The organism is Cupriavidus sp. YAF13 (assembly GCF_052113425.1).
GTDB lineage: Bacteria > Pseudomonadota > Gammaproteobacteria > Burkholderiales > Burkholderiaceae > Cupriavidus.
The window spans coordinates 1-51,505 of sequence record NZ_JBFRDD010000056.1; the positions used below are offsets into that span (position 1 = coordinate 1).

50 protein-coding genes and 1 tRNA gene are annotated in these 51,505 nt (G+C 65.8%); 39 read left to right on the plus strand and 12 right to left on the minus strand.

The annotated features are described in order from the left end of the window. The 12 genes from AB4061_RS32565 to AB4061_RS32620 form a co-directional block, all read left to right on the plus strand. A partial coding sequence (locus AB4061_RS32565; protein WP_441640329.1) for a DNA polymerase III subunit gamma/tau C-terminal domain-containing protein occupies positions 1-832 on the plus strand: 832 nt, incomplete at its 5' end. 82 nt (positions 833-914) lie between these two features. Beyond that, positions 915-1,247, plus strand: a complete 333-nt coding sequence (locus AB4061_RS32570; protein WP_006157727.1) for a YbaB/EbfC family nucleoid-associated protein — start codon at positions 915-917, stop codon at positions 1,245-1,247. An 18-nt stretch (positions 1,248-1,265) separates the two neighbouring features. Next, positions 1,266-1,583, plus strand: coding sequence for an antibiotic biosynthesis monooxygenase family protein (locus AB4061_RS32575; RefSeq protein ID WP_441640330.1), 318 nt, complete (start codon positions 1,266-1,268; stop codon positions 1,581-1,583). Further along, entirely contained in the window at positions 1,580-2,194 is a 615-nt protein-coding gene (gene recR / locus AB4061_RS32580) for a recombination mediator RecR (RefSeq protein ID WP_150993105.1), read from the plus strand. The genes AB4061_RS32575 and recR overlap by 4 nt, the downstream gene beginning before the upstream one ends. A 52-nt stretch (positions 2,195-2,246) precedes the next feature. Next, positions 2,247-3,152 carry a LysR family transcriptional regulator gene (locus AB4061_RS32585; RefSeq protein ID WP_043347514.1) on the plus strand — a complete coding sequence of 302 codons (906 nt, stop codon included), beginning with the start codon at positions 2,247-2,249 and terminating at the stop codon, positions 3,150-3,152. A gap of 182 nt (positions 3,153-3,334) precedes the next feature. Next, entirely contained in the window at positions 3,335-4,531 is a 1,197-nt protein-coding gene (locus tag AB4061_RS32590) for a CaiB/BaiF CoA transferase family protein (RefSeq protein ID WP_441640331.1), read from the plus strand. Next, on the plus strand, positions 4,528-5,496 hold the full coding sequence (locus tag AB4061_RS32595) for a hydroxymethylglutaryl-CoA lyase (protein ID WP_441640332.1): 969 nt from the start codon (positions 4,528-4,530) through the stop codon (positions 5,494-5,496). The genes AB4061_RS32590 and AB4061_RS32595 overlap by 4 nt, the downstream gene beginning before the upstream one ends. A 183-nt stretch (positions 5,497-5,679) precedes the next feature. Continuing rightward, complete coding sequence (locus tag AB4061_RS32600; protein ID WP_441640362.1) at positions 5,680-6,642, plus strand: Bug family tripartite tricarboxylate transporter substrate binding protein; 963 nt, start codon at positions 5,680-5,682, stop codon at positions 6,640-6,642. Between the two features lie 231 nt (positions 6,643-6,873). Beyond that, on the plus strand, positions 6,874-7,920 hold the full coding sequence (locus AB4061_RS32605; RefSeq protein WP_441640333.1) for an ABC transporter substrate-binding protein: 1,047 nt from the start codon (positions 6,874-6,876) through the stop codon (positions 7,918-7,920). A gap of 198 nt (positions 7,921-8,118) precedes the next feature. Beyond that, complete coding sequence (locus AB4061_RS32610; protein WP_441640334.1) at positions 8,119-8,931, plus strand: ABC transporter ATP-binding protein; 813 nt, start codon at positions 8,119-8,121, stop codon at positions 8,929-8,931. A 77-nt stretch (positions 8,932-9,008) separates the two neighbouring features. Next, a complete protein-coding gene (locus AB4061_RS32615) occupies positions 9,009-9,800 on the plus strand; it encodes an ABC transporter permease (RefSeq protein WP_441640335.1) in 792 nt (263 codons plus the stop codon). Positions 9,801-10,006: 206 nt separating this feature from the next. Then, positions 10,007-10,711 (plus strand): hypothetical protein, encoded by a 705-nt coding sequence (locus AB4061_RS32620; RefSeq protein ID WP_441640336.1) that lies wholly within the window; start codon positions 10,007-10,009, stop codon positions 10,709-10,711. On the opposite strand, the gene AB4061_RS32625 is transcribed toward AB4061_RS32620, so the two are convergent. Together AB4061_RS32625 and AB4061_RS32630 are read right to left on the minus strand one after the other, a co-directional pair. Next, positions 10,708-12,147 (minus strand): sensor histidine kinase N-terminal domain-containing protein, encoded by a 1,440-nt coding sequence (locus AB4061_RS32625; RefSeq protein ID WP_441640337.1) that lies wholly within the window; start codon positions 12,145-12,147, stop codon positions 10,708-10,710. The genes AB4061_RS32620 and AB4061_RS32625 overlap by 4 nt on opposite strands. Further along, on the minus strand, positions 12,144-12,842 hold the full coding sequence (locus AB4061_RS32630; protein ID WP_441640338.1) for a response regulator: 699 nt from the start codon (positions 12,840-12,842) through the stop codon (positions 12,144-12,146). Before AB4061_RS32630 ends, AB4061_RS32625 begins: the two co-directional genes overlap by 4 nt. 262 nt (positions 12,843-13,104) lie before the next feature. On the opposite strand from AB4061_RS32630, the gene AB4061_RS32635 reads away from it, so the two are divergent. Next, positions 13,105-14,163 carry a porin gene (locus AB4061_RS32635; RefSeq protein ID WP_441640339.1) on the plus strand — a complete coding sequence of 353 codons (1,059 nt, stop codon included), beginning with the start codon at positions 13,105-13,107 and terminating at the stop codon, positions 14,161-14,163. 108 nt (positions 14,164-14,271) lie between these two features. Here the strand turns inward: AB4061_RS32635 and AB4061_RS32640 are convergent, their stop codons facing one another. Further along, positions 14,272-15,246 carry an NADPH:quinone oxidoreductase family protein gene (locus AB4061_RS32640; RefSeq protein ID WP_441640340.1) on the minus strand — a complete coding sequence of 325 codons (975 nt, stop codon included), beginning with the start codon at positions 15,244-15,246 and terminating at the stop codon, positions 14,272-14,274. A gap of 233 nt (positions 15,247-15,479) precedes the next feature. On the opposite strand from AB4061_RS32640, the gene surE reads away from it, so the two are divergent. Genes surE through AB4061_RS32665 form a run of 5 tightly spaced genes read left to right on the plus strand, consistent with a single transcriptional unit; the run spans position 15,480 to position 20,050 of the window. Beyond that, positions 15,480-16,232: a 5'/3'-nucleotidase SurE gene (surE, locus tag AB4061_RS32645; protein ID WP_416049072.1), complete on the plus strand. Its 753-nt coding sequence runs from the start codon at positions 15,480-15,482 to the stop codon at positions 16,230-16,232. A 28-nt stretch (positions 16,233-16,260) separates the two neighbouring features. Then, a complete protein-coding gene (locus AB4061_RS32650; protein ID WP_441640341.1) occupies positions 16,261-17,157 on the plus strand; it encodes a protein-L-isoaspartate(D-aspartate) O-methyltransferase in 897 nt (298 codons plus the stop codon). 8 nt (positions 17,158-17,165) lie between these two features. Further along, entirely contained in the window at positions 17,166-18,020 is an 855-nt protein-coding gene (locus tag AB4061_RS32655) for a peptidoglycan DD-metalloendopeptidase family protein (RefSeq protein WP_441640342.1), read from the plus strand. A 6-nt stretch (positions 18,021-18,026) separates the two neighbouring features. After that, positions 18,027-19,205: an RNA polymerase sigma factor RpoS gene (gene rpoS / locus AB4061_RS32660; protein WP_150992413.1), complete on the plus strand. Its 1,179-nt coding sequence runs from the start codon at positions 18,027-18,029 to the stop codon at positions 19,203-19,205. Then, positions 19,202-20,050 (plus strand): 3'-5' exonuclease, encoded by an 849-nt coding sequence (locus AB4061_RS32665; RefSeq protein ID WP_441640343.1) that lies wholly within the window; start codon positions 19,202-19,204, stop codon positions 20,048-20,050. The genes rpoS and AB4061_RS32665 overlap by 4 nt, the downstream gene beginning before the upstream one ends. A 21-nt stretch (positions 20,051-20,071) precedes the next feature. Here AB4061_RS32665 and AB4061_RS32670 read toward each other — a convergent pair whose 3' ends face one another. Continuing rightward, on the minus strand, positions 20,072-20,941 hold the full coding sequence (locus AB4061_RS32670; protein ID WP_441640344.1) for an endonuclease/exonuclease/phosphatase family protein: 870 nt from the start codon (positions 20,939-20,941) through the stop codon (positions 20,072-20,074). Between the two features lie 266 nt (positions 20,942-21,207). Here AB4061_RS32670 and rlmD point away from each other — a divergent pair, with 266 nt between their 5' ends. Continuing rightward, positions 21,208-22,575: a 23S rRNA (uracil(1939)-C(5))-methyltransferase RlmD gene (rlmD, locus tag AB4061_RS32675; protein ID WP_441640363.1), complete on the plus strand. Its 1,368-nt coding sequence runs from the start codon at positions 21,208-21,210 to the stop codon at positions 22,573-22,575. A 105-nt stretch (positions 22,576-22,680) separates the two neighbouring features. Here the strand turns inward: rlmD and AB4061_RS32680 are convergent, their stop codons facing one another. After that, positions 22,681-23,382, minus strand: a complete 702-nt coding sequence (locus AB4061_RS32680) for a Bax inhibitor-1/YccA family protein (protein ID WP_006157746.1) — start codon at positions 23,380-23,382, stop codon at positions 22,681-22,683. A gap of 339 nt (positions 23,383-23,721) precedes the next feature. Between AB4061_RS32680 and ndk the strand changes: the two genes are divergently transcribed. The 16 genes from ndk to AB4061_RS32760 all read left to right on the plus strand — a co-directional run bounded on the left by ndk (position 23,722) and on the right by AB4061_RS32760 (position 41,473). Next, entirely contained in the window at positions 23,722-24,147 is a 426-nt protein-coding gene (ndk, locus tag AB4061_RS32685) for a nucleoside-diphosphate kinase (RefSeq protein WP_006157747.1), read from the plus strand. Between the two features lie 53 nt (positions 24,148-24,200). Then, positions 24,201-25,355, plus strand: a complete 1,155-nt coding sequence (gene rlmN / locus AB4061_RS32690; RefSeq protein WP_006157748.1) for a 23S rRNA (adenine(2503)-C(2))-methyltransferase RlmN — start codon at positions 24,201-24,203, stop codon at positions 25,353-25,355. Then, the gene (gene pilW, locus AB4061_RS32695; protein WP_441640345.1) at positions 25,352-26,131 is read left to right on the plus strand and encodes a type IV pilus biogenesis/stability protein PilW; all 780 of its coding nucleotides are present in this window, start codon (positions 25,352-25,354) and stop codon (positions 26,129-26,131) included. The genes rlmN and pilW overlap by 4 nt, the downstream gene beginning before the upstream one ends. After that, positions 26,124-27,128, plus strand: coding sequence for a helix-turn-helix domain-containing protein (locus AB4061_RS32700; RefSeq protein WP_441640346.1), 1,005 nt, complete (start codon positions 26,124-26,126; stop codon positions 27,126-27,128). Before pilW ends, AB4061_RS32700 begins: the two co-directional genes overlap by 8 nt. 50 nt (positions 27,129-27,178) lie before the next feature. Next, positions 27,179-28,471, plus strand: coding sequence for a flavodoxin-dependent (E)-4-hydroxy-3-methylbut-2-enyl-diphosphate synthase (ispG, locus tag AB4061_RS32705; protein ID WP_441640347.1), 1,293 nt, complete (start codon positions 27,179-27,181; stop codon positions 28,469-28,471). Positions 28,472-28,618: 147 nt separating this feature from the next. Beyond that, on the plus strand, positions 28,619-29,899 hold the full coding sequence (gene hisS / locus AB4061_RS32710; RefSeq protein ID WP_441640364.1) for a histidine--tRNA ligase: 1,281 nt from the start codon (positions 28,619-28,621) through the stop codon (positions 29,897-29,899). Between the two features lie 84 nt (positions 29,900-29,983). Then, a complete protein-coding gene (locus tag AB4061_RS32715) occupies positions 29,984-30,616 on the plus strand; it encodes a YfgM family protein (RefSeq protein WP_441640348.1) in 633 nt (210 codons plus the stop codon). Positions 30,617-30,720: 104 nt separating this feature from the next. Further along, a complete protein-coding gene (gene bamB / locus AB4061_RS32720; protein ID WP_441640349.1) occupies positions 30,721-31,908 on the plus strand; it encodes an outer membrane protein assembly factor BamB in 1,188 nt (395 codons plus the stop codon). A gap of 225 nt (positions 31,909-32,133) precedes the next feature. Beyond that, positions 32,134-33,477 carry a ribosome biogenesis GTPase Der gene (gene der, locus AB4061_RS32725; RefSeq protein WP_043347450.1) on the plus strand — a complete coding sequence of 448 codons (1,344 nt, stop codon included), beginning with the start codon at positions 32,134-32,136 and terminating at the stop codon, positions 33,475-33,477. Positions 33,478-33,684: 207 nt separating this feature from the next. Beyond that, positions 33,685-33,924 (plus strand): RNA chaperone Hfq, encoded by a 240-nt coding sequence (gene hfq, locus AB4061_RS32730; protein ID WP_006157757.1) that lies wholly within the window; start codon positions 33,685-33,687, stop codon positions 33,922-33,924. A gap of 297 nt (positions 33,925-34,221) precedes the next feature. Continuing rightward, positions 34,222-35,469, plus strand: coding sequence for a GTPase HflX (gene hflX / locus AB4061_RS32735; RefSeq protein ID WP_441640350.1), 1,248 nt, complete (start codon positions 34,222-34,224; stop codon positions 35,467-35,469). Positions 35,470-35,573: 104 nt separating this feature from the next. Continuing rightward, positions 35,574-36,986 (plus strand): FtsH protease activity modulator HflK, encoded by a 1,413-nt coding sequence (gene hflK, locus AB4061_RS32740; RefSeq protein ID WP_441640351.1) that lies wholly within the window; start codon positions 35,574-35,576, stop codon positions 36,984-36,986. An 11-nt stretch (positions 36,987-36,997) separates the two neighbouring features. Next, positions 36,998-37,906, plus strand: a complete 909-nt coding sequence (hflC, locus tag AB4061_RS32745) for a protease modulator HflC (protein WP_441640352.1) — start codon at positions 36,998-37,000, stop codon at positions 37,904-37,906. 235 nt (positions 37,907-38,141) lie between these two features. Beyond that, the gene (locus AB4061_RS32750; protein ID WP_441640353.1) at positions 38,142-39,305 is read left to right on the plus strand and encodes an ATP phosphoribosyltransferase regulatory subunit; all 1,164 of its coding nucleotides are present in this window, start codon (positions 38,142-38,144) and stop codon (positions 39,303-39,305) included. Between the two features lie 114 nt (positions 39,306-39,419). Next, positions 39,420-40,760: an adenylosuccinate synthase gene (locus tag AB4061_RS32755; protein WP_441640354.1), complete on the plus strand. Its 1,341-nt coding sequence runs from the start codon at positions 39,420-39,422 to the stop codon at positions 40,758-40,760. A gap of 152 nt (positions 40,761-40,912) precedes the next feature. Next, the gene (locus tag AB4061_RS32760; RefSeq protein WP_441640355.1) at positions 40,913-41,473 is read left to right on the plus strand and encodes a phosphoribosyltransferase; all 561 of its coding nucleotides are present in this window, start codon (positions 40,913-40,915) and stop codon (positions 41,471-41,473) included. A gap of 79 nt (positions 41,474-41,552) precedes the next feature. Here the strand turns inward: AB4061_RS32760 and AB4061_RS32765 are convergent, their stop codons facing one another. From AB4061_RS32765 to AB4061_RS32775, 3 genes are all read right to left on the minus strand, one after another. Continuing rightward, a complete protein-coding gene (locus AB4061_RS32765) occupies positions 41,553-42,164 on the minus strand; it encodes an NAD(P)-dependent oxidoreductase (RefSeq protein WP_441640356.1) in 612 nt (203 codons plus the stop codon). Between the two features lie 69 nt (positions 42,165-42,233). Beyond that, positions 42,234-42,668 carry an Rrf2 family transcriptional regulator gene (locus AB4061_RS32770; RefSeq protein ID WP_006157768.1) on the minus strand — a complete coding sequence of 145 codons (435 nt, stop codon included), beginning with the start codon at positions 42,666-42,668 and terminating at the stop codon, positions 42,234-42,236. 473 nt (positions 42,669-43,141) lie between these two features. Then, positions 43,142-43,228: transfer RNA gene (locus AB4061_RS32775), tRNA-Leu, on the minus strand. Positions 43,229-43,297: 69 nt separating this feature from the next. On the opposite strand from AB4061_RS32775, the gene rnr reads away from it, so the two are divergent. From rnr to AB4061_RS32790, 3 genes are all read left to right on the plus strand, one after another. Next, positions 43,298-45,889 carry a ribonuclease R gene (gene rnr / locus AB4061_RS32780; RefSeq protein WP_441640357.1) on the plus strand — a complete coding sequence of 864 codons (2,592 nt, stop codon included), beginning with the start codon at positions 43,298-43,300 and terminating at the stop codon, positions 45,887-45,889. A gap of 88 nt (positions 45,890-45,977) precedes the next feature. After that, positions 45,978-46,721 carry a 23S rRNA (guanosine(2251)-2'-O)-methyltransferase RlmB gene (gene rlmB, locus AB4061_RS32785; RefSeq protein WP_043352050.1) on the plus strand — a complete coding sequence of 248 codons (744 nt, stop codon included), beginning with the start codon at positions 45,978-45,980 and terminating at the stop codon, positions 46,719-46,721. A 20-nt stretch (positions 46,722-46,741) separates the two neighbouring features. Further along, the gene (locus AB4061_RS32790; protein WP_441640358.1) at positions 46,742-47,500 is read left to right on the plus strand and encodes an SIR2 family NAD-dependent protein deacylase; all 759 of its coding nucleotides are present in this window, start codon (positions 46,742-46,744) and stop codon (positions 47,498-47,500) included. A 46-nt stretch (positions 47,501-47,546) separates the two neighbouring features. Here AB4061_RS32790 and tal read toward each other — a convergent pair whose 3' ends face one another. Beyond that, positions 47,547-48,485, minus strand: a complete 939-nt coding sequence (tal, locus tag AB4061_RS32795) for a transaldolase (protein ID WP_441640359.1) — start codon at positions 48,483-48,485, stop codon at positions 47,547-47,549. A 174-nt stretch (positions 48,486-48,659) separates the two neighbouring features. On the opposite strand from tal, the gene rpiA reads away from it, so the two are divergent. Beyond that, positions 48,660-49,346 carry a ribose-5-phosphate isomerase RpiA gene (gene rpiA, locus AB4061_RS32800; RefSeq protein ID WP_043347413.1) on the plus strand — a complete coding sequence of 229 codons (687 nt, stop codon included), beginning with the start codon at positions 48,660-48,662 and terminating at the stop codon, positions 49,344-49,346. A 100-nt stretch (positions 49,347-49,446) separates the two neighbouring features. On the opposite strand, the gene AB4061_RS32805 is transcribed toward rpiA, so the two are convergent. The 3 genes from AB4061_RS32805 to AB4061_RS32815 form a co-directional block, all read right to left on the minus strand. Next, a complete protein-coding gene (locus AB4061_RS32805) occupies positions 49,447-49,722 on the minus strand; it encodes an oxidative damage protection protein (RefSeq protein WP_441640360.1) in 276 nt (91 codons plus the stop codon). 110 nt (positions 49,723-49,832) lie between these two features. Then, positions 49,833-51,170: an amino-acid N-acetyltransferase gene (gene argA / locus AB4061_RS32810; RefSeq protein ID WP_441640365.1), complete on the minus strand. Its 1,338-nt coding sequence runs from the start codon at positions 51,168-51,170 to the stop codon at positions 49,833-49,835. Positions 51,171-51,295: 125 nt separating this feature from the next. Beyond that, positions 51,296-51,505, minus strand: a 210-nt coding sequence (locus AB4061_RS32815; protein ID WP_441640361.1) for a hypothetical protein, incomplete at its 5' end; no start/stop codon positions are given.

A 51,505-nucleotide genomic window follows, 5' to 3' on the forward strand; every position in this document is an offset into this window, starting at 1 on the left:
CGCTGCGGCTGCGCCGGCCGCGCGCCCGCCCTCGGCCCAGCCCTTGCGTCCGCCTGGCCCACCCGCTGCGGTGTCGAGGCCGGCGGCCCCGATGCCTGCCGCCCAGGCCGCAGCCCCATCGCGCCGGGAGCCTGTGCCCGCGCGGCAAGCCGCCACGGATGCGCGCGATGTCCGCGATAGCGGCCCGAGCGACGACGTCCCGCCGTGGGAACACGCGGGCAGCAGCGACGTGCCGCCCTGGGAAGACCTCCCGCCCGACCTGCCCGTGATCGGGCCGTACGACAGCGATCCCGAGCCAATGCCCTCGCGCCAGGCCGCGCCCCGGCGCGAACCTGCCCCGCGCGCTGCGCCGCCTGCTCCCGCCGCGGTGCAAGCCGCCCCGGCCGAGCCGGTGGCCCCGGTGCGGCTCACGCCGCCTAAGCCGCCGGTGGCGGGCGAAGATGGCACGCCGCCGGTGTTCACCGGCGCGTGGCCGGCACTGGCTGCCAGCCTGCCGCTCAAGGGCCTTGCACAGCAACTGGCCTACCAGAGCGAGCTTGTCCAGGTCGTGGGCCGCACCTTCCACCTGCGCGCGCCGGTGGCGCCCATTACCGAGGCGGGCGTCGTCGAACGCCTGCAGCAGACGCTGGCCGAGCACCTCGGCACCGAAGTGCGGGTGCAGTGCGAGATTGGCGCGGTGGCTGATACCGCCGCCGCCGCGGATGCGCAGGCTCGCGCCGAGCGCCAGCGCGAAGCCGAGGCCACTATCGAAGGGGATCCCTTCGTGCAGGGTTTGCTGCGCGAGTTTGGCGGCACGATCCTGGAGGGATCGATCCAGCCGCGCGCCGCCTGACCTCTTATTTTTGCCAGGCCGCCGGCGCCCAAGACCCGCGGCGGCCCGTAACTTCCATCCAAACGCTAATCAGGAGCACTCCATGATGAAGGGCCAACTGGCCGGGCTGATGAAGCAAGCCCAGCAGATGCAGGAAAACATGAAGAAGATGCAGGAGCAGCTTGCCCTGATCGAGGTCGAGGGCCAGTCCGGCGCCGGCCTGGTCAAGGTGGTGATGACCTGCAAGAACGACGTCAAGCGCGTCTCCATCGACCCCAGCCTGCTCGCCGAAGGCGAAGACAAGGAACTGCTGGAAGACCTGGTCGCCGCTGCGTTCAACGACGCCGTGCGCAAGGCCGAGGCCACCTCGCAGGAAAAGATGGGCTCGATGACCTCCGGCCTGCCGTTGCCCCCGGGCTTCAAGCTGCCGTTCTGAGCCTGGCACGGAGCCCGCATGATTCTCGAATCCGCAGTGCTGCCGGTGCGCCCCGGCCAGGAAGCCGCCTTTGAAGCGGCTTTCGGGCAGGCGCGTCATATCATCGCGGGCATGCCGGGCTTTCTTGGGCTTGAGTTGCATCGCGGTATCGAGCGGCCGTCGGAGTACCTGCTGACAGTGCGCTGGCGCACGCTGGAAGACCACACCGAGGGTTTTCGCGGCTCGCCCGAGTACCAGCAGTGGAAAGCCTTGCTGCATCATTTCTATGAGCCGTTTCCCACCGTGCTGCATCACTTGCCGGTGGTGAGCATGGCGGCGTCCGGAGGGCCGGCATGAAGGGCGCTCCCCCGACCTCGTTGCAGGCGCTGATCGAGGCGTTGCGGGTCTTGCCGGGCGTGGGGCCGAAGTCGGCCCAGCGCATGGCTTACCACCTGCTGCAGCACGACCGCGAAGGTGCCCGCAAGCTGGGCGACGCCTTGCGCGGCGCGGCCGACGGCATCAAGCATTGCTCGCGCTGCAATACGTTCACCGAGCAGGAAATCTGCTCGACCTGCCTGGACGAGCGGCGCGACGCCTCGCTGCTGTGCGTGGTGGAGACGCCGTCCGACCAGATCATGATCGAGCAGACGCTGACCTATCGCGGCCAGTATTTTGTGCTGATGGGCCGGCTTTCTCCGCTCGACGGCATCGGCCCGCGCGAGATCCACCTGGACCGGTTGCTGGCGCGTGCCACCGACCCCGCCATGGGCGGCCCGGTGACCGAGGTGATCGTCGCCACCAATTTCACGAGCGAAGGCGAGGCCACGGCGCACTATGTCGGCGAGATGCTGAAAGCGCGCGGCCTCAAGGTGTCGCGCCTGGCGCGCGGCGTGCCGGTGGGCGGCGAGCTTGAGTACGTCGATGCCGGCACCATTGCCCGCGCGGTGATGGACCGGCGCGCGGTGTAGCCGTGCCCGATCGCATTGCCATGCCTGGGTCCGTGCGCGGGGTCACGACCGCATGAATCTTGCCCGTTTCGACCTTGTCACGCTTGGCCTGTTCGTGGCCGTGGCCCGCCAGGGCAGCATTTCCGCCGGCGCGCGCCAGTCGCACCTGGCGGTGGCAGCGGCCAGCAAGCGCATTTCCGACCTGGAGGCCGCCGTTGGCGCGCCGCTGTTCTTTCGCCACGCGGCCGGGGTGCAGCTGACCGAGGCCGGGCAGGCCTGCTTCCACCATGCGCTGACCATCCTGCAGGACGTGGAGCGCATGGCCGGCGTGATGTCGGACTACGCCAGCGGCGTGCGCGGCCAGGTGCGCGTGTGCGCCAATACCTCGGCCATCACGCAGTTCCTGCCCGACGACCTGGCGACCTTCATGGCGCTGCATCCGACCATCCGCATCGAGCTCGAAGAGCAGAACAGCAGCGAGATCGTGGCCGCGCTGGTGGAAAACCGCGCGGACGTGGGCATCTTTGCCGACCGCACGCCCAGCGCGGGCCTGGTCACGGTGGAGTACCGGCAGGACGAACTGGTGCTGGTCACGCCGCCGGGCCATCCGCTGTCCGAGCGCGGGCCCGTGCGCTATGCGGACACGCTGGAATACGACTTCGTCAGCTTGCCGCAGGTCACCTCGCTGGCGGCCCGCTTGCTGGAGGAAAGCAGCCGGCTGGACCGGCCTTTCCGCCTGCGCATCCAGGTGCGCAGCTTCGACGCCATGTGCCGCATGGTGATGGCGGGGCTGGGCGTGGGCGTGCTGCCGCGCATCGCGGCCGAGCCGCACGTGCAGTCGATGGGTTTGTCGCTGGTGGGGCTGCAGGATGCGTGGGCCCGCCGCACGCTGCTGATCGGCATGCGTGACCCCGCCGGGCTGACGGTGTCGGCGCGGCTGCTCATCACCCATCTCTGCGGCGACCGCGCGCCGTTCTGAAACGTGGTTCGTTCGGGGCTTTCGCGTTCCGAGAAGGCCCGCTTCTCCGAATGCCGATTCCGCCAGCCGCCCGGCTGGGGCACACTGCGTCGAAACAAGGCGTGCCGCCAGCCGCGCTGGCCGCGGCGCTTCCCATCGGCACACGCCTGCTGCAACCCACACCGCACGGAGACACCCCCACCATGGCGCGACAGATCCTTGAAGGCATTCGGGTCCTCGAACTCGGGCAATTGATTGCCGGCCCCTTCGCCGCCAAGACCCTCGCCGATTTCGGCGCTCACGTGGTCAAGGTGGAGCCGCCCGGACAGGGCGACCCGCTGCGCAAATGGCGCATGCTTTACGAGGACACCTCTGTCTGGTGGGAAGCGCAATCGCGCAACAAGCAATCCATCTGCATCGACCTGCGCAATCCGCAAGGGCAGGCCGTGGTGCGCAAGCTGGCTGCCGAGGCCGACGTGCTGATCGAGAACTTCCGTCCCGGCACCATGGAGAAATGGGGCCTGGGCTATGAAGCGCTGCGCGCGGAAAACCCCGGCCTGATCATGGTGCGCGTGTCCGGCTACGGCCAGACCGGCCCGAAGAAGGACGAGCCGGGCTTTGCCGCGGTGGCCGAGGCCATGGGCGGCCTGCGCTACCTCACGGGCGAGCCGGGCCGTGCCCCGGTGCGTGCCGGCCTGTCGCTGGGCGACACCATCGCCGGGCTGCATGGCGCGCTCGGCGTGCTGCTGGCGCTGTACGAGCGCGATGCGCGCGGCGGCGAAGGGCAGGTGATCGACGTGGCGCTGTACGAGTCGCTGTTCAACCTGAGCGAAAGCCTGCTGCCGGAGTATTCGGCGTTTGGCGCCGTGCGCCAGCCGGCTGGCGGCGCCTTGCCCGGCATCGCGCCGTCCAACGCCTATCCCTGCGCCAGTGGCGAGTACGTGCTGGTGGCCGCCAACGGAGACGCCATCTTCAAGCGCCTGATGCACGCTATCGGCCGCGCCGACCTGGGCGACGACCCGGCGCTCGCGCGCAACGACGGCCGCGTGAAGCGCGTCGACGAGATCGATGCCGCCATCACCGCGTGGACCCGCACGCAAAGCGTGGAAGACGCGCTGGTGGTGCTCAAGCAGGCCGAAGTGCCATCCGGGCGCATCTACACCGTCAAGGACATCTCGGAAGACCCGCACTACCGTGCGCGCGGCGTGATCGAGAGCGTGACCGCGGCCAGCGGCCTGAGCGTCGAAGTGCCGGGCATCATGCCCAAGCTCTCGGCCAGCCCGGGCGCCATCCACGACCGTGCGCCCACGCTGGGCGAACACACCGACAGCGTACTGGAGGCGGCCGGCTTCGACGCTGCCACCATCGCCGACATGCGCGCACGCGGGGTGGTGGCATGAGCGCGTCATGCATGCTGCGCGGCCCGGCCCGCATCGAGATCAACGAAGTCGCGCCGCGCGATGGCCTGCAGATCGAGCCGGCCGTGGTGCCCACTGACGCCAAGGTGGCCTTTCTGGATGCCTTGTCCGCCTGCGGCTTTGCCCGCATCGAAGCCACGTCATTTACCTCGGCCAAGGCCATCCCCGCATTGGCCGATGCCGAGGCGGTCATGCACCGCATGCAGCGCGGCGCGGGCGTGCGCTACACCGCGCTGGTGCCGAACCTGCGCGGCCTGGAGCGCGCGTTGTCGTGCCGGCCCGATGAGCTCAACCTGGTGATGTCGGCCAGCGAGACGCATAACCGCGCCAACCTGCGCATGACGCGCGCTCAATCGCAAGCGCAATTGCTGGCAATGATCGAGGCGGCCAACGCGGCGGGTGTGCCGGTCAATGTTTCTCTGTCCACCGTGTTCGGCTGCCCCTTCGAGGGCGAGGTCGATGCCGGTGCCGTGATGGCCCTGGCCGAGTCCTTCGCCCATGCTGGCGCGGCCGGCATCACGCTGTGCGACACCACCGGCATGGCGTATCCCACGCAGGTGGCCGCGCTGTGCGAGCGTTTCCAGCAAAGCTTGCCGCAGGCGGGCCTCACCATTCACCTGCATAACACCCGCGGCATGGGCCTGGCCAACGCGCTGGCCGCCTGGCAGGCGGGCGTGACCCGCTTCGACGCCGCCGCCGGCGGTCTCGGTGGTTGCCCCTTTGCGCCCGGTGCCAGCGGCAACGTCAGCACCGAGGAACTGGTGCATATGTTCGATGCCATGGGCGTGGACACCGGCGTGGACCTGGCGCGCCTGCTCGACGTGGTGGCCGGCTTGCCCGCGCTGGTCCAGCGTGACACCGCCAGCCAGTTGCTGCGCGCCGGCACTCGCCTGCGCACGCACCAGCCGCCGGCCTGGCTGGCCGAGCATTTCGCCGGGCAGGGCTGACACCGGGCCCGCCCACAAGAATCCCGAACGACGGGTGCGCACCGCACGGCGAGGGCCGGCGGGCGCTGATCAAAAAACCAAGATCAACAAGCACCAAGCAGGAGACACTCCATGCCTCGCAATCCGGCATTTGCCATCGCACGTCCCCAATCTTCCCTGTGCGCATCCGGCGCGCGCCGCAAGATGCTCGCCGCCGTGGCTCTGGCTGCCGCCGGCCTGGCCGGCACGGCCGCATGGGCGCAGGACGGCGCCTACCCGACGCGCCCGGTCACGCTGGTGGTGTCCGCCGCCGCGGGCGGCACCACCGACCTGGCCGCGCGCATGATCGCCGAGCCCCTGTCCAAGGCCCTCGGCCAGCCGGTGGTAGTGGACAACCGCCCCGGCGGCTCGGGCGGCATTGCCGCGCAGACGGTGGCGCGCGCCAAGCCGGACGGCTACACCCTGATGGTGCAGTACTCGGGCTACCAGGTCATCTCGCCGCTGCTGATGAAGAACGCGTGGGACCCGGTGAAGGATTTCTCCCCGGTCGCCAACATCCTGTCTGCGCCGCAAGTACTGGTGGTGCGCCCGAGCCTGCCGGTGAAGACGCTCAAGGAACTGGTGGCCTATGCCAAGGCTAACCCCAACAAGCTCAACTACGCGTCGTCGGGCAACGGTTCGCTGCAGCATGTTTCCACCGAGCTGCTGAACCAGATGGCCGGCATCCAGATCACCCATGTCCCATACAAAGGCACTGGCCCGGCCATGACCGACCTGCTGGGCGGCTCGGTGGATCTCACTATCACCACGCCGCCGCCCCTGATGGGGCATATCGCGGGCGGCAAGCTGCGCGCGCTGGTGGTCACCAGCAAGCAGCGCCTGCCCAGCCTGAAGGACGTGCCCTCCGCACCGGAAGCGGGCTATCCCGATCTCGATGTGTCGTCCTGGTTCGCGATGTACGCGCCGGCTGGCACGCCTAAGCCGATCATCGACAAGCTCGCCGGCGAGATCGAGCGCATCATGCAGACCGAGGCCTTCCGCAAGAAGGCGGAGGAGCTCGGCGCCGAGGCGAAGTTCATGGGCCCGCAGCAACTCGCGACCTATCAGCGCAACGAGCTGGTCCGCTGGGCCAAGGTCATCAAGGCCGCCGATATCCACGCGGAATGATGCCTGCGCCCGGGGCCGGCAGTAAGCCGGCCGAAAGGCGCACCCTGTATCTTCGATGCCCACACGCTGGCGCGGATGCCGGCGTGGCATAGGTGTTGATCCCGATGCGGCGCTCTGCGGCATCGGCTAGCATCGCAACTTGCCGCTACGCGGCACTACGCATGCCGTGGCACACGTGGCATGCATCAGCGCGAGAGCCGCAGTTGACGGGTAATCAGGTAGGAGAGAGAAATGTATAACAAGAAATTCTGGAAGCAGGCGCTGCTCGCGCTGGCGCTGTTCCTTGCGGGCTGGTTCACGTTTGGCGGCTACGCCCAGGCACAGGGCAAGCCCGAGAAGACCAAGGTCACCATCGCCGTGGGCGGCAAGAACCTGTTCTACTACCTGCCGCTGACCATTGCCGAGCGCCTCGGCTACTTCAAGGATGAAGGGCTCGACGTCGAGATCGTCGACTTCGCCGGCGGCGCCAAGGCGCTGCAGGCCGTGGTGGGCGGTAGCGCCGATGTGGTTTCCGGCGCCTACGAGCACACCATCAACCTGCAGGCCAAGGGCCAGCAGTACCAGGAATTCGTGCTGCAGGGCCGCGCCCCGCAGATCGTGCTGGTGGTCTCCAACAAGACCATGCCCAACTTCAAGTCGGTGGCCGACCTCAAGGGCAAGAAGATCGGCGTGACCGCGCCGGGATCCTCCACCAACATGATGGCCAACTTCGTGCTGGCAAAAGCCGGCCTGAAGGCATCGGACGTTTCCTTCATCGGTGTCGGCGCCAGCGCTGGCGCGGTGGCGGCCATGCGCTCCGGCCAGATCGACGCGATGGCCAACCTCGATCCTGTCGTGTCGATGCTGACCCAGAAGAACGAAGTGCGCATCGCCTCTGACACCCGCACGCTCAAGGACACCCAGGCTGTCTTCGGCGGCAATATGCCGTCGGGTTGCCTGTACGCGTCCACCGCCTTTATCCAGCAGAACCCGAACACCACGCAGGCCATGACCAACGCCATGGTGCGCGCGCTCAAGTGGCTGCAGAAGGCCGGCCCGTCGGACATCGTCAAGACCGTGCCGGAAAGCTATCTGCTGGGCGACCGCGCGCTGTATTTGTCCGCCTGGGAAAAGGTCAAGGAAGCCATCTCGCCGGACGGTACCATGCCGGCCGACGGTCCCAAGACCGCGCTCAACACGCTGCAACAGTTCGACCCGGACCTGAAGGGCAAGACCATCAAGCTGGAGAACACCTTCACCAACACCTTCGTGCAGAAGGCGAACGCCAAGTACAAGTAAGGCATCGCCTGCGCCCAGGGTGCCGGCGGCCCGCTGCGTGCAGCGGGCCTTTGCATTGGCGCATACCGATGCCATCCATGGCATCTGGTGCGCCGTCCTGAACCTGCTTTCCACGTCATTACTATCGCGCGGAGCCGCGGTGCCTGCATCCATCGCACCCGTTGCGTCATTCAGCACCGTATCCGCCAAGAGCCTGCCATGAGCACTCCCGCACTTTCCCTCGACAACGTCACCTGCACCTTCGTCTCCCGCGACGATCGCAGCCAGCGCTATACCGCCGTCAAGGAGACCACCCTGGACATCCAGCCCGGCGAGTTCGTCTCCGTGGTGGGGCCGACCGGCTGCGGCAAGTCCACCTTGCTGAATGTGGGGGCCGGCTTGCTGCAGCCTTCGATCGGCGAGGTACGGGTGTTCGGCGAGCCGCTGCGCGGCATCAACGCCCGCGCCGGCTACATGTTCCAGGCCGAGGCGCTGATGCCGTGGCGCAGCGCGCTCGACAACGTCATTGCCGGGCTTGAATTCCGCGGCATGGCGCGTGCCGAAGCGCAGCAGGAGGGCGAGGCCTGGCTGCGCCGCGTCGGCCTGGGCGGGTTTGGCGACCGCTACCCGCACCAGCTCTCCGGCGGCATGCGCAAGCGCGTGAGCCTGGCCCAGACGCTGATACTGGATCCGGACATCATCCTGATGGACGAGCCGTTCTCCGCGCTCGACATCCAGACCCGCCAGCTGATGGAAAACGAGGTGCTGGAGCTGTGGGCGGCCAAGCGCAAGGCAGTGCTGTTCATCACCCACGATCTTGACGAGGCCATCGCCATGAGCGACCGCGTGGTGGTGCTGTCGGCAGGTCCCGGCACGCACCCGATCGGCGAGTTCGCCATCGACCTGCCGCGTCCGCGCGACGTGGCCGAGATCCGCAACCATCCTCGCTTCATCGAGCTGCACGCGGCCATCTGGGACGTGCTGCGCGAGGAAGTGCTCAAGGGCTACGCGCAGCAGCGCAAGGTGGCCTGAGATGGCCTGGCGCGCTTCGTTCCCATTCAATCCGGTCTGATCAATCCAGTCTGATTTCAATTCGAGTTTCGATTCCCATGGCTTTCCGTCCCGACTCCAAAGGCATGCTGCGATTCTGGCAGCTGCTCGTCCTCGTTGTGATCCTCGGCGCCTGGCATGCCGCCACGCGCTCGCAGCAGGTTGCCTTCTTCTTCGGTGAGCCACTGATGGTGGCCCAGCGCATCTGGAACTGGTTCGTCATCGAGCGCGACATCTACGTCCACCTCGGCGTGACCTTGATCGAGACGCTGCTGGCCTTTGGCATCGGCACGGCCGCGGGCCTCGGCGTTGGCCTGTGGCTGGCGCTCAGCCCGCTCACCTCGGCCATCCTCGATCCCTATATCAAGGCGATGAACTCGATGCCACGCGTGATCCTGGCGCCGATCTTCGCCGTCTGGTTTGGCCTTGGCATCTGGTCCAAGGTAGCGCTGGCGGTGACGCTGGTGTTCTTCATCGTGTTCTTCAACGTCTACCAGGGCGTCAAGGAAGTCAGCCCCGTGGTGCTGGCCAACGTGCGCATGCTGGGCGCGAACCGCAAGCAGCTGCTGCGCCATGTCTACCTGCCGAGCGCGACCAGCTGGGTGTTTTCCTCGTTGCATACGTCAGTCGGCCTGGCCTTCGTGGGCGCGGTGGTGGGCGAGTACCTGGGCTCGGCGCGCGGCGTTGGCTACCTGATCCTGCAGGCCGAGGGCACCTTCGACATCAACACCGTGTTCGCGGGCATCGTGGTGCTGACCGCGGCGGCGCTGATGCTGGATACGCTGGTCGGCAACGTGGAGAAGCGGCTGATGAAGTGGCAGCCCAAGAGCGGAGAGACCGAGCGGCTGTAAGCCAGCCGTCGGGCTGGCACCCGGGCGATCGCGAGAGTGAGCCGCAACGTGGTGGAGGTTGGTTGAAATTTATTGTTTTACAATAAAAATTGTTTGTAAGACAATCATTTTCACATAAGATCACGGCTTGCTCACCGTCCGGAGTCGCCATGCATCCCCCTGTTTTCTCACGCATCGTCCGTATCGGCCGGCGCTAAGCCAGCGTGATGCCCAATGCTGACCGCGGCGCGCACGCCATGCGCCGCCGCCAGTGGCCGATCGTGGTGGCGCTGGTGCTGGTGGCGCATGGGCTCGTGCTGGGCCCGGTGCCCTGGCCGGCACGGCAGGCCTCGCTCTCGTTGCCACGGCCTGGCGAGCGGGATCAGCGGGCCATGCAGTGGGTGGCAGTGTTGCCGTCCACCAGGTTACCCACGCCCGCTGCCACCGCCAAGCCCGCTGCATCCTCCCGCAAGCCGCAGGCCTTGTCCGCGTCTCGGCCTGAGCGCGTGTCCGCAAGGCAGTCCGGCCGGGAGCCAGCCGCGGCGATGGCTTTGCCGCCCGGGGCGGGCGTACCTTTCAACAGTTCTAGCGCGGCCAGCGTGCCCATGCTGCCGCTGGCACCGATGCGCTCCGCAGATCCGGCATCTGCCACCAGTGATGCGCGGGACAATATCGCCCGTAGTCGTCAGCGGGGCGAGGCCGTCTTCGAGCGCGCCGCCTCCGACGCGGTGGCCTCGCCTGCGCAGCGGCTTGCCGCGGGCATGGCCGCGGCCGCGCAAGGCGAGGCCCTTGTCGAGTCGCAGGTGGGCACGAACCGCACTGCGCGCGTGCGCGGCGCCGCAGGGACTTACTGCTTGCGCATGAAGGACCCAAGCCTGAAGGTCGATCCGTTTCGGCAGGAGCTGGCACTGCCGGCCAATTGCCCGCCTTAGTGGTCCCGCCAACTTTGGTGCGATGCGAGCCCGGCCCCGGCGCCCGCCACCGCGGTCACCGCGAAGCGCACGCTGACGGTCAGGCCGCCGCCGGGGGTTTCCTCAAGCGCCACCGTGGCGCCATGGGCGCGCGCGATCTGGCGCACGATCGGCAGGCCCAGGCCGCTGCCAGCCTGCCCCGGGATGGATTCGCCGCGATAGAAGCGCTGGAATACCTTGTCGCGCTCGTCGTCAGCAACGCCCGGGCCGCTATCCACCACTTGCAGCAACGGCTGGTTTTCCGGACCCACCACGCGCACGGTCACCTGCGTTCCGGCGCCGCCGTAGCGGATCGCGTTATCCACGAGGTTGCCGGCCAACTCCTGCAGCAGTTCCGCTTGCCCCAGGACTTGTACCGGCGCATCGGCTTCGAAGCCCAGGTCGACCTGGGCGGCCCGCGCCACCGGTGCCCATTCGAGCGCCACGTCCCTGGCCAGCGTATCGAGGCGCAAGGGCAGCAACGCCGGCGCGTAGCCACTGTCCGGTTCCAGGCGCGATAGCGAAAGCAATTGCTGCACGCCCTTGGCGGCGTGGCGCACGGTATCGTGCAGCGGCCCCAGGTGGCGAAGGATACGGTCGCCATCGCGCTCGCGCAGCGCCAGTTCCGACTGCGCCTGCATGATGGCCAGCGGCGTCTTCAACTGGTGGGCGGCATCGGCAAAGAAGCGCTTGCGCGCCAGCAACATGCGGTGCAGGCGCGCAACGTATTGGTTGATCGCCTCGACCAGAGGCTTCATTTCGGCGGGCAGGTCCTTTTGCTCCAGCGGCGCCAGGTCGTCGGCGCCACGTTCGGCCACCGTGGCGCTGAGCCGGTGCAGCGGCCGCAGGCCGCGCCGCACGCCGAACCACACGATGCCCAGCGCCAGCGTGACCAGTATCATTTCCTGTTGCAGCGAGCCGGCCAGGATCTCGTGCGCCAGCGACTGGCGCGGCTCGATGGTCTCGCCGACCAGCACCCAGACCAGCCGCGCCTGCCCCGACGGCATGTCGCGCACCGGCAGCGGCTGCGCTGCCATGCGCACCGGCTCGCCGCGGAAAACGGCGTCGTAGAAGACGGTCTTGTAGAGCGGCTGCTTTGGCGTGGCCGGCATCGGCAGGTCGTCGTAGCCGGTCAGCGTGGCGCCGTGCTCGTCGCGAATCACGTAGTAGATCCGGCTGCCGGCCTCGGACTCGAAGATCTCCAGCGCCAGGTAAGGCACGTCGATGGCGAAGCGGCCCTCATGCAGGCGGATGCCTTCGCGCATCGATTTGAGCGAGGCTTCCAACGTGCGGTCGAACGCCACGTGGGCCGCGTCCATCGCGCGGTGATAGGTCATCCAAGCGTCCATTGCCAGCAGCGCCAGCAACGGCAGCAGCAGCCAGAGCGACAGCTGCAGGCGCAGGCTCGGGACTCTCATCGGGCGGTGGGCGTGGCCACGCTTGCTTGCGGGGAGGCATCGAGCAGATAGCCCAGCCCGCGCAGGGTCACGATGGCCACGCCGCTGCCTTCGAGCTTCTTGCGCAGGCGATGCACGTAGATTTCGATGGCGTCCGGGTTGACCGATTCATCGATGCCGAAAATCTTCTCCGACATGGCTTCCTTGTTGACGGCGCGTCCGTCGCGCAGCATCAGCACCTCGAGCACGGCGCGCTCCCGCCGGGTCAGCGCGAGGGGCTCGCCGCCCAGCACGAAGGCGCGGCTGATGCCGTCATAGCACAGCGGGCCGCATTGCAATTGCGTGCTCTCGTGACCAAAGCTGCGGCGTATCAGCGCGCGTGCGCGGGCCTCTAGTTCCGACAGGTCGAACGGCTTGGACAGGTAGTCGTCCGCACCCAGGTTGAGCCCCTTCACGCGATCCTCGACCGAGCCGTGCGCGGTCAGGATCAGCACGGGCATGGCATTGCGCCGTTGCCGCAGGCGCCGCAGCACCTCCAGGCCATCGAGCTTAGGCAGGCCCAGGTCGAGGATGACCAGCGCGTAGTCCTGGGTCGAGAGCAGGTGATCGGCCGCGCGGCCATCGTGCATGCAGTCCACGGTGAAGCCCGCCTGGCTTAGCGCCTCGACCAGGGCATTCGCCAGCATCACATTATCTTCAACGAGCAGGATTCGCATTCTCTTGGCTGGGCGGGGCGCCCGGGTGAAATCGGTAAAAGCGGGGGAGCGCCGCAACGGCGGGCTGCGCTGAGGAATACAGGTATCCGGCCCGACTTTGAAGCTAGGGAAACTCCCGACTCCGAATGCCGCGCGGCAATGAAATCCGTCGAATTTCGAAAGCGAACTGAAAGTGCACCTGCCATACCATGCGTGCCATCCCGGGGGGCTGCCCGGATATCACCACAAGAATCACAAATCACAAATCACAAGAGGAGACAGCATGAAGCTGAAATCGATCGCGCTGGCAGCAGTCGGCATGAGCCTGGCCGGTGGCGCCGCGGCGCAATCCAGCGTGACCCTGTACGGCATCATGGATGCCGGCATCGAATATGCCAGCCATGCCGGCCCGAACGGCTCGGTGCTCAAGATGACCTCGGGCGGCAAGAACACGTCGCGTTGGGGCATGCGCGGCAGCGAGGACCTTGGCGGTGGGCTCAAGGCACTGTTCCAGCTGGAGAGCGGCATCGCCATCGATACAGGCCGGCTGGATTCCGACGGCACGCTGTTCGATCGCCGCGCCATCGTTGGCTTGTCCAGCAAGTATGGCCAAGTGGTGCTGGGCCGCACCTTCACCACCACCTACGATTTCATGCTGCCGTTCGACCCGATGGGCTACGCGCCGAATTATTCGTGGGCGACCTCGGCGACCGCTACCGGCGACCGCAAGGATGGCCTGTTCTCGCGCGCGTCCAACGCGATCCGCTACGACGGCACCTTTGGCGGCGTGAAGCTGGGTGCCACGGTGGCGCTGGGTGAAGTGGCCGGCAGCTTCAAGAGCTCGTCCAAGTACGATCTCGGTGTGGGCTACAGCGCGGGCGGCTTTGCCGCGGCCGCTACCTGGGACCGCCAGAACGGCGCGGGCACCAGCACCACGCCCGCCGATGTCACGAATTACATTCAGGGCATCCACGCTGGCGCCAGCTATGACTTCGGCGACCTGAAGCTTTACGCGGGCTACCGCAACTACAAGCGGACCTTCACCACGGCGGCCGCGTCTCACCGCAGCGATATGTACTGGGGCGGCGCGTCGTATGACTTCACGCCTGCGTTCACGTTGTATGGCGCGGTCTACAAGCAGAATATCAAGGGCGGCAGCGATGCCGATCCGATCCTGTTCTCGATGCGTGCCCAGTATGCGCTGTCAAAGCGCACCACGGCTTACCTGTCGGGTGGCTATGCCAAGGCGCGCAACGGGCAGAACGTGAGCTTGTCCCGGGACTTCATCGGCTATGCAAACAACCAGGTGGGCGTGACCGCCGGCTTGCAGCATCGCTTCTGATGCGGGCAGTGATGGCTGCGTGAAACGCCGCCGAGCAAGAAAAAAGCGCCTGGTGCTACGGCCCCAGGCGCTTTTTTTGCTCTTGCACGGCGCCAGAGGCGCGCCACCTCAGGGCACGATGACGATCTTGCCGGTGACCTTGCGGGCTTCCATGTCTTTCAGGGCTTGCGGCGCCTGCTCCAGCGGATAGCGCGCGGAGATATGCGGGCGGATCTTGCCTTCCTTCATCCAGCCCAGCATCTGTGCCATGTTGGCCTGGTTGGCCTTGGGTTCGCGCCGTGCAAAGTCACCCCAGAACACGCCCACCAGCGAGGCGCCCTTGAGCAGCGCCAGGTTCAGCGGGAGCTTGGGGATTTCGCCATTGGCGAAGCCAACCACCAGGTAGCGGCCGCGCCAGCCGATCGAGCGGAACGCCGGCTCGGCGTAGACGCCGCCCACCGGGTCATAGATGACGTCGGGGCCGCGGCCATCGGTCAGCGCCTTCACGCGTTCGCGCAGGTCTTCGGTGCTGTAGTTGATCAGCGCATCGGCGCCATGGTCCTTGCAGACCGCGAGCTTTTCGTCGGTGGAGGCGGCCGCGATCACGCGCGCGCCGATGGCCTTGCCGATTTCGATGGCGGCCAGGCCCACGCCGCCGGCAGCGCCGAGCACCAGCATGGTCTGGCCCGCCTTCAGCTCACCCCGGTCGATCACCGCATGGTGCGAGGTGCCGTAGGTGAGGGTGAATGCCGCAGCGGTCTCGAAGTCGATGCCCGGTGGCATCGGCACCACGGCGGCGGCGGGGGCCTTGGCCTGCGAGGCGAAGGCGCCGTTGCCCAGGTAGGCGATAACCTTGTCGCCGGGTTTGACGTGCGTCACGCCTTCGCCCACCGCGTTGACCACGCCAGCCAGTTCCGAGCCGGGCGAGAAGGGCAGCTGCGGCTTGGCCTGGTATTTGTTTTGGATGATGAGGACGTCGGGAAAATTCACGCCAGCCGCCTTCACGTCGATGACGACTTCGCCCGCGCCGGGCACGAGGTCAGGCAGGGTTTCGAGCACCAGCGAATCAGGCGGGCCCCAGGCTTTGCAAAGTACGGCTTTCATCATGTCTCCGGTGATATGTTCGATGCCCGGCAGAAGATGGCGCAAAAGGGTGCATGCGCGATGCACGCGTGGTCCATGCCAGTTGCGCCAGGCAGGCCCGGGCAAGTGTAGCTCAAAAATAGCACGGTCGTTCTGTTACAAGCTGGCGAGCCGCCGCCGGGCACGGGTTTTGCGGCAGGATTTGCGCTGCGGACAGGCCGCTTGCGGCAGCCTTGTCAGGTACAATCCCGGCCATGCATATCCTCCTCGCAAACGATGACGGTTACCTGGCGCCGGGGCTAGCCGCGCTACATGCCGCGCTGGCGCCGCTGGCGCGCATCACGGTAATTGCGCCTGAGCAGAACCACAGCGGTGCTTCCAACTCGCTGACCTTGCAGCGGCCACTGTCCATCTATGAAGCCCGGGAGGGCGTGCAGAAGGGGTTCCGCTTCGTCAACGGCACGCCGACCGATTGCGTGCATATCGCGCTGACCGGCCTGCTCGACGAGAAACCCGACCTGGTGGTGTCCGGCATCAACCAGGGCCAGAACATGGGCGAGGACGTACTGTATTCCGGTACCGTCGCCGCCGCCATCGAGGGCTTCCTGCTTGGCATTCCCTCGATCGCTTTTTCGCAGGTGGACAAGGGCTGGACCCATCTCGACGCCGCCGCGCGCGTGGCACGCGACATTGTCGAGCGCTATATCGCCAGGCCCTCGGCCGAGCCGTTCCTGCTCAACGTCAATATTCCCAGCCTGCCGTTTGAACACATCAAGGGCTACCGTGCCACCCGGCTCGGCAAGCGCCATCCGTCCCAGCCGGTCATCACGCAGGTCAACCCGCGCGGCGATACCAACTATTGGATCGGCCCCGCCGGCGATGCGCGCGATGCGAGCGAGGGCACGGACTTCCATGCCACGGGCGAAGGCTTTGTGTCGCTGACTCCTTTGCAGCTGGACCTGACTCACCGCGGGCAGCTCGAGCAGATCAACCAGTGGCTGGCATAAGCCCTCGCCAGCGCAGTTGCCGGCCGTCATGAGTTCCGTCCCGCGTCGCCCAAAATTTCCCCTGTCGCTGGACGCGGTGGTCGAGCGCAAGCCCGCGCCGGCGCGTACCGCTGGCATGCCTGCCGTGGGCGGCGCGCGCGGCGCGGCGATGGCCGCCAAATCGCGCGCGGCCAAGGCGCCTGCTGCGCCCACCCCGGCAGCGAGCGCCGTGCAGGCGCGTGCCAGTGCCGCTACGGCGGGCGGCGGTGGCATGGCCTCGGAGCGCGCGCGTGGCGCGCTGGCGGCGCGGCTGCGCGCGGCCGGCATCCGCGACGACCGCGTACTCGACGCGATTGCCACCATCCCGCGCCACCTGTTTGTCGAGCCCGGCCTGTCGTCGCAGGCGTATGAAGATGCGGCGTTGCCGATCGGCCACCAGCAGACCATCTCCAAGCCGTCGGTGGTGGCTCGCATGATCGAGCTGTTGCGCGATGGCCTCGGCGCGGATGAGCCGCTGGAGCGTGTGCTGGAAATCGGTACCGGCTGCGGTTATCAGGCGGCCGTGCTGAGCCTGGTGGCGCGCGAAGTGTTCTCCATCGAACGGATTCGTCCGCTGCACGAACAAGCCAAGGCGAACTTGCGGCCGCTGCGGGTGCCAAACCTGCGCCTGCATTATGGTGATGGCATGTTGGGTTTACCCCAGGCGGCGCCGTTTTCGTCGATTATCCTGGCGGCGGCCGGCATGGAGGTGCCTCAGGCGTTGCTGGAGCAGCTTGCCATTGGCGGGCGGCTGATCGCGCCCGTGGCGGTGCCTCCCTCCGCCGGCGGGGCCGGGCAGACCGTCACACAGCAATTATTGTTGATCGAGCGGCGTAACCGGCATCGCTTTCACCGGACCGCGCTTGAAGCCGTTTTCTTTGTGCCATTAAAATCGGGCACTATCTGAGTCGAACTATGCACAATATCGTGAACACGGAACGTTTCGCCCGCGCCGGGCAGCTCGCTACCGCCTCCCTGCTGCTGGCCTTGCTGGCCGCCTGCGCCTCCTCGCCCATGCCGGCGCCCGTGGTGGACCGCACCTCGGGAGCCGGCGTCGCCGGTGTCGTCCCGCTGGAACCCGCGCCGCCTGGGTACTATCGCGTCAAGCGAGGCGATACGCTTTATCGAATCGCGCTCGAGAACGGCCAGTCCTATCGCGATGTCGCGGCCTGGAATTCTCTGGCCAATGCCAACCAGATCGAAGTGGGTCAATTGTTGCGCGTGGCGCCTCCTGGCGCCGACGTCAACGCGGGCACCGGCGTAGCCACCATGCCGGTGGCGCCGGGTGGCGTGCAGGGCCAGCCGATCGACCAGGCGCGTCCTGTGCCCACGCCGGTTCCGTCGACAGCCACTGCCGGCGGGGCTTCCGCGCCCGTGGCGGCGGCCTCCGCGCCAGCCGCCGATGGCTCGGTCAAGCTGGCATGGCCGGTCACCGGCCAGCTGATCGGGCGTTTCGACGAAAAAGGCAACAAGGGCATTGATATTGCCGGCAAAAAGGGCGATCCGGTGCAAGCAGCCGACGATGGCCGCGTGATTCACGTTGGCCCCTTGCGCGGCTACGGGAATCTTGTCATCATCAAACACAACGATACATATCTCACTGCGTACGGCCACAACGACAAGGTGCTGGTGACGGAGCAGGCAACGGTCCGCAAGGGACAAAAGATTGCAGAGATGGGCAACAGTGACACCGATCGTGTGAAGCTGCATTTCGAGGTACGCAAGAACGGGAAACCAGTCGATCCGATGCGGTATCTGCCGCCACAGTGAGGGTTCATGCCACGCCAGAAAACTGTCTCCACCGGAAGCACCAGCCGCGCTCGGCGTCCCAAGCAGCCGGAGTTGCAGCAGTCCACTGGCGTGGCGCAAGCCGATGCCGATGCAGATTCCGAGGCCTACGGCCAGGACCCGGCCGCCGACCTGGTGCCGCTTACCGATGAGCCCATCACCACGGGCACGGCGGTAGGCCTGCGCGAGGCCGACCTGATGGTCGAGGAAGTCGAGCGCCAGGCCCGCGACGAGGACGAAGAAGAGTCCGAGGACGAAGAAGAGGGCGAGGCCGCCGCCGAGCCGGCCGCGCCCGATCATGACGACTTCCGCACCGTGCTGCACACCGAACTGGCAGCCGACACCGTCCAGCATTACCTGAATCGCATCAGCATCAAGCCGCTCTTGTCCGCGCCGGAGGAACTGCATTTTTCCACCCTGGCCAAGGGCGGGGATTTCTCGGCGCGGCAGGTCATGATCGAGCGCAACCTGCGGCTGGTGGTCAGCATCGCCAAGGGCTACCTCAATCGCGGCGTGCCGCTGCTGGACCTGATCGAGGAAGGCAATCTCGGTCTGATGCACGCCATCGAGAAATTCGATCCCTCCCGCGGATTCCGTTTCTCGACCTACGCCACATGGTGGATCCGCCAGAGCATCGAGCGCGCCATCATGAACCAGGCGCGCACCGTACGCCTGCCGGTCCACGTCATCCGCGAGCTCAACCAGGTGCTGCGCGCCAAGCGCCATCTGGAGAAGGGTGGCACCGACGGCCGCGATGCCAGCCTGGAAGACATTGCCCACCTGCTGGGCAAGACCCCTGACGAAATACAAGACGTGCTCGCGCTCAACGAGCACACCACCTCGCTCGACACGCCATTCGATCTCGATCCCGGATCCAGCCTGCTTGATTTCCTCTCGGACGAGCACAATGCCGCGCCCGACCAGGAAGTCGCCCACCGCGAGCTGGAAAACCTGATGAAACAATGGTTGGCGCGTTTGTCCGAAAAGCACCGCTATGTTGTCGAGCGCCGCTTCGGGCTTAATCACATCGAGCCGGCCACGCTGGAAGAACTTGCCGAGGAAATGGGGCTGACGCGCGAGCGTGTGCGCCAGATCCAGCAAGAGGCGCTGGTCAAGCTCAAACGCCATTTTGCTTCGCAAGGCGTGCGCAAGGACGCTGTTCTATGACACCTGTGCTGGTATTCGACATCGAGACGATTCCCGATGTCGATGGTTTGCGTCGTCTGCACGACCATCCCGACTCCATGACCGATGCCGAGGTCGCCGAACATGCTTTCGCGGCCCGCCGCGAGAAAAACGGCACCGATTTCCTGCCACACTACCTGCAGCGCATCGCGGCCATTTCCTGCGTGCTGCGCCGTAACCAGCGCGATGGCACACCGGTTTTCCACGTGGGCTCGCTTGGCACGCTGGAAGACGGCGAGGCGGTGCTGATCCAGAAGTTCTATGACCTTGTGGCGCGCTACTCGCCCCAGATGGTGTCGTGGAACGGTGGCGGCTTCGACCTGCCCGTGCTGCATTACCGCGGGCTGGTGCATGGCATCGTGGCGCCGCGCTACTGGGAAATGGGCGAAGGCAGCGAGTCCGACAGCCGCGAATTCAAGTGGAACAACTACATCAGTCGTTACCACATGCGGCACCTGGACCTGATGGACCTGCTGGCGATGTACCAGCCGCGAGCCAGCGCACCGCTGGACGATCTCGCCAAGCTGTGCGGCTTTCCCGGCAAGATGGGCATGGACGGCAGCAAGGTCTGGCAGGCCTACCAGGACGGCCAGTTGCCCGCGATCCGCGATTACTGCGAAACCGATGTCGTCAATACCTACCTGGTGTACTGCCGCTTCCAGTTGATGCGCGGCGGCCTGACGCCGAAGCAGTTCGATACCGAAATCGAATTCGTGCAGGAGTCGCTCGCCGAGTTGCCGGGTTCGCAGTGGATCCAGTACCTCCAGTCTTTCCGCATCAAGCCGGTGTATGCCGGCGGCGATGACGACGAAGAACTGGAAATCTAAGCGCCCCTCCGTGACAGACCCTTATTCGTCCGCCAGCGACAAGTAGATCGGCTGGTGGTCGGATGCCCGCGTTTCGCCATCCACCTCGCAGCACAGCACGCGCGACAGCAGGTCCTCTGTCAGGAATGCGAAGTCACAGGCAAACGGCGCCTGCGGCCATTGCTCCCTGTCATACAAGGCGCAAGTTGGCGCATGGGGCTTGCCGGGGTGGGTATGCGTCCAGGCGTCGTGCCAGCCGATGATGCCGGTTTCGTGGCAACCGTCGTATGGCGCCAACATGCGCAGGTAAGCGATATCGTCCGGCGCGCCGTTGAAATCGCCGCACAGCACGGCGGAAGCGGGCCGTGCTTCGGGTGTGAACGGGCCGGAGCCCGTCTCGCGCAGGCCGGGTTGGCTGGCGTGCTCGCAGGCCTCGCGGTGCCAGGCGCGCAGCGCGTCGGTCTGGGCCGCGCGCTGATGTGTCGAGTAATACTCCAGGTGGGTGCAGATCACACGCAGGCGACGTTCTCCCGTCATTACCGTTGCTTCCAGCGCCACACGCGGCATCGACGGGACGGTTGGATCGGTGGGCCAGGGCAGGGCATGGCGAAACACTTCGAGCAAGGGCAGGCGGGTGGCGATGAGGTTGCCGAACTGGCGTGGCGCGCCGTCCACTGTGAAACGGTCCACCGCAGGCGCGTAGAGGATCCGGTAGCCGGGCAGCAGCGCCGCCAGTTCGGCTACCTGGTCGGGCCCAGGCGCGCCTGCGAGGTCGGAATAGCCGCGCGTCACCTCCTGCAGGCAGAGTACATCGGCGTCGGCGATCGCGTGCAGCGTCCTGACGGTGCGGGCCAGGTCGACGCGCCCGTCGGCGCCACGACCCCACTGGATATTCCAGGAAATCAGTTCCATGTCGCCCCCTGCTCGGTTGCCGCGGCGCGCGGTGCCGGTGTTCTGTGCCGGGAGTGCCTCGCGCGTGCTGCACCCATGTTGCGCCTATCTCGCGCGCTTGTCCCGGTCTTCATGCCACCGGGCTTGCCGCAGGGCCGCCCGGCTGTGCGTCTGGACTACAATCGCGCTTTCACAAAACAATACGTCAGGTTCCCCAGGTGTCTCAAGCCGTGACTCTTACGCAAGCCCATTCTGCGCCAGAAGGTGGCGCTTTCGCCTCCCCGGCCGTGCCCGCACCGGTCAAGCCTGTGCCCGTGCAGCTGCCCGTCGTGCAGATCCACAGCCTCGACATGGAGGCGCGCGGCGTTGGCCGGCTGGTCAATGAGGATGGCAGCCCGGGCAAGGTGATTTTTGTCGAGGGCGCGCTGCCGGGCGAGACCGTCAGCTACAGCAGCTTCAAGCGCAAGGCCAGCTTCGAGCAGGCCAACCTGGGCATGATCAAGAAGGCCTCATCGATGCGCGTGAAGCCGGGCTGCGAGTATTTTGGCGTTTGCGGCGGTTGTTCGATGCAGCACCTGGACGCACGCGCGCAGGTGGCCATCAAGCAACGCGTGCTGGAAGACGATCTCTGGCACTTGTCGAAGCTGCGCCCGGACGTGGTGTTCCGCCCGATCGCTGGCCCGGACTGGGGCTACCGCTACCGGGCGCGCCTGACAGTGCGCTACGTGGCAAAGAAAGGCGTCGCGCTGGTCGGCTTCCATGAGCGCAAGAGCAGCTATGTGGCTGATATGGCGAGCTGCAAGGTTCTGCCGCCGCACGTATCGGCCCTGCTGGTGCCGCTGCGGGAGCTGATCACGGGTTTGTCGATCCGCGACCGCCTGCCACAGGTGGAACTGGCGGTGGGGCAGGACGTGACAGTGCTGGTGCTGCGCATCCTGATGCCGCTGACCGAGGCCGACGAGGCGTTGCTGCGCGCCTTCGCCGACCAGCATGGCGTGCAGTTCTGGCTTCAGCCCAAGGGCCCGGACACGGTGGTGCCGTTCTACCCGCTGGACCGCGAACTGGCCTACACGCTGCCGGAATTCAATATCCGCATGCCGTTCAAGCCGACCGACTTTACCCAGGTCAACCACCAGATCAACCGCGCGCTGATCGGCCGGGCGCTGCGCTTGCTGGACGCCCAACCGGATGACCGGCTGCTCGACCTGTTCTGCGGCATTGGCAATTTCACGCTGCCGCTGGCCACGCGCGGCCGCTCGGTGATGGGCATCGAAGGCAGCGAGGTCCTGACCACCCGGGCACTGGCCAATGCGGTCATCAACGGGTTGGACCACAAAACCGAATTCGCCTGCAGGAACCTCTTCGAGGTGGGTGCGGAAGACATCGCCGCGCTGGGCCGTTTCGACCGCTGGCTGATCGACCCGCCGCGCGAAGGTGCGCTGGCGGTCAGCAAGGCGCTGGGTGAACTGGCTCAGGCTGGCAGCGACGTGCTGCCCAAGCGCATCGTCTACGTCTCGTGCAACCCGGCCACGCTGGCGCGCGATGCCGGCTTGCTGGTGCACGAGGCCGGCTACCGGCTTTCCGGTGCTGGCGTGGTCAACATGTTCCCGCACACCTCGCATGTGGAATCGATTGCGGTGTTCGACCGCGGCTGAGCGACTGAGGAAGGCGGGCGCGGCCTTGCGGCCGCGGCTAAGAAAAAAGGCCAGCGCGGGTGCGCTGGCCTTTTGGTCTGGGGCAGGGCGGCGGCGGCGCCCGCCTTAGTCGCGGTTGCCGCCGAAAATGCCCAGCAGCGCCAGCAGGTTGGCGAAGACGTTGTACACGTCCAGGTAGATCGCCAGCGTTGCCGTGATGTAGTTGGTCTCGCCACCGTTCAGCACGCGCTGCACGTCAAAGAGGATGTAGGCGGAGAAGATGCCGATGGCGATCACCGAAACCGTGATCATCAGCGACGGCAGTTGCAGCCAGATGTTGGCGACGCTGGCCAGGATCAGCAGGATCACGCCGACGAACAGGAATTTGCTCAGCCCGGAGAAATCGCGCTTGCTGACGGTAGCGATGGTAGCCATGGCGCCAAACACCGCCGCTGTGCCGCCAAAGGCATACATGATCAGTGCAGGGCCATTGGAGAACTGCAGCACCGACCCGATCAGGCGCGACAGCATCAGCCCCATGAAGAAGGTGAAGGCCAGCAGCAGGACCACGCCCATGCTGCTGTTCTTGGTCTTCTCGATGGCATAGAAGAAGCCGAACGCGATGCCCAGGAACAGGATCATCGACAGGCCGGGGCTGCCTTTCATCAGGCTGAAGCCCGTGGTGACGCCGATCCACGCACCGATGACGGTGGGAATCATCGAAATGGCAAGCAACCAGTAGGTGTTGCGCATGACCCGATTGCGCACCACGACGTCGCTCGTCGCGGTGCCGCTGCCGAAACTGTATGTGTTCAGCTTGTTATCCATGGTGACTCCTGTCTCGAAACGGTGAGGCGCCGGGGTAACCCAGGCGGGCACAACGCCAATGTGGCATCGCAGTAACGGAATTGCAAGGGTTGAGGGAACGTATCAGCCACATTTTCGCAAAATCCGCGCTGCCAGTGGTGATTTGATCGCAACCGGCCTCCCGCGTTCCCTGCGCGTGGCACGTCATTTAAAGTGATTTTTAAGTGACTTTATGGTGTGTGCCGTGCCTTGGTTGGCTCCCGGGAACCTGCGGCCATGGGGCATCTCGAAACCATAACCGTCTCGTGCTAGAATTGCACGTTTACTTGACTTGTAACCCCTTCATTTTTTGGAGTTTTTATGGCGATCGAACGCACCCTGTCGATTATCAAGCCGGATGCCGTGGCAAAGAATGTCATCGGCCAGATTTACGCTCGTTTCGAGGCCGCAGGCCTGAAGATCGTGGCTGCCAAGATGGTTCACCTGTCGCGCGGTGAAGCCGAGCAATTCTACGCAGTGCACGCTGCCCGCCCGTTCTTCAAGGACCTGGTGGACTTCATGGTTTCCGGCCCGGTCATCATCCAGGCCCTGGAAGGCGAGAACGCCATCGCCAAGCATCGCGACCTGATGGGCGCAACCGACCCGAAAAAGGCAGAAGCCGGCACGATTCGCGCCGATTTCGCTGACAGCATCGACGCCAATGCCGTTCACGGCTCGGACGCAGCAGAAACCGCTGCCGTCGAAATCGCTTTCTTCTTCCCCGGCATGAACGTTTACAGCCGCTGATTGTCTGGTCTATTCCACAAGACTAGACTGCCATAGAAGTTGATACTGCCGTCATGAACACTCTCGTCAACCTGCTCGATCTGGATGCGGACGCGCTTACCGCCTATTGCGGAGAGCTCGGCGAGAAGCCGTTTCGTGCGCGGCAGTTGCAGCGCTGGATTCACCAGTTCGGCGCCAGCCGTTTCGATGCCATGTCGGATCTCGCCAAGTCGCTGCGCGAAAAGCTCGCCACGCGCGCCGAGATCCGCTCGCCTGCCGTCATCACCGACAACCTGTCGGCCGACGGCACGCGCAAGTGGCTGCTGGACGTTGGCGCCGGCGATGCGGTGGAGACGGTGTACATCCCTGAGGAGACGCGCGGCACGCTGTGCGTGTCTTCGCAGGCGGGGTGCGCCGTCAATTGCCGGTTCTGCTCGACCGGCAAGCAAGGCTTCTCGCGCAACCTGTCCACTGGCGAGATCATCGGCCAGTTGTGGATGGCCGAGTTTGCCATGCGTGCCCAACTGGGCCGTGGCGCCAAGGACGACCGCGTCATCTCCAACGTGGTGATGATGGGCATGGGCGAGCCGCTGCTCAACTATGACCAGGTTGTGCCGGCCATGCGCCTGATGCTGGACGACCATGCCTACGGGCTGTCGCGCCGGCGCGTGACGCTGTCCACCTCCGGCGTGGTGCCGATGATGGACCGGCTGGCCAAGGATTTGCCCGTGGCGCTGGCGGTATCGCTGCACGCGTCCAACGATCCGTTGCGCGACATGCTGGTGCCGCTCAACAAGAAGTACCCGCTCGCCGAGCTGATGGCGGCTTGCCGCCGTTACCTGGAATTCGCCCCGCGCGATTTCATCACTTTCGAATACTGCATGCTGGATGGCGTCAATGACGGCGTCGAGCATGCCCGGGAACTGCTGAAGCTTGTGGCCGATGTGCCCTGCAAGTTCAACCTGATTCCGTTCAACCCCTTCCCGGAGTCGGGCCTCAAGCGCTCAAACAACGAGCAGATCCGCCGCTTCGCCCAGGTCCTGATGGACGCCGGCATCGTCACCACCATCCGCAAGACGCGCGGCGACGATATCGATGCCGCTTGCGGCCAGCTCGCGGGCGAGGTCAAGGACCGTACCCGCCTGGCCCAGCGCGGCAAGTTCGGCAAGATCACGCCGATTGTGGCGGCGCCCGCGGCCGGCCAGCCGCAAGAGGCCCGGCCTGCATGACCCGTCTGATAGTTGCGGTCCTGATGGGGCTGGTGCTGCTGTCCGCGTGCCAGTTGCCGCCGCCGGCCAAGCCCGAGTTGCAGACCGCATCCGACCAGACCGAGCTGAGCCGGCGGGCTACTATCCGTCTCCAGTTGGCTACCAGCTACCTTGAAGCCGGACAGTACACCGTCGCGCTGGACGAGGCCAAGCAGGCCATTGCCATCGACCCGACGCTGGTCGACGCGTACCATATCCGCGCGTTGGTCTACATGAACATGAACGAGCGCGTGCTGGCGGAAGAGAGCTTCCGTAGCGCGCTGGCCATGCGCGCCGATGACGGCGACGTGCTGAACAACTACGGCTGGTTCCTGTGCGTGAACGGGCGCTATGCCGAGGCCGTGCCTTACCTGGAGCGCGCGGTCAACGCGCCTTCGGCAAGCGGGCCTGGCAAGGCACTGACAAGCCTTGGCGCCTGCCAGCTGCGCAATGGCAACAGCGAGGCAGCCGAGAAGAGCTTGTTCGGCGCCTTGCGCTACGATCGCAACAATCCGGTAGCCAACAACAACCTGGCGCTGCTGTATTACCAGCGCGGGGACTACCAGCGTGCCCAGCAGTATATCGGCCGCATCAACAGCAGCAATTTCGTCAGCGCGCAATCCCTCTGGCTGGGTGCGCGCATTGCCCGCCGTCAGGGTGATGTAGCGGCGCAGAATGCCCTGGTGGCACAGCTGCGCAGCCGTTTCCCCGATTCGCGTGAGTTGACCGCATACGAACAAGGAGCATGGGATGAGTGAGCACGAGCGCGCCGAAGGCCAGACTGCAGCGACGGGTCATGCGGGGGGTACCCCTGCGGATGCCGGGCGCGAGGCGGTGGCGCGCGAGATCGGCGAACGCCTGGCGCAAGCGCGCAAGGCTCAGCGTTTCTCGCTGGAAGATGTCAGTGCGCGGCTGAAGGTCGCCTCGCACAAGCTGGCCGCCATCGAGCAGGGCGACGTCGCGGCACTGCCCGACGTGACCTTTGCCAAGGGTGTGATGCGCGCCTACGCACGCATGCTCCAGATCGACATCGACGCCTTGCTGGCGCGTTTCCACGCGCAGGCTGTGCCGGTAGTGGAAATCGGCATGCGCCGAGAAGGTGGCCTGAACGAAAGCTTCGACGACCGTAACCGCTTTGGCTCCGGTGGCTCCGGCGGCCGGTGGATCTGGCTGGCCCTGGTGGTCGCCGTGATCGGTGGCGGGGTGCTGTTCGGGCTGGACCACTTCAAGCAATGGATCGAGGCGCGCAAGGAAACGCTTACGGCACCCTCGGCGGCCGAAGCCACGGTGCAAGGCAGCGAGCCCGGTACCGTCACGGCCGCACTGCCGCCGGTGATGGCCGCGTCCGATGCCCCGGCGCCGTCCGAGTCGCTGCCCGCCAGCGGTCCGGCGGCGGTGGCGCCAGCGCTTTCGGCGGCACCCGCACCTTCGGCAGCACCAGCTCCGGCCGCCGTGGCCGCCGTCTCCGCGGTCGCTGCTTCAGCGGCAGTGCCGGCCCCCGCAGCGGCAGACGGGGCCGCCGAGCTGCGCATCCGTTTCGCATCGGACACCTGGTACGAGATCCGCGACCGTAGCGGCAAGGTTGTGCTCGGCGGGACTGCGCGCGCGGGCCAGGATCTCAGCGGCGGCGGTACGCCACCGTACAAAATCGTGATCGGCAACGTCAAGGGCGTCGAGTCGCTGACGCGCAACGGCGCGCCGGTCGACCTGAAAGCGGCCAACCGCAATAACGTGGCGCGCCTGACGCTGCCCTGAACATCGTTTCTCCAGCCATGCGCAACGCCGCATTGCAAGGTGGTAATGCTATGAACCAAAAGGCTTGTATGCCGGTGCTGCCCGGCCCGCTGCCCCGCCGCAAAACGCGCCAGGCGCGCGTGGTGTGGGGCGACAACGTGGTCACGATCGGTGGCGACGCTCCCGTGCGCGTGCAGTCGATGACGAACACCGACACGGTGGACGCCATCGGCACCGCGATCCAGGTCAAGGAGCTGGCGCGTGCCGGTTCCGAAATCGTGCGCATCACGGTGAACACGCCGGAAGCCGCGGCTGCGGTGCCCGCCCTGCGCGAGCAGCTGGACCGCATGGGCGTGAACGTACCGCTGGTGGGCGACTTCCACTACAACGGCCACACGCTGCTGCGCGATTACCCCGACTGCGCCCAGGCGTTGTCGAAGTACCGCATCAACCCCGGCAACGTGGGGCAGGGCGCCAAGCGCGATACGCAATTCGCGCAGATGATCGAGATGGCCTGCCGCTACGACAAGCCGGTGCGCATCGGCGTGAACTGGGGCAGCCTGGACCAGTCGCTGCTGGCGCGCATCATGGACGAGAACGCCCAGCGTGCCGAGCCGTGGCCGGCGCAGAACGTGATGGTCGAGGCGTTGATCACCTCCGCGATCGAGTCGGCGAAGAAGGCCGAGGAAATCGGGCTTTCGGGCGATCAGATCATCCTGTCGTGCAAGGTCTCGCAGGTGCAGGAACTGATCGCTGTGTATCGCGAGCTGACCAAGCGCTGCGACTACGCATTGCACCTCGGGCTGACCGAGGCGGGCATGGGCAGCAAAGGGATCGTGGCCTCCACCGCCGCGCTGTCGGTGCTGCTGCAGGAAGGCATTGGCGACACCATCCGCATTTCGCTGACGCCGGAACCCGGCGCTGCGCGCGAGAAGGAAGTCTACGTGGGGCAGGAGATCCTGCAGACCATGGGCCTGCGCAACTTCACCCCGATGGTGATTGCCTGCCCGGGCTGTGGCCGTACCACCAGCACCACCTTCCAGGAACTGGCATCCAGCATCCAGAGCTATCTGCGCGAGCAGATGCCGACCTGGAAGACCGCCTACCCCGGCGTGGAAGAAATGGATGTGGCGGTGATGGGCTGCATCGTGAACGGGCCGGGCGAAAGCAAGCATGCCAATATCGGCATCTCGCTGCCGGGCTCGGGCGAATCGCCGGCGGCGCCGGTGTTTGTCGACGGCGTGAAGGTCAAGACGCTGCGCGGCGATCGCATCGCCGAGGAATTCCAGGCGATCGTGGACGATTATGTGCGCACCCACTACGGCAACAAGGCCGGGAGCGCCGGCAATGAGGTGGCAGCCTGAGCCGTTGCGGCCAGGCGCTACAGGGAAAGACAAGACACAATGAACCAACCCGTGAATCCGGCGGCCGCCAGCGATGGCGCCAAGGCTGCCGACAGAAAGGCAGAGAGCAAGAGCAAGGCGGTGAAAGCACTGCAGGGCGTCAAGGGCATGAACGACATGCTGCCCGCCGACGCACCGCTGTGGGAGCATTTCGAGAACGCCTCGCGCGCGATGCTGCGTGCCTACGGCTACCAGCAGGTCCGCACACCCATCGTTGAGCACACGCAGCTGTTCGTGCGCGGCATCGGCGAAGTCACCGACATCGTCGAGAAGGAAATGTATTCCTTCACCGATGCGCTCAACGGCGAGCAGCTGACGCTGCGCCCCGAGGGCACGGCGGCCGCGGTGCGGGCCACCATCGAGCACAACCTGCTGTACGACGGCCCCAAGCGCCTGTGGTACACCGGTCCGATGTTCCGCCACGAGCGTCCCCAGCGCGGGCGCTATCGCCAGTTCCACCAGCTCGGCGCCGAGGCCCTCGGCTTTGCCGGCCCGGACGTGGATGCCGAGATCATCATGATGTGCCAGCGCCTGTGGGATGACCTGGGCCTGGTCGGCGTGCGCCTCGAACTCAATTCGCTGGGCCAGGCCGAAGAGCGCGCCGCGCACCGCGAAGAACTGATCAAATACCTGGAAGGCTTCCAGGGCATTCTTGACGAAGATAGCAAGCGCCGCCTGTACACCAACCCGCTGCGGGTGCTGGATACCAAGAATCCCGCGCTGCAGGAAATGGCAAGCAACGCGCCCAAGCTGATCGATTTCCTGGGCGAGGAGTCGCTTGCCCACTTCGACGGCGTGCAGCGCCTGCTCAAGGCCAACAACATCCCGTTCAAGATCAATCCGCGCCTGGTGCGCGGGCTGGACTACTACAACCTGACGGTGTTCGAGTGGATCACCGACAAGCTCGGTGCGCAGGGCACCATCGCCGGCGGCGGCCGCTACGATCCGCTGATCGCGCAGATGGGCGGCAAGGCGGCACCGGCTTGTGGCTGGGCGATGGGCATCGAGCGCATCATTGAACTGCTGCGCGAGGAAAAGCTCGTGCCGCAGGCGGAAGGCGCCGATGTGTACCTCGTCCACCAGGGCGAAGCGGCTGGCCAGCAGGCCATGATCATCGCCGAGCGCCTGCGCGATGCCGGCCTCGACGTGCTGCTGCATGCCACGCCCGACGGCAAGAGCGGCAGCTTCAAGTCGCAGATGAAGCGCGCCGACGGTAGCGGTGCGGCCTATGCCGTTATCATTGGCGAGGATGAGGTGGTGGCGGGCACGGCACAGGTCAAGGGCCTGCGCCAGGGCGCCCAGGCCGAAGGCGGCGGCGCGCAGGTGACGGTGGAGGCTGAAAAGCTGGTCGACCACATCATCGACGCCATGGTTGGCGCCAGCGAGTAAGCCTGCAGGTCAGCGGCGGCATCGGAACCAGGGACCGCAAGAGCGCGGTCCTTCATACAAACAAACGCGGGTGGATCCCTCGACATGGCTTACGATCTAGAAGAACAGGAACAGCTTGAGAGCCTCAAGGCCTGGTGGCGCCAGTACGGCAACACCGTGACCTGGGCCTTGATCGCCGGCTTGCTGGCCTTCGCTGCCTGGAGCGGCTGGAACTACTGGCAGCGCAAGCAGGCTGGGGAAGCGGCGCTGCTGTACGAGCAGGTGGTCAAGGCGGCCGAGAGCCGCGATGTCGAGCGGATCAAGCGCGCCGCCGGCGACCTTGAGGAAAAGTTCGGCAAGACCGCCTACGGCCCCATGACCGCGCTGGTATCGGCCAAGGTGCTGTACGATGCAGGCGACCTGGCTGGTACGAAGGCCCAGTTGCAATGGGCGATCGACCACGGCGATGGCGAGTATGCTCACCTCGCGCGCGTGCGCCTGGCTGGCGTGCTGCTTGACGAGAAGGCCTACGACCAGGGCCTGGCACTGCTCAAGGACGAGCCGCCGGCACCGTTCGTGGCGCTGTATGCGGACCGCCGGGGCGATCTGCTGGCTGCCCAGGACAAGCGCCCGGAAGCCCGCTCGGCCTACCAGAAGGCGCTCGACAAGCTGAGCGCCAATGATGCAGCCATGCGCCAGATCATTCAGTTCAAGCTTGACGCGCTGGGCACCGCCTGACGGCGGTTGGCCCGGCTCGCCGACAGGCCCGCGGGATTCGCATGCCATGCATGCCCCGCTTGCCCGCACCCTTGCGCCTCAACTTAAATCAGGATCGGAACCTCATGAAGTCATTGTTTTCCGGCACGGCCCAGAACCAGCAACACGGCAAATCTGTCCGCGGCCTGGTGGTGGCCGCCGCTTGTGCGGCCAGCGTCGCCAGCCTGGGCGGCTGCTCGCTGTTCAGCAAGGCTGACAAGCGCACGCCGGTCGAACTCAAGCCGATCACCCAGACGCTGTCGGTGCGCCAGGCCTGGAAGGCCAGCGTTGGCAAGAGCGGCCCGTACTCGCTGCAACCCGCCGTCTCCGGCGGCACCGTCTATGCATCTGCCAACGGCGGCAAGGTGCTGGCGCTCGATGGCGTCACGGGACGCACCCTGTGGGAGGCCAAGACCGACATCGACCTGACTTCCGGTCCCGGCAGCGACGGCACCGTCACGGCGGTGGCGGGCGAGAAGGGCGCGGTCTTTGCCTTTGACGCCAGCGGCAAGCAGATCTGGAAGAAGCAGGTCAACGGGGAGGTTCTCTCGGCGCCGCTGGTCGGCAACGGCCTGGTGGTCGTGCGCACGACCGATACCCGGGTGCTTGGCCTGGATGCGCAGACCGGCGAGCGCCGCTGGATCTACCAGCGCTCGCAGACCGCGCTCAACCTGCGCGCCTCGATGGGCATGGTGTTTGCCGGCGACGGCATCGTGATGGGCTTCCCCGGCGGCAAGCTGGGTGTGCTGGCTCCGGGCAACGGCGTGCTGCGCTGGGAGAGCACGGTTTCCTATCCGAAGGGCGTGTCCGAGATCGAGCGGCTTAACGACGTGACGGGCCAGCCCATGGTCAATGGCCGCCAGGTCTGCGCGACTACCTTCCAGGGCCGGATCGCCTGCCTTGAGCTGACCAATGGCCAGCCGCAGTGGGGCAAGGATTTCTCTTCGCCGACCGGCCCCGCGCAGGATGACACTTCGCTGTACGCCGGGGACGAGCGCTCCGTGGTCCATGCATTTGACCGCCAGAACGGCACTGAACGTTGGAAGAACGATCAACTGCTGTATCGCCGTCTCGGCACGCCGCTGGCGGTGGGACGTTCGGTGGTGGCGGGCGATTACGAAGGCTATGTACACTTCTTGTCGCGCGAGGACGGCCAGTTCGTGGCACGCCTGAAGACCGATGGCAGCGAGATTACCGCTGCGCCGGTGATGGCGGGCCCGTCGCTGGTGGTACAGACACGCGACGGCAACCTCTACGGCTTCGTGCCGGACTGAGGCGGTCGACATTCATGGCGACTGTCCGTGCACCTGTCGGCACGGGCGGCGCCAATCCGGTAGCACGGCCCTTCTGGCCGTGCAGGTGAACGAGGTCGGGTTGCAATGCAAGCCTGATCACCCGACAGGAAAAGTGGCCAGGCGCGCGACGCCCGGCCGTCGGACCCATATCACTCCGGAGTTCCTGGGGGGCGGCATCTGCCGGCCCCCATTTCCGTTTATTGCATGAAACCAGTTATCGCTCTGGTCGGCCGTCCCAATGTGGGCAAGTCGACGCTATTCAACCGCATGACCCGATCGCGCGACGCGCTTGTCGCCGATCTGCCCGGGCTCACGCGCGATCGCCACTATGGCGAAGGCCGCATCGGTGAACGTCCGTTCATCGCCATCGACACCGGCGGCTTCGAGCCGGTGGCCAAGGAAGGCATCGTTGCCGAGATGGCCAAGCAGACCCGCCAGGCGGTGGTCGAGGCCGACGTGGTGATCTTCCTCGTCGACGGCCGCCTCGGGCTGGCGCCCCAGGACCGGGTGATCGCCGATTACCTGCGCAAGACCGGGCGCCGCGTCATGCTGGCCGTGAACAAGGCCGAGGGCATGAAGTACACCACCGTGGTGTCGGAGTTCTACGAGCTTGGCATGGGCGACCCCTATGCCATTTCGTCGACCCACGGCGACGGCGTGCGCGAGCTGGTCGACGAGGCGCTGGAGCTGGCGGTGAAAGAGCGCCCGGAACTCGCCGAGGAAGACGAGGGCGCCCAGCGCGGCGTCAAGATCGCTATCGTGGGCCGGCCGAACGTGGGCAAGTCCACGCTGGTCAACACCCTGATCGGCGAAGAACGCGTGATCGCGTTCGACATGCCCGGCACCACGCGGGATGCCATCTATGTGGAGTTCGAGCGCGGCGGCAAGCCCTATACGCTGATCGACACGGCGGGCCTGCGCAAGCGCGGCAAGGTGTTCGAGGCCATCGAGAAGTTCTCGGTGGTCAAGACGCTGCAATCGATCGCCGATGCGAACGTCGTGGTGCTGCTGCTCGACGCGCAGCAGGACGTGTCGGAGCAGGATGCGCACATCGCCGGCTTCATCGTGGAATCCGGGCGCGCGCTGGTGGTTGGCGTCAACAAGTGGGACGGCCTCGACGGCCATAGCCGCGACCGTATCAAGCACGATCTGGAGCGCAAGCTGCAGTTCCTGGACTTCGCCAACTTCCACTTTGTGTCGGCGCAGCAGCGCACGGGCATCAGCGCGCTGCTGCGCTCGGTGGACGACGCGTATGCCGCGGCCATGGTCAAGCTGCCCACGCCGCAGCTCACTCGGATCCTGCAGGAAGCGGTCGAGTTCCAGCAGCCGCGGCGTGTCGGCGCGACGCGGCCCAAGCTGCGCTACGCGCACCAGGGCGGGTCGAATCCGCCCATCATCATCGTGCACGGCAATTCGCTTTCCGGCATCGCCGACACCTATCGGCGCTATCTCGAAAACCGTTTCCGCTCGGCTTTCAAACTGAAGGGCACACCGCTTCGCATCGAATTTAGAACGAACAAAAACCCATATGCCGACTCGAAGGATTGAGTCAGTCGACGGGAGCCGAGGCGGGCAAGTTTCGTTTGCGTTCGTTTGGAACTGAGGCTAAATTCACGGTAGCAGGGGGTTCCCTGCGAGGCGATGCTAGCTTGGTACCGTTTTGATCTTTTTTTGGCGCGGTTTGCGCCGTTTGACTTGAATCGGGGATTACCGTCCCCATCATCTATCACTAAATCTATAAATTTGGAGTGTGCCATGAGCAACAAAGGGCAATTGCTACAAGACCCGTTCCTGAACGCGCTGCGCAAAGAGCACGTACCGGTTTCCATCTACCTCGTCAATGGCATCAAGCTGCAAGGCAATATCGAGTCGTTCGACCAGTACGTCGTCCTGTTGCGCAACACCGTGACGCAGATGGTCTACAAGCATGCGATTTCCACCGTCGTACCGGCCCGCGCCGTGAATTTCCGCGTGGACGAAACGGCTGAAGGCTGATCATTCGCGGATAGCACCGCAGTTTTCCGGCAGGCCAGTCGTACCACGGCACGGCCGCCAGTTGCCGGTGTCGCGCAGGGGCCAGATGCTCCGGCGCGACACCAAAAGACGCCAGCCCATCCTGGCTGCAAAGTGGCCACGGACACGGACATGCTTCACCCTGGTGCATTCCGCCACGGACAGCGTCCCTGCTTCAAGCGTCTTCCCCCGGCCAGGGCTCCTGCCTAACGGCGCCAGCCGCTGCCATCTGGTAGCCTCCAACCCGTTTTCCTTTCTCGCGTTTCGCGATCCTCCCGTTTGCAATCTAGAGCCACTTCCAATTCCGAGTCTTCCCGCGCCATCCTCGTTGGTGTCGATTTCGGCAAGCATGATTTCCAGGAAAGCCTGAGCGAGCTGGCGTTGCTGACGTCGACCGCGGGGTCCACGCCGGTGCACACGCTGACCGGACGCAGGTCCCGTCCCGACCCGGCGCTGTTCATCGGTTCCGGCAAGGCGGAGGAACTGAAGGAGGCCGCCGATGCACTCGATGCCGACGTGGTGGTGTTCAACCACTCGCTCAGTCCTGCCCAGCAACGCAATCTCGAGCGCTTCCTGCAGCGTCATGTCATCGACCGAACCGGGCTGATCCTGGACATCTTCGGCCAGCGGGCGCAGAGCCACGTCGGCAAGGTGCAGGTCGAGCTCGCCCAGGTCCAGTACCAGGCCTCGCGGCTGGTCCGCGCCTGGAGCCACCTGGAGCGGCAGAAGGGGGGCATTGGCATGCGTGGCGGCCCGGGCGAGCGCCAGCTCGAGCTCGACCGCCGCCTGCTGGACGAGCGCGCCAAGCGGCTGAAGGCTGACCTGACGCGACTGCAGCGCCAGCACAGCACCCAGCGGCGCGCGCGCGCGCGCAACGACACCCTGAGCATCTCGCTGGTCGGCTATACCAACGCAGGCAAGTCGACGTTGTTCAACGCCCTCACCAAGGCCAGGGCCTACGCCGCGGACCAGCTGTTCGCCACGCTGGATACCACTTCGCGCCGGCTGTACCTGGAAGGCGTGGGCAACGTGGTGCTGTCGGATACCGTGGGATTCATCCGCGACCTGCCGACCCAGCTGGTGGCCGCGTTCCGCGCCACGCTGGAGGAGACCGTGCACGCGGACCTGCTGCTGCATGTGGTCGATGCTTCCAGCCCGGTGCGCCACGAGCAGGTCGAGCAGGTCAACCGTGTGCTGGCCGAAATCAATGCCGACGACATCCCGCAGATCGTGGTGATGAACAAGATCGACGCGTCGCCGGAACTGCTCGAACTGGGCCCCCGCGTGGAGCGCAACGAAGAGGGTGTGCCGACCCGCGTGTTCGTCAGTGCACGCGACGGCATCGGCCTGGATACCTTGCGCGAGGCGCTGGTGGAAGTGGCGCGCTGGCTGGCCGAGCGCCCGCCAGAGCGTCCCCCGCTGGATCCGCGCCTTGCCGATGCGCAGCCTTACCCGGATGACGATCTCGACAGCGATTTTGACGGCGATGACACCCGGGTGGATCCGGAAGAACCCGACACGCAGTGAGCCAGTTCGACGGAAATCGCAGCCAGATTGCCCCAAATGGGTAAAAGTGGCGTCGATGACTGTTAGAATCCCCCTGTTCCAACTATCCCGGACCCGTGCACTTCATGCCCCTGTTTCCCCGGAATTCTGAATCGAGCCATGCCTTTGGCAGCCGCGCAGGTGGCCGCAACGGCGGCCATGCACCGTCGCGAACGGCCTGGCAGCGTTTGCGCGCGATCCTGTCTTTGAACGATCCCCGTTGGGGTAGGGGCGGCCCGGATGACGAAGACAAAGACAAGGACAAGGACAAGGATAGCCGCGACAACAATCGCCAGCAAAACCAGCGTCCGCCCCAGGATGGCCCGCCCGACCTCGACGAGCTCTGGCGCGATTTCAACCGTCGCCTGAACGGCCTGCTTGGCCGCAAGGAAAACGGTGGTGGCGGCAACCAGGGCTTTGGCGGCGGTGCGCGTACGCCGGGCAAGGGTTCGGGGATCGGCGCCGGCGTGGTGGTGATCGCAGCGGTCGGCATCTGGCTGGCCAGCGGTTTCTTCATGGTGCAGGAAGGCCAGACCGCCGTTATCCTCCAGTTCGGCAAGTTCAAGTACACCACGGGCCCGGGTATCAACTGGCGCCTGCCGTACCCGATCCAGTCCGCCGAAATTGTCAACCTGTCGGGCGTGCGCTCGGTTGAAGTGGGCCGTTCCACCTCGATCAAGGACAGCAACCTGAAGGACGCGTCGATGCTGACGCAGGACGAGAACATCATCGACGTCCGCTTCACGGTGCAGTACGACATCCAGGACGCGAGCGAATTCCTGTTCTACAACAAGACCGACCGTGGTGGCGACGAAGAACTGGTGACCCAGGCTGCAGAAACCTCGGTGCGCGAGATCGTCGGGCGCAACAAGATGGACGCGGTGCTCTACGAGAACCGTGAACAGATTGCCCAGAATCTGGCCAAGTCGATCCAGTCGATCCTGACCGCGTACAAGACCGGCATCCGCGTGATTTCCGTCAACGTCCAGAGCGTGCAGCCGCCAGAGCAGGTCCAGGCCGCCTTTGACGATGTCAATAAGGCCAGCCAGGACCGCGAACGCGCTATCAGCGAAGGCCAGGCCTACGCCAATGACGTGATTCCGCGCGCCAAGGGTACCGCCGCGCGCCTGAACGAAGAAGCCGAAGCCTACAAGGCGCGAGTGACCGCCCAGGCCGAAGGCGATGCCTCGCGTTTCCGCCAGGTCCAGGCCGAGTATGCCAAGGCCCCGCAGGTGACGCGTGATCGCATCTATATCGAGACCATGCAGCAGATCTATACCAATTCGACCAAGGTGCTGGTGGATTCACGCCAGGGCAACAATCTCCTCTACCTGCCGCTGGACAAGCTGATGTCGCAATCGGCGGTGGATGCGCGCGCGCCGGCTTCCGGTGCCGCGCAGGCCCCTGCCGCGGGCAGCGGCACGTCTCCCGCGCCCGATGCCAGCGGCGATAACCGGTCGCGCGAGCTGTTGCGCAACCGTGACCGCGATTCGCGCTGAGGAGACCCGACATGAACCGACTGATTTCCGTAGTAATCGGCCTCTTCATCGTGCTGGCGATCGGCTCCTCGATGGTGTTCGTGGTGGACCAGCGTCAGTACGCCGTGGTGTTCGCCTTTGGCCAGATCAAGCAGGTGGTGAACGAGCCGGGCCTGCACTTCAAGTTGCCGCCGCCGCTGCAGAACGTGATTTTCATGGATCGCCGCCTGCTGACGATCGACGTGGCCGCTTCGGAGCGTTTCCTGACGGCTGAGAAGAAGAGCATGGTGGTGGACTGGTTCGTCAAGTGGCGCATCACCGATCCGCGCAAGTTCTACGTGGCCTTCAATGGCAACATCCGTGGCGCGCAGGACCGCATGACCCAGCGTATCGACTCCGTCGCCCGCGAGGAATTCGGCAAGCGCACGGTGGCGGAGCTGGTGGCCGGCGAGCGCGAGAAGGTGATGCAGAATATCCGCTCCGCGATGGCCGACTATGCGCAGTCCGTGGGCGTCGAGATCATCGACGTGCGTCTCAAGCGTGTCGACCTGCTGCCCGCGATCAGCGAATCGGTGTACCGCCGCATGGAAGCCGAGCGCAAGCGCGTGGCCAATGAGCTGCGCTCCACCGGCGCGGCCGAGGGCGAGAAGATCCGCGCCGATGCCGATCGTCAGCGTGAAGTCGTGCTGGCCGAGGCCTACCGCGATGCGCAGAAGATCAAGGGCGAGGGCGATGCCCGCGCCTCGCAGATCTACGCCGAATCGTTTGGCCGGGATCCCCAGTTCGCGCAGTTCTGGCGCAGCATGGAGGCCTACCGCAATACGTTCCGCGACAAGCGCGACGTGCTGGTGCTGGAGCCCAATTCCGACTTCTTCCGCTATATGCGGTCGTCGGGCGGCGCAGCGGCGCCGGCGGCAGCGCCTCCGGCGAGCCGTCGCTAAGCTAGGCGGTTCCGTCCGCCAGGCGCTTCGACAAAACCCCGGCTTGCCGGGGTTTTGTCCGGCTGGAGGGGTGGCCAGCGAGGCTCCCGAGGGGCGTCGCTGCCGTCTCATCCGCCATGCCAGGTGACTGGCTCCCCGCTTGCGGCTGGCGCCTACGGCACGGCGCGCGGCGGGATCGAATTTCAACGGGTGGCTCAAGGCCCCCCGGCAACTGTGTGAAGTGAAGAGATTTACCATGTCCAATCACTGGCTCCTGCCTGAAAACATCGCCGACGTGCTGCCGTCGGAGGCCCGCAAGATCGAAGAACTGCGCCGCCGCATGCTGGACTTGTTCCGCACCTACGGCTACGAGTTGGTCATGCCGCCGATGCTGGAATACCTGGAATCGCTGCTCACCGGTACCGGGCACGACCTCGACCTGCGCACGCTCAAGCTGGTCGACCAGCTCTCCGGCCGGACCATGGGCCTGCGCGCCGACATCACGCCGCAGGTCGCCCGCATCGACGCCCACTTGCTGAACCGCTCCGGCGTGACCCGGCTGTGCTACGCCGGCAATGTGCTGCACGCTCGCCCGGCCGGCTTTCGCGCAACCCGCGAGCCGATCCAGGTTGGCGCGGAGATCTACGGCCATGCCGGCCTGGAAGCGGATGTGGAAATCCAGGCCCTGATGCTGGCTGCGCTGCAGGTTGCCGGCCTGACCGAGATCCGTCTCGACCTTTGCCACGCGGGCATCCTGGAAGCGTTGCTGGACGGCCTGCCGTCCAGCCGCAAGATCGAGGACGCGCTGTTCGCAGCCTTGGAAACCAAGGATGTGTCGGCACTGCGCGAGCTGACCGAAGGCATGCCGCAGGCTGAGCGCGACGCGCTGCTGGCGCTGCCGACGCTGTACGGCGGCATAGAGGTGATCGAGCGCGCCCGCGCGACCCTGCCGGCGAGCCCGGTGATTGGCCGTGCGCTGGACGAACTGGCTGCGCTGGCCGCGGAAGTGAGCGGGGCGAGCGTCAATATCGACCTGTCCGACCTGCGTGGCTACCACTATCACAGTGGCGTGATGTTTACCGCCTATGTGGCTGGCTTGCCCAACTACGTGGCGCGCGGTGGCCGCTACGACAAGGTCGGCGAGGCCTTTGGCCGCGCCCGGCCGGCAACCGGCTTCTCACTGGATTTGCGCGAAGTAGCCTCGCTTTCGCCGCTGGAAGTGCGCGCTTTTGCCATTTTTGCGCCGTGGGATGCGGATCCTGCCTTGCGCGCCGCGATTACCGCGCTGCGCGCCGCTGGCGAGATCGTCATCCAGTCGCTGCCGGGGCACACGCACCAGCTCGACGAGTTCAACTGCGACCGCCAACTGGTACGCCAGGATGGCGGCTGGACGGTGATTCCACGTAGCGCCGGGGCCTGAGCGCAAGCGCCAAGCCGCGGAATTCCCCCGCGTTGCGGGCCGATCTCCCCAAAATCGGGGAGTTGACCTGCAACGAGAGTAAAATACGTTTTTAACCCACTGACCAAAATCAACATGTCCGCTTCTGCAGTAAGCCAGGGACGCAATGTCGTCGTGATCGGCACCCAATGGGGTGACGAAGGCAAGGGAAAAATCGTCGATTGGCTTACCGATCATGCAAAGGGCGTGGTGCGGTTCCAGGGCGGCCACAATGCCGGCCATACGCTCATCATCGGCGGCAAGAAGACCATCCTGCGCCTGATCCCCTCGGGCATCATGCGTGAAGGCACGATCTGCTACATCGGCAACGGCGTCGTGCTGTCGCCGGAGGCGCTGTTCCGTGAGATCGAGGAACTGGAATCCGCCGGCCTGCAGGTGCAGAACCGCCTGCGCATTTCCGAAGCGACCACGCTGATCCTGCCGTACCACGTGGCCATCGACAAGGCCCGTGAAGTGCGCCGTGGCGCCGACAAGATCGGCACCACCGGCCGCGGCATTGGCCCGGCCTATGAAGACAAGGTGGCCCGCCGCGCGCTGCGCGTGCAGGACCTGTTCGATCCCAAGTGCTTCGCCGAAAAGCTGCGCGAGAACCTCGACCTGCATAACTTCATGCTGACCCAGTACCTGGGCGCGGAAGCGGTCGACTACCAGCAGACGCTCGACGAAATGCTGGCGTACGCGCCGCGCTTGGCCCCGATGGTGGCCGACGTGTCGGCCGAGCTGTACGCGGTCAATGCTGCCGGCGGCAACCTGATGTTCGAAGGCGCGCAAGGCACGCTGCTCGACGTCGATCATGGCACCTATCCGTTCGTTACCTCCAGCAACTGCGTGGCCGGTGCGGCCGCTGCCGGTGCTGGCGTTGGCCCGGGCCGCCTGAACTACATCCTGGGCATCACCAAGGCGTACTGCACCCGCGTGGGCGCAGGCCCGTTCCCCAGCGAGCTGTACGACAACGACAACCCCAAGCGCCAGGACCCGGTGGGCGTGCGCCTGGCCAACGTCGGCAAGGAGTTCGGCTCGGTGACCGGGCGACCGCGCCGTACCGGCTGGCTCGATGCCGCCGCGCTCAAGCGTTCGGTGCAGATCAACGGCGTGTCGGGTCTTTGCATGACCAAGCTCGACGTGCTGGATGGCCTTGAAACCCTCAAGCTGTGCGTGGGCTATGAGCTGGACGGCAAGACCGTCGACATCCTGCCGCGTGGCTCGGATGCCGTGGCGCGCTGCGTGCCGGTGTACGAGGAATTCCCGGGCTGGAACGAATCCACGTTCGGCGTGAAGGCCTGGGATGCGCTGCCGGAACAGGCGCGCACCTACCTGAAGCGCGTCGAGGAAGTGGTCGGCATCCCGATCGACATGATCTCGACCGGCCCGGACCGCGACGAAACCATCCTGCTGCGTCACCCGTACGTAGCCTGATGTTGTCTTGCCCGTAAGGGCGCCGCGCGGCTGAACGAGGCCGCGCAGGCAAAAAGACGGCAGCTGCACAAGAGCAAATCGGCCCGCGCAAGCGGGCCGAAACTTTATCGGTCGACAGACCTCAAGCCTAAAGCCGAAGAGCTAAAACAATCATGACCCTGCCATCGAACGACGAAGAGAACCTGTGGATCTCGTGGGACGACTACCACAGCCTGATCGCGCGTCTGGCGCTGAACGTCCACGAGTCGGGCTGGAAATTCGACAAGATCCTGTGCCTGGCCCGCGGTGGCCTGCGCGTTGGCGACCAGATGTCCCGTATCTTTGACGTGCCTCTCGCCATCCTGGCCACCAGCAGCTACCGCGAGGCGGCGGGCACGCAGCAGGGCGACCTCGATATTGCGCAGTACATCACGATGACCAAGGGCGACCTCTCCGGCAAGATCCTGCTGGTCGATGACCTGGTGGATTCCGGCGTCACGCTGGAGCGCGTGGGTCGCCATCTGCAGGAGCGCTATCCCGCCGTGACGGAAGTGCGTTCGTCCGTGCTGTGGTACAAGGCCTGCTCCAAGGTCAAGCCGGACTACCACGTGACCTACCTGCCGACGAACCCCTGGATTCATCAGCCGTTCGAAGAGTACGACACGCTGCGTCCGCACAACCTGGCGGCCTGGCTCAAGCGCGGCAAGCACGCCGCCGGCAGCTCGCAGGCCTGATCCCGGGCGATCCGGGCAATCGAGCGGCAACTGCGAGGGCATCGGCAAGCCGCCCTCGCAGTTGCCGCTCGTTTCCTGCTTAATAGGCGACCGTGTAGCGCTGGCACGAGTGCGCCGGTTTTTCCACTTCGTCGATCATGGCGATGGCATAGTCTTCCATCGAGATCCAGCTCTTGCCGCTGGCGTCGGAGAGCAGCGTCTCCTCGCCCACGCGGAATTTGCCCGTGCGCGTGCCCGGCTCGAACAGGGCTGCGGGGGACAGGAAGGTCCAGTCGATCGCTGTCTCGTTGCGCAGGGCGTTGAGGAAGTCGCGTCCCGCCAGGGCCTCCGCCTTATAGGCTTCCGGGAACTGCGGCGTATCGACCAGTTGCGCGCCCGGTGCCACGAAGAGGCTGCCCGCGCCGCCCACCACCAGCAGGCGGGGCACGCCGGCGGCCTTGACCGCGGAGGTGATCTGTTCGGCTGTGGTCTGCAGGAAACGTACGGTGCTGATTGCCACGTCGTGGCCAGCGAGGGCGGCCGCCAGGGCCTTGGTGTCCGCGGCATCTGCATTGATCGTGGCGAGGCCCGGCCGCGTGGCAAGCTTGTCGGCCTGGCGTGCGATAGCGGTGACCGTGTGGCCGCGGCTCAGGGCTTCGTCGATGAGGCGAGTGCCGACACGGCCGGTGGCGCCGATGATTGCGATCTTCATGTTGACTCCTTTGTTGCGCTGTTGAATATCGATGTGAAACTATATTAGTTACATATTGGGATAAAAATTTTACGGCTTGCGTTGCCGGGCCGCGCGCTCCACATCGGCGAGCATGCCGGCAATCGTGATCCCGGCCAGCGCACCATCCATCGCGGCCTGTGCGCGGTCCGCGGCGTGCTTCAGCGCGCCGGTAATTTCCCGTCCCACCATGCATGCCGGATTGGGCACGCTGTGGTGCGGCGCGATCAGCGTGGCCGACTCCACCGCACGGAACACATCGAGCAACGTGATCGATGTCGCCGCGCGCGCCAGCGAGGCGCCGCCGTTGCTCCCCATCACCGTGCTCACCAGCCCCGCCTCGGCCAGCTGGCTGACCAGACGGCGGATCAGGACCGGGTTCGTGCCCACGCTGCCCGCGATCAGCGACGACGGCAAGGGCTCCGCGGCGCTGGCCAGCAAGGTGAGGATATGGACGGCGACGGCGAATCGGCTGCTGGTGGTCATGGTGGGTGAGGCAATGTGAAACTATCTTAGTTACAGATAGCCGTCGCTGTCAAGCGACTGGCGGGCCACGCAGGCATGCTGATGTGGCATGCGCCTGCAGCAATAGGGTGGTTTGCACCTGAAAACGTCGGAAAACGCGACATTCCAGCGTGTGAATGGCGGAAGAATGCCGGGAGCGCCACTGAAACTGATACACTCACCCGCAGCGCAGCAGTCGGCTGCTGCTCCGGCCGCGCCCTGGCAGTTCGTGTGAGCGCCAGGCTGTGTGGATGCCCCTGCCTCAACAGGCAAGAGCGGACTCCACGCCCCGGGGCGGTCGTTGCTGTGACTGGTATTTAGTCAATAGTTAATAGTTAATAGTTAAGTCGCGCAGTCGCGCCAATATCGAATCGGGAGTGCCAAGTTGCAAGATCAGACGCCGGAAAACAAAAAACCCGCAGGGCTCGAAAGCGCTGCGGGTTTTCCGTTTGATCTGGTGCCCAGGAGAGGACTCGAACCTCCACAGTGTTGCCACCGCTAGGACCTGAACCTAGTGCGTCTACCAATTTCGCCACCTGGGCGGGCGTCGAAACAACCGAAGCGCTCATTATAGCGACCGCAAATCGTTTGTCAAATAATTCTAGAAAAAATTGAATCAGAATAACTATCCGATCCCTAGTCGGGAAGAAATCCTTGGCGTCCTGCGGACGTCGGGGTCGCCCTTGTCGGGCGGCGATATCGCCAAGGCGCTCGCTGTCACGCGCAAAGAACACGACGGCTTCCAGAAACGCCTCGCCGCCATGGAGCGTGACGGCCAGATCGAACTCAACCGCAAGGGCCGCTACGAGCTGGCCAACCAGCCTAACTTTGTGGTCGGCCGGGTGCAGGGCCACCGCGATGGCTTCGGCTTCCTGATCCGCGACGATGGCGATGACGACATCTTCCTGCCGGAGCGCGAGCTGCAGAAGGCCATGCACAACGACCGCGCCCAGGTGCGCGTGATCGGCTACGACCGGCGCGGCCGGCCCGAAGGCCAGATCGTCGAGATCCTCGAGCGTGCCAACCGCTACGTGATCGGCCGCCTGCTGAGCGAAGGCGGCGTGCTGGTGGTGGCGCCCGAAGACAAGCGCATCAGCCAGGACATCCTGATCCCGCCGAAATCGCAAGGCAAGGCGCAAGTCGGCCAGGTCGTCAGCGTCGAGATCATCGACTACCCCGATCGCTACGTGCAGCCCGTGGGCCGTGTGGTGGAAGTGCTGGGCGACTTCGACGATCCCGGCATGGAAATCGAAATCGCCGTGCGCAAGTACGGCGTGCCGCATGAATTCTCGGATGCCTGCGCCAAAGAAGCCGCCGGCCTGCCCGACGAGGTGCGCGAGTCCGACCTGGAGCACCGCATCGACCTGCGCGACGTGCCGCTGGTGACGATCGACGGCGAAGACGCGCGCGACTTCGACGACGCTGTCTACTGCGAACCCGTCAAGATCGGCCGCTCGAAGGGCTGGCGTCTGGTGGTGGCGATTGCCGATGTGTCGCACTACGTGCGTCCCGGCACGGCGCTCGACGCCGATGCGCTGGATCGCGCCACCTCGGTGTACTTCCCGCGCCGCGTCATCCCGATGCTGCCGGAAAAGCTCTCCAACGGCCTGTGCTCGCTGAACCCGCAAGTCGACCGCCTGTGCATGGTGTGCGATGCGGTGATCACCGCCAAGGGCGAGCTCAAGGGCTATCAGTTCTATCCCGCCGTGATGCATTCGGCGGCGCGCCTGACCTATAACGAGGTCTGGTCGGTGCTGTCCAACACCAAGGGCCCGGAGGCGCATAAGCGTGCCGACCTGGTGCCGCACCTGCAGAACCTGTACGAGCTGTTCCAGGTCCTGCTCAAGGCGCGGCGCGAGCGTGGCGCGATCGACTTCGATACCACCGAGACCTACATCGTCTGCAATGCGCAGGGCAAGATCGAGCAGATCCTGCCGCGCACCCGCAACGACGCCCACCGCCTGATCGAGGAATGCATGCTGGCCGCCAACGTGTGCGCCGCAGACTTTCTCGAGCGCTTCAAGCATCCCACGCTGTACCGGATCCACGCCGGCCCGAGCGAGGAAAAGCTGAAGAACCTGCGCGAGTTCCTGCGCTCCGTCGGGCTTTCGCTGGCCGGTGGCGACAAGCCGCAGGCGGGCGACTACGCCGACGTGATGGACAAGATCAAGAGCCGTCCCGACGCGCCGATGTTGCAGACCATGCTGCTGCGCTCGATGCAGCAGGCGGTCTACAGCCCGGACAACATCGGCCACTTCGGCTTGTCGTACGAGGCTTACGCCCACTTCACCAGCCCGATCCGCCGGTACCCGGACTTGCTCACGCACCGCGCCATCAAGGCCGTGCTGGCCCATACCAAGTACCGGCCGGCATTTGCACCGGGCACCGCGCTGAACACCGCGATCGCGCCCAAGGCGCGCCGCATGCAGGCCAAGGACGCCGCCGAGAAGGCAGAGCGCAGCGCCGCGCGCGCCCAGCGCAACGAAGCCATCTGGGACGAGCTCGGCCTGCACTGCTCGGCCAACGAGCGCCGCGCCGATGAAGCCTCGCGCGATGTGGAAGCCTGGCTCAAGTGCTACTTCATGCGCGACAAGCTTGGCAGCGAGTACTCGGGCACCATCAGCTCGGTCACCTCGTTCGGCATCTTCGTGCAGCTCGACGAGCTCTATGTCGAAGGCCTGGTCCATGTCACCGAGCTGGGCAGCGATTACTTCCAGTACGACGAGGCGCGCAATGAACTGCGCGGCGAGCGTACCGGCATCCGCTACCGCCTCACCGACCGCGTCCGCGTGCAGGTTTCGCGCGTGGACCTCGATGCGCGCAAGATCGACTTCCGCCTGGTGCAGGAGCCCTCAGCCAAGAACCTGCGTGGCCGCGCCCCGACCGTCGATGCCGCGCCGCGCGTGCCCGCCGCGCACGCCGTGCCCGCGCGCAAGAAGGGCCGTCAGCTGGCCGCGCTGCTGGGTGGCAGCTCCAAGCCGGAAGAGTCGTTCGACGAAACGCTGGACCGCGTGATCGAAGAGCAGCCGGTGTTCGAAGCTGTCATGACGCCGGTCAAGCCGCACGTGGGACAGGGCGCCAAGGCCGGCGGCAAGCCGGCCAAGCGCGCCGCCAAGCCCAAGCCGCAGCATCTGGGCTCGGCGCACAAGGGCGGCGCCAAGCCCGCCGGCAAGAGCAGCCGCGCTTCGCGCAAGCGCACCTGACGGCCATGGCGCCGGCGCCGGCTTGCCCGGTTCCGGCGCCATGGCTGCGGACACGGGGCAAGCTCCGGCGGGAATGTACAATCTCGCCATGGCTAAACAAAAACTCCTGATCGGCTTTCACGCCGTCACCGCGCGCCTGCGCCAGGACGCCGCTGGCGTCACCGATGTCTACGTAGAATCCGCGCGGCGTGACCGCCGCATGCAGGACTTCATCCGCCTTGCCGAAAGCCTCAAAGTCCGCCTGCACCCGGTGGATGCCGAGCGCCTGCGCGGCATGGCCGGCACCGACCGCCACCAGGGCGTGGTCGCCCGCGCCGAAGATGTGGCGCTGGCCCTCAATCTTGACGAACTGCTCGACGGCATCGAGGGCACGCCCTTGCTGCTGGTGCTCGACGGCGTCACCGATCCGCACAACCTGGGCGCTTGCCTGCGCGTGGCCGATGGCGCTGGCGCGCACGCCGTGATCGCCCCGAAGGACCGCAGCGTGGGGTTGAACACCACGGTGGCCAAGGTGGCCAGCGGCGCGGCGGAAACCGTTCCCTACATCACTGTCACCAACCTGGCGCGCACGCTGCGCGAGTTGCAGGAGCGCGGCATCTGGGTGATCGGCACGGACGACGGCACGGAAAAGACGCTCTATGACGTCGATTTCAAGGGACCGGTTGCCCTGGTGATGGGCGCCGAAGGCGAGGGCATGCGCCGCCTCACCCGTGAAACCTGTGACGAGCTGGTCAGCATCCCGATGGCCGGCGGCGTGGAAAGCCTGAACGTTTCCGTGGCTAGCGGCGTGTGCCTGTATGAGGCGGTGCGCCAGCGCCGCCTGAAGCGCTGAGCGCTGGGGCGGCATCCGTGGTGACGGCGGACATCGACGCACAGGCGCTCGCGGCATCGCGCCGCCTGATCGGCGAAGCCACCAATATCATGGTGCTCACCGGCGCGGGCGTATCGGCCGAGTCCGGCGTGCCCACGTTCCGCGACGCCATGACCGGCCTGTGGTCGCGCTTCAATCCCGAGGAACTGGCCCAGGAAGACGCCTACCGGCGCCAGCCCGCGCTGGTCTGGGAGTGGTACCTGCACCGGCGCGAGCTGGTGGCGGCCACCGAGCCCAACCCGGCGCATATCGCCCTGGTGGCGCTCGCCGCGCAGAAAATCGTCACCCTGGTCACACAAAACGTGGATGGCCTGCACCAGCGCGCCGGCAGCCGCGATGTGATCGAGCTGCACGGCAACCTGTTCGCCAACAAGTGGCTTGACGGCTGCGGCCGTTGCGACCCGGCGACCGCCGTGCCGGGCGTGCCGCCGCGCTGCTCCCTTTGCAATGCCATGATGCGCCCCGGCGTGGTGTGGTTCGGCGAGGAACTGCCGCGCGTGGCCCGCTATCGCGCCGAGCACGCAGCCGAGCAGTGCGATCTTTGCATCGTGGTGGGCACCTCCGGCCTGGTTTATCCGGCGGCCGGCTTGCCCGGCGCCGCCAAGGACCATGGCGCGCATGTCATCGTGGTCAATCCCGAGCCCTCGGCGCTGGATCAGACCGCCGACATTGTGCTGCGTGGCCCGGCCGGCGTGGTCTTGCCCTTGCTGTGGGACGGTGTGCGCGCGACACCAGCTTGAACCGGCTCGCCGCCTGGATTCCCGGGCGGCTTCCATTTTTCCCCTCTCAAGCCGTAATCAACGCCTCCAGCTTCACCGCATCCGCCGCGAATGCGCGGATCCCCTCAGCCAGCTTTTCCGTCGCCATCGCGTCTTCATTGAGCTGCCAGCGGAAAGCCGCCTCACCGCACTCGATGCGGGCGATATTGCCGGCCTGTGCCTGGTCGACCGACAGCTTGCGCTCCACGGTGCTTTCGCTGGCAGCCAGCTTCTCCAGCAGGTCCGGGCTGATGGTGAGCAGATCGCAGCCGGCCAGCGCCAGGATCTGCTCGGTGCTGCGGAAGCTGGCACCCATCACTTCGGTGGGGTGGCCGAACTTCTTGTAGTAGTCGTAGATCTGGCGCACAGAACGCACGCCGGGATCGTTGTCGCCCGCGTTGGCGGCAGCGTCCCATTTGTCGCCGGCTTGCTTCTTGTGCCAGTCCAGGATGCGGCCAACGAAGGGCGAGATCAGTTGCGCGCCGGCCTCGGCGCAGGCAACCGCCTGTGCCAGCGAGAACAGCAGCGTCATGTTGCAGTTGATGCCTTCGCGCTGCAGCACTTCGGCTGCGCGGATGCCTTCCCAGGTGGAGGCGATCTTGATCAGCACGCGCTCGCGGGCCACGCCGCGCTGCTCATACAGCGAGATCAGGTGGCGGGCCTTGGCCAGTGTGGCTTCGGTGTTGAAGGACAGGCGGGCGTCGACCTCGGTCGACACGCGGCCTGGTACGATGGCCAGGATCTCGCAGCCAAAGGCGATCAGCAGGGCGTCCATCACGGCGTCGGTGCCTTCATTGCCGCGCACGGCCTTTTCCAGCAGGGGACGGTACTCGGCCTTCTGGACGGCCTTCAGAATCAGGGAAGGGTTGGTCGTGGCGTCCTGCGGCGTGTACTGCTTCATCACCTGGAAATCGCCGGTGTCCGCCACCACGGTGGTGAACTGCTTGAGCTGATCGAGCTGGTTCATGGTCAGTGAGTTGCTTTTAAGGGTTGGTGATGGCGCAGGACCAAAACGGCAGGCCCCGGACGCCGCGCTGATGCATGCCTCGGGCCATTGTACCGTCGGCTCGCGCCCACGCCGGGGATGTCACGGCATTCCGGTACACTATGCGGTTTCCCCCAAAGCAGATGGGCTGTTGTCATGACACAGGATGAACTCAAGGCGCTGGTGGCGCAAGCCGCGGCCGACTATGTCAAAGAGGTAGTGCCGGCGGGTGCGGTGCTGGGCGTGGGCACGGGCTCCACGGCCAATCTCTTTATCGATGCGGTGGCGGCGTTCAAGGAACGCTTTTCCGGCGCGGTCTCCAGCTCGGAGGCGTCTACGCGCCGCCTGCAGCAGCACGGCTTCCAGGTCTTGGACCTGAATGAAGTCGACGAAATCCCCGTGTACGTCGACGGCGCGGACGAGATCGACGCCAGCGGCGCCATGATCAAGGGCGGCGGCGGCGCGCTGACGCGCGAGAAGATCGTGGCCTCGGTGGCCAAGCGCTTTGTCTGCATCGCCGACGGCAGCAAGCTGGTGGATGTGATGGGCGCGTTTCCCCTGCCGGTGGAAGTGATTCCGATGGCACGCGCTGCGGTCGCCCGTCAACTGGCCGCATTCGGTGGCCAGCCGCGCCTGCGCATGACCAAGGAAGGCGGCATATTCAAGACCGACAACGGCAATGTGATTCTGGATGTGGCCGGCCTGAAGATCAGCAATCCGAAGTCGATGGAAGAAGCCATCAATCACATGCCGGGCGTCGTCACGGTGGGGCTGTTTGCCCTGCGCGGCGCGGACGTACTGCTGCTGGGCACGCCAGAGGGCGTGAAGCGCAGCGATTATTGAATCTGCCGGTCCCGTTGGCGGATCGTTGCATGAAAAAGGGTGCCGTAACAGGCACCCTTTTTGTTTCCCACCGCGCGGCGCGAAGCCGCGCTCAGCCAGATCAGGCAGCCGGCGGCGGCACGTAGCCCTGTGCCTGGTCCGCGCCTTCACCGAAGAAGTACTTCTCGGTCTGCTTGAGCAGGTACTGGCGAGCCCGGGCGTCGGCCATGTTCAGGCGGTTTTCGTTGATCAGCATGGTCTGGTGCTTGAGCCAGCCAGCCCAGGCTTCCTTCGACACGCTTTGCCAGATCTTCTTGCCGAGTTCGCCTGGCAGCGGCGGCAGGTCGAGCCCTTCGGCTTCTTTGTTGAGCTTGACGCATTGAACCATACGGGCCATGGGGAACTCCTTGTTGTCGTGTGATGTAGCCGGCGCGGCAAGGGGCCGGCCGTTGCGGTGCCGCTATTGTAACGAAGCGGGGGCCAGCCTTCAGGCTACCCCCACCGCCGTCACAGCTTCTTCATCAGCACCATCGACTTGCGCTGCCAGTTGTAGAGCTTGCGCTTGTCTTCCGGCAGGTCGTCCACGGTGGCGTGGACAAAGCCGCGCTTGAGGAACCAGTGCTCCGTGCGGGTAGTGAGCACGAACAGGCGGTCAAGCCCGAGGCTGCGGGCGCGGCGCTCGATGCGCTTGAGCAGGCGCTCGCCGTCGCCGGTGCCCTGGGCTTCGGACGACACAGTCAGGCAGGCCATCTCGGCCATGCCTTCGCGCGGGTAGGGGTAGAGCGCGGCGCAGCCGAACAGCACGCCATCGTGCTCGATCACCGAGAAGTTGGCGATGTCGCGCTCGATCAGGTGGCGCCCGCGTGGCACCAGCGTGCCGTCCTGCTCCAGCGGGGCGATCAGCTGCAGGATGCCGCCGACATCGTCCAGCGTGGCTTCGCGCAGGCTTTCCAGGTCGGTGTCGGAGATCATGGTGCCGACGCCGTCGTGCAGGAACAGCTCCAGCAGCACCGAGCCGTCCAGCTGGAAGGGGATCAGGTGGGCGCGCGGCACGCCGCCCTTGAGCGCCTTGACCAGGTGTTCCAGGTAATAGGAGACATCGGGCGGCAGGTGGTTGTTCTGCAGCCGCTCAACGGCGGTGCGCAGCGACATCTCCGGCATCAGCTTGCCAACGGGGTCTTGCACGCCGGGGACCTCGGTGATGAACACCAGCTTGTCGGCCTTCAGGGCGATGGCGGTGGCGCTGGCCACGTCTTCCATCGACAGGTTGAAGGCCTGGCCGGTGGGCGAGAAGCCAAGCGGCGAGAGCAGCACGATCTTGCCGTGCGACAGCGACATGCGAACCGACTCGCCGTCGATCTTGCGCACCAGTCCGGTGTGCTGGTAATCCACGCCGTCGACAATGCCGAGCGGGCGGGCGGTGACGAAGTTGCCGGAGATCACCGACAGCTGGGCGCCAGCCATGGGCGTGTTAGGCAAGCCCTGGCTGAAGGCGGCCTCGATATCCAGGCGCAGTTCGCCGGCGGCTTCCTTGGCGCACTCCAGCGCCGCGTTGTCGGTCACGCGCACGCCGTCAGCGAATTGCGACTCGACGTGGCGCAGCGCCAGCTGCTCTTCCACCTGCGGGCGCGAGCCGTGCACCAGCACGATCTGCATGCCCATGGCGTGCAGCAGGGCCACGTCATTGACCAGGGCGTTAAGGATGTTGGCCTTGACAAGCTCACCGCCGAAGGCGATCACGAAGGTCTTGCCGCGGAAGGCGTGGATATAGGGCGCAACCGCTCGCAGCCAGTCGACGAACTGCTGATGGTCGGGGGCGCCACGCTCGACGGGGTCGGCGCCCATGGCGGGCGCGGGCAGCGTGGAAGGGTCGGTGACGGGCAGGGGCTCGTCCATTTCGGACGGCGCGGGCGCGTCGGCTGGTGTGTCGGTTCTTGCATTCATGCCGCGGATTATAATCCCGGCCAATGTCAGCACAACGCCCCGCCAAACCTTTGTCGCCGGATCGGAAAACCGATGCCGGCCGCCCCGCGCCCAAGGCCGCCCCCTCGCCAGCCCAGCCCGCTGTCCAGCCTGTCGACAGGCCGGCGCGCGCGCCGGCCGTGGCCGCCACGCCGGCCGCCGGTCCGCCGGCCGAACGACAGCCCCGGCAGCCGGGCCAGGCCCGGCAAGCCAGGCCG

Bases quoted from the DNA above. Each gene is read 5' to 3' on its own strand.
- AB4061_RS32570 (WP_006157727.1), top strand. From the start codon at position 915: ATGATGAAGGGCCAACTGGCCGGGCTGATGAAGCAAGCCCAGCAGATG.
- AB4061_RS32575 (WP_441640330.1), top strand. From the start codon at position 1,266: ATGATTCTCGAATCCGCAGTGCTGCCGGTGCGCCCCGGCCAGGAAGCC.
- recR (WP_150993105.1), top strand. From the start codon at position 1,580: ATGAAGGGCGCTCCCCCGACCTCGTTGCAGGCGCTGATCGAGGCGTTG.
- AB4061_RS32585 (WP_043347514.1), top strand. From the start codon at position 2,247: ATGAATCTTGCCCGTTTCGACCTTGTCACGCTTGGCCTGTTCGTGGCC.
- AB4061_RS32590 (WP_441640331.1), top strand. From the start codon at position 3,335: ATGGCGCGACAGATCCTTGAAGGCATTCGGGTCCTCGAACTCGGGCAA.
- AB4061_RS32595 (WP_441640332.1), top strand. From the start codon at position 4,528: ATGAGCGCGTCATGCATGCTGCGCGGCCCGGCCCGCATCGAGATCAAC.
- AB4061_RS32600 (WP_441640362.1), top strand. From the start codon at position 5,680: ATGCTCGCCGCCGTGGCTCTGGCTGCCGCCGGCCTGGCCGGCACGGCC.
- AB4061_RS32605 (WP_441640333.1), top strand. From the start codon at position 6,874: ATGTATAACAAGAAATTCTGGAAGCAGGCGCTGCTCGCGCTGGCGCTG.
- AB4061_RS32610 (WP_441640334.1), top strand. From the start codon at position 8,119: ATGAGCACTCCCGCACTTTCCCTCGACAACGTCACCTGCACCTTCGTC.
- AB4061_RS32615 (WP_441640335.1), top strand. From the start codon at position 9,009: ATGGCTTTCCGTCCCGACTCCAAAGGCATGCTGCGATTCTGGCAGCTG.
- AB4061_RS32620 (WP_441640336.1), top strand. From the start codon at position 10,007: ATGCCCAATGCTGACCGCGGCGCGCACGCCATGCGCCGCCGCCAGTGG.
- AB4061_RS32625 (WP_441640337.1), bottom strand. From the start codon at position 12,147: ATGAGAGTCCCGAGCCTGCGCCTGCAGCTGTCGCTCTGGCTGCTGCTG.
- AB4061_RS32630 (WP_441640338.1), bottom strand. From the start codon at position 12,842: ATGCGAATCCTGCTCGTTGAAGATAATGTGATGCTGGCGAATGCCCTG.
- AB4061_RS32635 (WP_441640339.1), top strand. From the start codon at position 13,105: ATGAAGCTGAAATCGATCGCGCTGGCAGCAGTCGGCATGAGCCTGGCC.
- AB4061_RS32640 (WP_441640340.1), bottom strand. From the start codon at position 15,246: ATGAAAGCCGTACTTTGCAAAGCCTGGGGCCCGCCTGATTCGCTGGTG.
- surE (WP_416049072.1), top strand. From the start codon at position 15,480: ATGCATATCCTCCTCGCAAACGATGACGGTTACCTGGCGCCGGGGCTA.
- AB4061_RS32650 (WP_441640341.1), top strand. From the start codon at position 16,261: ATGAGTTCCGTCCCGCGTCGCCCAAAATTTCCCCTGTCGCTGGACGCG.
- AB4061_RS32655 (WP_441640342.1), top strand. From the start codon at position 17,166: ATGCACAATATCGTGAACACGGAACGTTTCGCCCGCGCCGGGCAGCTC.
- rpoS (WP_150992413.1), top strand. From the start codon at position 18,027: ATGCCACGCCAGAAAACTGTCTCCACCGGAAGCACCAGCCGCGCTCGG.
- AB4061_RS32665 (WP_441640343.1), top strand. From the start codon at position 19,202: ATGACACCTGTGCTGGTATTCGACATCGAGACGATTCCCGATGTCGAT.
- AB4061_RS32670 (WP_441640344.1), bottom strand. From the start codon at position 20,941: ATGGAACTGATTTCCTGGAATATCCAGTGGGGTCGTGGCGCCGACGGG.
- AB4061_RS32680 (WP_006157746.1), bottom strand. From the start codon at position 23,382: ATGGATAACAAGCTGAACACATACAGTTTCGGCAGCGGCACCGCGACG.
- ndk (WP_006157747.1), top strand. From the start codon at position 23,722: ATGGCGATCGAACGCACCCTGTCGATTATCAAGCCGGATGCCGTGGCA.
- rlmN (WP_006157748.1), top strand. From the start codon at position 24,201: ATGAACACTCTCGTCAACCTGCTCGATCTGGATGCGGACGCGCTTACC.
- pilW (WP_441640345.1), top strand. From the start codon at position 25,352: ATGACCCGTCTGATAGTTGCGGTCCTGATGGGGCTGGTGCTGCTGTCC.
- AB4061_RS32700 (WP_441640346.1), top strand. From the start codon at position 26,124: ATGAGTGAGCACGAGCGCGCCGAAGGCCAGACTGCAGCGACGGGTCAT.
- ispG (WP_441640347.1), top strand. From the start codon at position 27,179: ATGAACCAAAAGGCTTGTATGCCGGTGCTGCCCGGCCCGCTGCCCCGC.
- hisS (WP_441640364.1), top strand. From the start codon at position 28,619: ATGAACGACATGCTGCCCGCCGACGCACCGCTGTGGGAGCATTTCGAG.
- AB4061_RS32715 (WP_441640348.1), top strand. From the start codon at position 29,984: ATGGCTTACGATCTAGAAGAACAGGAACAGCTTGAGAGCCTCAAGGCC.
- bamB (WP_441640349.1), top strand. From the start codon at position 30,721: ATGAAGTCATTGTTTTCCGGCACGGCCCAGAACCAGCAACACGGCAAA.
- der (WP_043347450.1), top strand. From the start codon at position 32,134: ATGAAACCAGTTATCGCTCTGGTCGGCCGTCCCAATGTGGGCAAGTCG.
- hfq (WP_006157757.1), top strand. From the start codon at position 33,685: ATGAGCAACAAAGGGCAATTGCTACAAGACCCGTTCCTGAACGCGCTG.
- hflK (WP_441640351.1), top strand. From the start codon at position 35,574: ATGCCCCTGTTTCCCCGGAATTCTGAATCGAGCCATGCCTTTGGCAGC.
- hflC (WP_441640352.1), top strand. From the start codon at position 36,998: ATGAACCGACTGATTTCCGTAGTAATCGGCCTCTTCATCGTGCTGGCG.
- AB4061_RS32750 (WP_441640353.1), top strand. From the start codon at position 38,142: ATGTCCAATCACTGGCTCCTGCCTGAAAACATCGCCGACGTGCTGCCG.
- AB4061_RS32755 (WP_441640354.1), top strand. From the start codon at position 39,420: ATGTCCGCTTCTGCAGTAAGCCAGGGACGCAATGTCGTCGTGATCGGC.
- AB4061_RS32760 (WP_441640355.1), top strand. From the start codon at position 40,913: ATGACCCTGCCATCGAACGACGAAGAGAACCTGTGGATCTCGTGGGAC.
- AB4061_RS32765 (WP_441640356.1), bottom strand. From the start codon at position 42,164: ATGAAGATCGCAATCATCGGCGCCACCGGCCGTGTCGGCACTCGCCTC.
- AB4061_RS32770 (WP_006157768.1), bottom strand. From the start codon at position 42,668: ATGACCACCAGCAGCCGATTCGCCGTCGCCGTCCATATCCTCACCTTG.
- rlmB (WP_043352050.1), top strand. From the start codon at position 45,978: ATGGCTAAACAAAAACTCCTGATCGGCTTTCACGCCGTCACCGCGCGC.
- tal (WP_441640359.1), bottom strand. From the start codon at position 48,485: ATGAACCAGCTCGATCAGCTCAAGCAGTTCACCACCGTGGTGGCGGAC.
- rpiA (WP_043347413.1), top strand. From the start codon at position 48,660: ATGACACAGGATGAACTCAAGGCGCTGGTGGCGCAAGCCGCGGCCGAC.
- AB4061_RS32805 (WP_441640360.1), bottom strand. From the start codon at position 49,722: ATGGCCCGTATGGTTCAATGCGTCAAGCTCAACAAAGAAGCCGAAGGG.
- argA (WP_441640365.1), bottom strand. From the start codon at position 51,170: ATGGGCGCCGACCCCGTCGAGCGTGGCGCCCCCGACCATCAGCAGTTC.